This window comes from Streptomyces sp. NPDC034084 (assembly GCF_055575535.1).
In genome coordinates, this window is record NZ_JBVISK010000006.1 from 54,876 (window position 1) to 109,430 (window position 54,555).

56 protein-coding genes and 1 tRNA gene (2 of these 57 running past the window's edge) are annotated in these 54,555 nt (G+C 72.3%); 30 read left to right on the forward strand and 27 right to left on the reverse strand.

Translation table 11 applies throughout. The features are described 5' to 3' along the window. The 3 genes from ACZ51I_RS21930 to ACZ51I_RS21940 all read left to right on the forward strand — a co-directional run. On the forward strand, positions 1-386 hold the 3' portion of the coding sequence (locus tag ACZ51I_RS21930) for a helix-turn-helix domain-containing protein (protein WP_468878392.1). Its footprint begins 49 nt before the window's first position; only the last 386 of its 435 coding nucleotides appear in the window; its start codon lies off the left edge, out of view; its stop codon occupies positions 384-386. Between the two features lie 37 nt (positions 387-423). Further along, positions 424-1,002, forward strand: coding sequence for a hypothetical protein (locus ACZ51I_RS21935; RefSeq protein ID WP_468878395.1), 579 nt, complete (start codon positions 424-426; stop codon positions 1,000-1,002). 86 nt (positions 1,003-1,088) lie between these two features. Beyond that, complete coding sequence (locus ACZ51I_RS21940) at positions 1,089-1,436, forward strand: DUF2516 family protein (RefSeq protein ID WP_468878397.1); 348 nt, start codon at positions 1,089-1,091, stop codon at positions 1,434-1,436. Between the two features lie 205 nt (positions 1,437-1,641). Here ACZ51I_RS21940 and ACZ51I_RS21945 read toward each other — a convergent pair whose 3' ends face one another. From ACZ51I_RS21945 to ACZ51I_RS21955, 3 genes are all read right to left on the reverse strand, one after another. Further along, entirely contained in the window at positions 1,642-2,943 is a 1,302-nt protein-coding gene (locus ACZ51I_RS21945) for a PP2C family protein-serine/threonine phosphatase (protein WP_468878399.1), read from the reverse strand. A 270-nt stretch (positions 2,944-3,213) separates the two neighbouring features. Continuing rightward, on the reverse strand, positions 3,214-4,263 hold the full coding sequence (locus tag ACZ51I_RS21950; protein ID WP_468878402.1) for a C40 family peptidase: 1,050 nt from the start codon (positions 4,261-4,263) through the stop codon (positions 3,214-3,216). 219 nt (positions 4,264-4,482) lie between these two features. Beyond that, the gene (locus ACZ51I_RS21955; RefSeq protein ID WP_468878405.1) at positions 4,483-5,277 is read right to left on the reverse strand and encodes a class I SAM-dependent methyltransferase; all 795 of its coding nucleotides are present in this window, start codon (positions 5,275-5,277) and stop codon (positions 4,483-4,485) included. A gap of 266 nt (positions 5,278-5,543) precedes the next feature. Between ACZ51I_RS21955 and mshA the strand changes: the two genes are divergently transcribed. Together mshA and ACZ51I_RS21965 are read left to right on the forward strand one after the other, a co-directional pair. Continuing rightward, positions 5,544-6,911: a D-inositol-3-phosphate glycosyltransferase gene (mshA, locus tag ACZ51I_RS21960; RefSeq protein ID WP_468878408.1), complete on the forward strand. Its 1,368-nt coding sequence runs from the start codon at positions 5,544-5,546 to the stop codon at positions 6,909-6,911. Beyond that, positions 6,904-7,404 carry a type III secretion system chaperone family protein gene (locus ACZ51I_RS21965; protein ID WP_468878411.1) on the forward strand — a complete coding sequence of 167 codons (501 nt, stop codon included), beginning with the start codon at positions 6,904-6,906 and terminating at the stop codon, positions 7,402-7,404. Before mshA ends, ACZ51I_RS21965 begins: the two co-directional genes overlap by 8 nt. Before the next feature lie 85 nt (positions 7,405-7,489). Here the strand turns inward: ACZ51I_RS21965 and ACZ51I_RS21970 are convergent, their stop codons facing one another. Further along, positions 7,490-8,848 (reverse strand): MDR family MFS transporter, encoded by a 1,359-nt coding sequence (locus tag ACZ51I_RS21970; protein WP_468878413.1) that lies wholly within the window; start codon positions 8,846-8,848, stop codon positions 7,490-7,492. A gap of 125 nt (positions 8,849-8,973) precedes the next feature. On the opposite strand from ACZ51I_RS21970, the gene ACZ51I_RS21975 reads away from it, so the two are divergent. Then, a complete protein-coding gene (locus ACZ51I_RS21975) occupies positions 8,974-9,735 on the forward strand; it encodes a phosphoglyceromutase (protein ID WP_468878416.1) in 762 nt (253 codons plus the stop codon). 117 nt (positions 9,736-9,852) lie between these two features. On the opposite strand, the gene ACZ51I_RS21980 is transcribed toward ACZ51I_RS21975, so the two are convergent. Then, complete coding sequence (locus ACZ51I_RS21980; RefSeq protein WP_468878419.1) at positions 9,853-10,476, reverse strand: hypothetical protein; 624 nt, start codon at positions 10,474-10,476, stop codon at positions 9,853-9,855. Between the two features lie 132 nt (positions 10,477-10,608). On the opposite strand from ACZ51I_RS21980, the gene ACZ51I_RS21985 reads away from it, so the two are divergent. Then, positions 10,609-11,076, forward strand: a complete 468-nt coding sequence (locus tag ACZ51I_RS21985) for a GNAT family N-acetyltransferase (RefSeq protein WP_468878421.1) — start codon at positions 10,609-10,611, stop codon at positions 11,074-11,076. Positions 11,077-11,140: 64 nt separating this feature from the next. Here ACZ51I_RS21985 and ACZ51I_RS21990 read toward each other — a convergent pair whose 3' ends face one another. Both ACZ51I_RS21990 and phoU read right to left on the reverse strand, forming a co-directional pair. After that, positions 11,141-11,284, reverse strand: coding sequence for a hypothetical protein (locus tag ACZ51I_RS21990; RefSeq protein ID WP_468878424.1), 144 nt, complete (start codon positions 11,282-11,284; stop codon positions 11,141-11,143). An 88-nt stretch (positions 11,285-11,372) separates the two neighbouring features. Further along, positions 11,373-12,053 (reverse strand): phosphate signaling complex protein PhoU, encoded by a 681-nt coding sequence (gene phoU, locus ACZ51I_RS21995; RefSeq protein WP_033203724.1) that lies wholly within the window; start codon positions 12,051-12,053, stop codon positions 11,373-11,375. Between the two features lie 263 nt (positions 12,054-12,316). Here phoU and phoR point away from each other — a divergent pair, with 263 nt between their 5' ends. Both phoR and phoP read left to right on the forward strand, forming a co-directional pair. Further along, positions 12,317-13,546, forward strand: coding sequence for a two-component system sensor histidine kinase PhoR (phoR, locus tag ACZ51I_RS22000; protein WP_468878426.1), 1,230 nt, complete (start codon positions 12,317-12,319; stop codon positions 13,544-13,546). Between the two features lie 5 nt (positions 13,547-13,551). Continuing rightward, positions 13,552-14,223 (forward strand): two-component system response regulator PhoP, encoded by a 672-nt coding sequence (gene phoP / locus ACZ51I_RS22005; RefSeq protein WP_465270246.1) that lies wholly within the window; start codon positions 13,552-13,554, stop codon positions 14,221-14,223. Between the two features lie 99 nt (positions 14,224-14,322). On the opposite strand, the gene ACZ51I_RS22010 is transcribed toward phoP, so the two are convergent. Then, positions 14,323-14,958 carry a DUF461 domain-containing protein gene (locus tag ACZ51I_RS22010; protein WP_468878429.1) on the reverse strand — a complete coding sequence of 212 codons (636 nt, stop codon included), beginning with the start codon at positions 14,956-14,958 and terminating at the stop codon, positions 14,323-14,325. 739 nt (positions 14,959-15,697) lie between these two features. On the opposite strand from ACZ51I_RS22010, the gene ACZ51I_RS22015 reads away from it, so the two are divergent. From ACZ51I_RS22015 to ACZ51I_RS22040, 6 genes are all read left to right on the forward strand, one after another. Then, complete coding sequence (locus tag ACZ51I_RS22015) at positions 15,698-16,180, forward strand: CarD family transcriptional regulator (protein ID WP_003953493.1); 483 nt, start codon at positions 15,698-15,700, stop codon at positions 16,178-16,180. A gap of 396 nt (positions 16,181-16,576) precedes the next feature. Next, positions 16,577-17,326: a 2-C-methyl-D-erythritol 4-phosphate cytidylyltransferase gene (ispD, locus tag ACZ51I_RS22020; RefSeq protein ID WP_468878431.1), complete on the forward strand. Its 750-nt coding sequence runs from the start codon at positions 16,577-16,579 to the stop codon at positions 17,324-17,326. Then, a complete protein-coding gene (ispF, locus tag ACZ51I_RS22025) occupies positions 17,316-17,834 on the forward strand; it encodes a 2-C-methyl-D-erythritol 2,4-cyclodiphosphate synthase (protein ID WP_468878433.1) in 519 nt (172 codons plus the stop codon). The genes ispD and ispF overlap by 11 nt, the downstream gene beginning before the upstream one ends. Before the next feature lie 64 nt (positions 17,835-17,898). Beyond that, complete coding sequence (gene cysS, locus ACZ51I_RS22030; RefSeq protein ID WP_468878434.1) at positions 17,899-19,299, forward strand: cysteine--tRNA ligase; 1,401 nt, start codon at positions 17,899-17,901, stop codon at positions 19,297-19,299. A gap of 76 nt (positions 19,300-19,375) precedes the next feature. Further along, entirely contained in the window at positions 19,376-20,335 is a 960-nt protein-coding gene (gene rlmB / locus ACZ51I_RS22035) for a 23S rRNA (guanosine(2251)-2'-O)-methyltransferase RlmB (protein WP_468878436.1), read from the forward strand. A 95-nt stretch (positions 20,336-20,430) separates the two neighbouring features. Beyond that, positions 20,431-21,993, forward strand: coding sequence for a DoxX family membrane protein (locus tag ACZ51I_RS22040; RefSeq protein WP_468878439.1), 1,563 nt, complete (start codon positions 20,431-20,433; stop codon positions 21,991-21,993). A 67-nt stretch (positions 21,994-22,060) separates the two neighbouring features. On the opposite strand, the gene ACZ51I_RS22045 is transcribed toward ACZ51I_RS22040, so the two are convergent. The 4 genes from ACZ51I_RS22045 to ACZ51I_RS22060 form a co-directional block, all read right to left on the reverse strand. Beyond that, the gene (locus ACZ51I_RS22045) at positions 22,061-22,777 is read right to left on the reverse strand and encodes a nucleotidyltransferase family protein (RefSeq protein ID WP_468878442.1); all 717 of its coding nucleotides are present in this window, start codon (positions 22,775-22,777) and stop codon (positions 22,061-22,063) included. A 52-nt stretch (positions 22,778-22,829) separates the two neighbouring features. Continuing rightward, positions 22,830-23,240: a hypothetical protein gene (locus ACZ51I_RS22050; protein WP_468878444.1), complete on the reverse strand. Its 411-nt coding sequence runs from the start codon at positions 23,238-23,240 to the stop codon at positions 22,830-22,832. A 198-nt stretch (positions 23,241-23,438) separates the two neighbouring features. Continuing rightward, on the reverse strand, positions 23,439-24,536 hold the full coding sequence (locus ACZ51I_RS22055; RefSeq protein ID WP_468878447.1) for an ABC transporter ATP-binding protein: 1,098 nt from the start codon (positions 24,534-24,536) through the stop codon (positions 23,439-23,441). A 360-nt stretch (positions 24,537-24,896) separates the two neighbouring features. Beyond that, a complete protein-coding gene (locus ACZ51I_RS22060) occupies positions 24,897-26,300 on the reverse strand; it encodes an RNA-guided endonuclease InsQ/TnpB family protein (protein ID WP_468878449.1) in 1,404 nt (467 codons plus the stop codon). Positions 26,301-26,457: 157 nt separating this feature from the next. Here ACZ51I_RS22060 and ACZ51I_RS22065 point away from each other — a divergent pair. Both ACZ51I_RS22065 and ACZ51I_RS22070 read left to right on the forward strand, forming a co-directional pair. Further along, positions 26,458-26,531 (forward strand) — tRNA-Thr (locus ACZ51I_RS22065). Between the two features lie 208 nt (positions 26,532-26,739). Then, entirely contained in the window at positions 26,740-28,827 is a 2,088-nt protein-coding gene (locus ACZ51I_RS22070) for a restriction endonuclease (RefSeq protein ID WP_468878452.1), read from the forward strand. A 62-nt stretch (positions 28,828-28,889) separates the two neighbouring features. Here the strand turns inward: ACZ51I_RS22070 and ACZ51I_RS22075 are convergent, their stop codons facing one another. Further along, positions 28,890-30,278, reverse strand: a complete 1,389-nt coding sequence (locus ACZ51I_RS22075; protein ID WP_468878455.1) for an NAD(P)/FAD-dependent oxidoreductase — start codon at positions 30,276-30,278, stop codon at positions 28,890-28,892. A gap of 227 nt (positions 30,279-30,505) precedes the next feature. On the opposite strand from ACZ51I_RS22075, the gene ACZ51I_RS22080 reads away from it, so the two are divergent. Then, positions 30,506-30,985, forward strand: a complete 480-nt coding sequence (locus ACZ51I_RS22080) for a GNAT family N-acetyltransferase (protein ID WP_468878457.1) — start codon at positions 30,506-30,508, stop codon at positions 30,983-30,985. Positions 30,986-30,994: 9 nt separating this feature from the next. After that, a complete protein-coding gene (locus ACZ51I_RS22085; protein WP_468878460.1) occupies positions 30,995-31,330 on the forward strand; it encodes a hypothetical protein in 336 nt (111 codons plus the stop codon). Between the two features lie 12 nt (positions 31,331-31,342). On the opposite strand, the gene ACZ51I_RS22090 is transcribed toward ACZ51I_RS22085, so the two are convergent. Together ACZ51I_RS22090 and ACZ51I_RS22095 are read right to left on the reverse strand one after the other, a co-directional pair. After that, positions 31,343-32,347 (reverse strand): zinc-binding dehydrogenase, encoded by a 1,005-nt coding sequence (locus tag ACZ51I_RS22090; RefSeq protein WP_468878462.1) that lies wholly within the window; start codon positions 32,345-32,347, stop codon positions 31,343-31,345. Positions 32,348-32,399: 52 nt separating this feature from the next. After that, positions 32,400-33,605, reverse strand: a complete 1,206-nt coding sequence (locus tag ACZ51I_RS22095; protein WP_468878465.1) for an NAD(P)-binding protein — start codon at positions 33,603-33,605, stop codon at positions 32,400-32,402. Positions 33,606-33,703: 98 nt separating this feature from the next. On the opposite strand from ACZ51I_RS22095, the gene ACZ51I_RS22100 reads away from it, so the two are divergent. Continuing rightward, a complete protein-coding gene (locus ACZ51I_RS22100) occupies positions 33,704-34,372 on the forward strand; it encodes a pentapeptide repeat-containing protein (protein WP_468878468.1) in 669 nt (222 codons plus the stop codon). A gap of 84 nt (positions 34,373-34,456) precedes the next feature. On the opposite strand, the gene ACZ51I_RS22105 is transcribed toward ACZ51I_RS22100, so the two are convergent. From ACZ51I_RS22105 to ACZ51I_RS22115, 3 genes are all read right to left on the reverse strand, one after another. Continuing rightward, positions 34,457-34,957: a hypothetical protein gene (locus ACZ51I_RS22105; RefSeq protein ID WP_383797101.1), complete on the reverse strand. Its 501-nt coding sequence runs from the start codon at positions 34,955-34,957 to the stop codon at positions 34,457-34,459. Between the two features lie 61 nt (positions 34,958-35,018). Next, positions 35,019-35,678: a response regulator gene (locus ACZ51I_RS22110; protein ID WP_468879619.1), complete on the reverse strand. Its 660-nt coding sequence runs from the start codon at positions 35,676-35,678 to the stop codon at positions 35,019-35,021. Then, positions 35,678-36,919, reverse strand: coding sequence for a sensor histidine kinase (locus ACZ51I_RS22115; RefSeq protein ID WP_468878471.1), 1,242 nt, complete (start codon positions 36,917-36,919; stop codon positions 35,678-35,680). Before ACZ51I_RS22115 ends, ACZ51I_RS22110 begins: the two co-directional genes overlap by 1 nt. Before the next feature lie 133 nt (positions 36,920-37,052). Between ACZ51I_RS22115 and ACZ51I_RS22120 the strand changes: the two genes are divergently transcribed. Further along, on the forward strand, positions 37,053-37,994 hold the full coding sequence (locus tag ACZ51I_RS22120) for an ABC transporter ATP-binding protein (RefSeq protein WP_468878472.1): 942 nt from the start codon (positions 37,053-37,055) through the stop codon (positions 37,992-37,994). Continuing rightward, complete coding sequence (locus ACZ51I_RS22125) at positions 37,994-38,800, forward strand: ABC transporter permease subunit (protein ID WP_468878475.1); 807 nt, start codon at positions 37,994-37,996, stop codon at positions 38,798-38,800. Before ACZ51I_RS22120 ends, ACZ51I_RS22125 begins: the two co-directional genes overlap by 1 nt. A gap of 12 nt (positions 38,801-38,812) precedes the next feature. Here ACZ51I_RS22125 and ACZ51I_RS22130 read toward each other — a convergent pair whose 3' ends face one another. The 3 genes from ACZ51I_RS22130 to ACZ51I_RS22140 form a co-directional block, all read right to left on the reverse strand. Next, a complete protein-coding gene (locus ACZ51I_RS22130) occupies positions 38,813-40,018 on the reverse strand; it encodes an FAD-dependent monooxygenase (protein ID WP_468878477.1) in 1,206 nt (401 codons plus the stop codon). A 105-nt stretch (positions 40,019-40,123) separates the two neighbouring features. After that, positions 40,124-40,744: a response regulator gene (locus tag ACZ51I_RS22135; protein ID WP_468878480.1), complete on the reverse strand. Its 621-nt coding sequence runs from the start codon at positions 40,742-40,744 to the stop codon at positions 40,124-40,126. Next, on the reverse strand, positions 40,744-41,910 hold the full coding sequence (locus tag ACZ51I_RS22140; protein WP_468878482.1) for a sensor histidine kinase: 1,167 nt from the start codon (positions 41,908-41,910) through the stop codon (positions 40,744-40,746). The genes ACZ51I_RS22135 and ACZ51I_RS22140 overlap by 1 nt, the downstream gene beginning before the upstream one ends. A 231-nt stretch (positions 41,911-42,141) precedes the next feature. On the opposite strand from ACZ51I_RS22140, the gene ACZ51I_RS22145 reads away from it, so the two are divergent. Both ACZ51I_RS22145 and ACZ51I_RS22150 read left to right on the forward strand, forming a co-directional pair. Next, on the forward strand, positions 42,142-42,678 hold the full coding sequence (locus ACZ51I_RS22145) for a GlcG/HbpS family heme-binding protein (protein ID WP_468878485.1): 537 nt from the start codon (positions 42,142-42,144) through the stop codon (positions 42,676-42,678). A gap of 85 nt (positions 42,679-42,763) precedes the next feature. Further along, the gene (locus tag ACZ51I_RS22150) at positions 42,764-44,164 is read left to right on the forward strand and encodes a M1 family metallopeptidase (RefSeq protein WP_468878488.1); all 1,401 of its coding nucleotides are present in this window, start codon (positions 42,764-42,766) and stop codon (positions 44,162-44,164) included. On the opposite strand, the gene ACZ51I_RS22155 is transcribed toward ACZ51I_RS22150, so the two are convergent. Next, a complete protein-coding gene (locus ACZ51I_RS22155; RefSeq protein WP_468878491.1) occupies positions 44,161-44,685 on the reverse strand; it encodes a GNAT family N-acetyltransferase in 525 nt (174 codons plus the stop codon). The two genes, ACZ51I_RS22150 and ACZ51I_RS22155, sit on opposite strands and share 4 nt — an antisense overlap. A gap of 61 nt (positions 44,686-44,746) precedes the next feature. Then, on the reverse strand, positions 44,747-45,322 hold the full coding sequence (locus ACZ51I_RS22160) for a TerD family protein (protein ID WP_468878494.1): 576 nt from the start codon (positions 45,320-45,322) through the stop codon (positions 44,747-44,749). A 130-nt stretch (positions 45,323-45,452) separates the two neighbouring features. Between ACZ51I_RS22160 and arfB the strand changes: the two genes are divergently transcribed. Further along, complete coding sequence (gene arfB, locus ACZ51I_RS22165) at positions 45,453-45,890, forward strand: alternative ribosome rescue aminoacyl-tRNA hydrolase ArfB (RefSeq protein ID WP_468878497.1); 438 nt, start codon at positions 45,453-45,455, stop codon at positions 45,888-45,890. A gap of 8 nt (positions 45,891-45,898) precedes the next feature. Here arfB and ACZ51I_RS22170 read toward each other — a convergent pair whose 3' ends face one another. After that, positions 45,899-46,399 (reverse strand): flavin reductase family protein, encoded by a 501-nt coding sequence (locus ACZ51I_RS22170; protein WP_468878500.1) that lies wholly within the window; start codon positions 46,397-46,399, stop codon positions 45,899-45,901. 327 nt (positions 46,400-46,726) lie between these two features. Here ACZ51I_RS22170 and cdgB point away from each other — a divergent pair, with 327 nt between their 5' ends. Further along, positions 46,727-48,445, forward strand: coding sequence for a diguanylate cyclase CdgB (cdgB, locus tag ACZ51I_RS22175; protein WP_468878502.1), 1,719 nt, complete (start codon positions 46,727-46,729; stop codon positions 48,443-48,445). Between the two features lie 73 nt (positions 48,446-48,518). After that, the gene (locus tag ACZ51I_RS22180; RefSeq protein WP_468878505.1) at positions 48,519-49,478 is read left to right on the forward strand and encodes a CBM35 domain-containing protein; all 960 of its coding nucleotides are present in this window, start codon (positions 48,519-48,521) and stop codon (positions 49,476-49,478) included. On the opposite strand, the gene ACZ51I_RS22185 is transcribed toward ACZ51I_RS22180, so the two are convergent. The 3 genes from ACZ51I_RS22185 to ACZ51I_RS22195 all read right to left on the reverse strand — a co-directional run bounded on the left by ACZ51I_RS22185 (position 49,475) and on the right by ACZ51I_RS22195 (position 52,620). Then, entirely contained in the window at positions 49,475-50,395 is a 921-nt protein-coding gene (locus tag ACZ51I_RS22185) for a 1-phosphofructokinase family hexose kinase (RefSeq protein WP_468878508.1), read from the reverse strand. The genes ACZ51I_RS22180 and ACZ51I_RS22185 overlap by 4 nt on opposite strands. 132 nt (positions 50,396-50,527) lie before the next feature. After that, a complete protein-coding gene (nagA, locus tag ACZ51I_RS22190) occupies positions 50,528-51,682 on the reverse strand; it encodes an N-acetylglucosamine-6-phosphate deacetylase (protein ID WP_468878511.1) in 1,155 nt (384 codons plus the stop codon). Then, positions 51,682-52,620 (reverse strand): ROK family protein, encoded by a 939-nt coding sequence (locus tag ACZ51I_RS22195; RefSeq protein ID WP_468878514.1) that lies wholly within the window; start codon positions 52,618-52,620, stop codon positions 51,682-51,684. Before ACZ51I_RS22195 ends, nagA begins: the two co-directional genes overlap by 1 nt. 229 nt (positions 52,621-52,849) lie before the next feature. On the opposite strand from ACZ51I_RS22195, the gene ACZ51I_RS22200 reads away from it, so the two are divergent. The 3 genes in view from ACZ51I_RS22200 to otsB are tightly spaced (at most 47 nt apart) and all read left to right on the forward strand, a layout consistent with a single transcriptional unit that may run on beyond the window. Next, on the forward strand, positions 52,850-54,133 hold the full coding sequence (locus tag ACZ51I_RS22200; RefSeq protein WP_468878516.1) for an extracellular solute-binding protein: 1,284 nt from the start codon (positions 52,850-52,852) through the stop codon (positions 54,131-54,133). 25 nt (positions 54,134-54,158) lie between these two features. Continuing rightward, on the forward strand, positions 54,159-54,422 hold the full coding sequence (locus tag ACZ51I_RS22205) for a DUF3263 domain-containing protein (RefSeq protein ID WP_468878518.1): 264 nt from the start codon (positions 54,159-54,161) through the stop codon (positions 54,420-54,422). A gap of 47 nt (positions 54,423-54,469) precedes the next feature. Then, positions 54,470-54,555 carry the 5' end (the start) of a trehalose-phosphatase gene (gene otsB, locus ACZ51I_RS22210; protein ID WP_468878521.1) on the forward strand. The gene runs 793 nt beyond the window's last position, so 86 of the gene's 879 nt are visible here — the first part of the coding sequence; the start codon lies at positions 54,470-54,472; the stop codon falls past the right edge of the window.

Genomic DNA, 54,555 nt, shown 5'->3' on the forward strand with positions numbered 1-54,555 from the left:
GGCGGACCGCGCAGCTCTCCCTGCGGCAGCTCGCCGACGCCGCCGGTGTGTCGAATCCGTACCTCAGCCAGATCGAGCGCGGGCTGCGGAAGCCCAGCGCCGAGGTCCTGCAGCAGGTCGCGAAGGCGCTGCGGATCTCCGCCGAGACGCTCTACGTACGGGCCGGGATCCTCGACGAGAAGGAGCGGGACGAGCTGGAGACGCGCGCCGTCATACTGGCCGATCCCTCGATCAACGAGCGGCAGAAGCAGGTGCTGCTCCAGATCTACGACTCCTTCCGCAAGGAGAACGCCGCCGACTCCGCCGCGGCCGGCGCAGACGCCGCACTGCCCGACGCCGGTCTGCCAGACGCGGCACCGCCGGATGCCGCACCGCCTTCGAGCTAGTCCGAGCCAGTACGCCACCACCGGGAGGACCACCAGCATGGCCATCATCGACGAACTGCGTACCCCTCTCTACTTCGCCGCCGGCACCGCCGACATCGCCGTCCAGCAGGCCAAGAAGGTTCCCGGCCTGATCGAGCAGATCGCCGCCGAGGCGCCCGCGCGCATCGACGCCGTACGGAAGACCGACCCGAAGGCCGTGCAGGAGAAGGTGACCGCGCAGGCCAAGGAGGCCCAGGCCACCGTCCAGTCGAAGTTCGCCCAGGTCGTCGGCGGCATCGACACCGACCTCAAGAAGCTCGGCGAGACCGCCCAGGACCTGGCCCTGCGCGGGGTCGGCGTCGCCGCCGAGTACGCCGTCAAGGCCCGCGAGAAGTACGAGGAGGTCGCCGCCCACGGCGAGGAGGCCGTCCGGGCCTGGCGTGGCGGAGTCGCCGACGAGATCACCGAGATCGCCATCGTCGTCGAGCCGGAGCCGGCGCCCCATCCGGACGCGCAGGCCGAGACCCCGGTGGCCGAGGCCGAGAGTGCCGAGGTGAACGGGAGCGCGTCCGCGCGGAAGACCTCCGCCCGCAAGACCCCCGCCAAGAAGACGCCCGCCGCCGCCGAGAAGGAGTAGGCCGGGCACCAATCCGGGTACCCGGTGCGTTGTACCGGGTACCTTGACCGCGAGGCGCTCTCTCTACCCCCTAGGCGGTGCTCAGCATGTTGCGCGAGGGATTCGACTCCCTTCTCTTCCTGGTGACGTTCCTTGTCTTCACCGGCGTCGCCGTCGCCGCGCTCGTCTTCGCCGCCATGGCGCGCGAGGACGCCTACCGCGCCGCCGACAAGCAGACGAAGAAGTTCTGGCTGATCATCCTGGGTATCAACCTCGCCCTGGACCTGCTGCTGCCGATACTGTTCCTGCAGATCGCCGGTCTGATCGCCGCCATCGTCTTCATGGTGGACGTCCGCCCCGCGCTCGCGCAGGTCTCCGGCGGAGGCCGGGGCGGCCGCCGTGGCGGCGGCTCCAGCAGCGACGGACCGTACGGCCCCTACAACGGCGGCCGCTAGGGCGTGTTTCGAAAGTCCCGTCTGCGCGGCGGCGCCTGGCACGCACGCTCGCCGCGTTGTCGGGATCGCCCTCGTACGCCCAGTACGAGGGCGACCCTCCGCCTTGCGATCGCACGCACCAGACACCGCCGCGCCCGCCCTCCGGGCGGACGACGCTACTTTCGAAACACGCCCTAGGTATGTGAAACGGCGCAGGGCCCGGGGCTCACCCCCGGGTCCTGTCCCTTTCCAGGGCCAGGACGGCCACGTCGTCCGTCAGCTCCCCGCCGTTCAGGGAGCGGACCTCCGTCACGGCCGCCTCCAGGAGCTCCTCGCCCCGCAGGCCCGAGGCCAGCTGGCGGTTGATCATCTCCACCATTCCGTCCTGGCCGAGCCGCGGCGAGCCGGGGCCCGCCGAGCGGCCCTCGATGAGCCCGTCCGTGTACATGAGCAGGCTCCACGCCCCGCCCAGCTCCACCTGCCGGCGCGGCCAGCGGGCGCGCGGCAGCAGTCCGAGGGCAGGGCCGCCGTCCTCGTACGGCAGGAGGCGTGCCGCCCGCCCCTGCCGGGCGATCAGCGGCGAGGGGTGCCCGGCCAGGCAGAGCCCCGCCCGGCGCCCGTCCGGCGCGATGTCGACGGTGCAGAGGGTCGCGAAGATCTCCTCGCTCTCCCGCTCGTGCTCCAGGACCTGCTGCATCGTCGAGAGCAACTCGTCCCCGCAGAGGCCCGCGAAGGTCAGGGCCCGCCAGGCGATCCGCAGTTCGACCCCGAGCGCGGCCTCGTCGGGGCCGTGTCCGCAGACGTCGCCGATCATGGCGTGGACGGTCCCGTCCGGGGTGCGGACGGTGTCGTAGAAGTCGCCGCCGAGCAGCGCGCGGGACCGGCCGGGCCGGTAGTGGGCGGCGAACCGCAGGTCGGAGCCCTCCAGGAGCGGCGTCGGCAGCAGGCCGCGCTCGAGCCGGGCGTTCTCCTGGGCGCGCAGCCGGGACTCGGCGAGTTTGACCTGGACGGCGTCGGCCCGCTTGCGTTCGACGGCGTAGCGGATGGCCCGGCTGAGCAGCCGCCCGTCGAGCTCCTCGCGGAAGAGGTGGTCCTGGGCCCCGACCCGTACCGCCTCGGCCGCCAGCTCGGCGTCGGCCGAGGCCGCGAGCGCGAGGACGGCGTGGCGCGGGGCGAGGCGCAGGATGTGCCGCAGCGGGGCGAGCGGGTCGTCGCCGGCGGCGGACCGGGGGTCCGGCAGGGAGAGGTCGACGAGCACGCAGTGGACGTCGTCGGTCAGGAGCCGCTCGGCCTCGGTGAGGTTACGCGCCGTACGGATGCGGACCCGGGTGCCGGAGGCGTCCGCCGCGTCGAGCAGTCGGGGTACGGCGAGGGCACCCGCCGGGTCGTCCTCGACGACCAGGAGAGTGAGATCGGTGCGGTCGGTGCCTGTGACTGTGCCTGTCATGGGAGTGGCGTCCATTGGGGTGGCCTCGCCGGGTCCCGCAGCGGCAGAGACGTTTCTCTGACGCGGTACGGATACGGGCATCGGTCCGGGTGTCCTTCCCTCCCCCGAGGGTGCGCAGGGCGCCGGGTGGCGTCCCGCCCGTCCCGGACCATAGCGGTAGGGCGGTGCGCAGCGGAATGGTGATCAGCCTGTGAGAGCGCGCGTCGGACTTGGCATATGCCGCGGAAAGGGAGGTACTTGCCCGCCGTACGGTCCGCGCGGGGGCCCTGAGCCCATGAGAAACGTCACGCCCCCGGGGGTGGGGAAGGTGGCTCGTGTCACGAAGAGCGGCGGGTCACGCCGCCGCTCGCCTCACGAAGGCCGGACCACTCCCAGGATCTCCATCGAGCCCGCGCCCGCCAGCGTCACGTTCCGGCCGGGGCGCGGCGCGTGCACGATCATCCCGTTCCCGACGTACATCCCGATGTGGCTCGCGTCCTTGAAGTAGACGATCAGGTCGCCCGGCCGCATGTCCTCGATCCTCACGTGCGGCAGGAGCCGCCACTGCTCCTGCGAGGTGCGCGGGATGCCCCGCCCCGCCGCGCCCCAGGCGCGCTGGGTCAGCCCGGAGCAGTCGTACGAGAGCGGGCCCTCGGCGCCCCAGACGTACGGCTTGCCGACCTGGGCCGTCGCGAACTCGACCGCCTTCCTGCCCTCCTCGGTCGCGCCCTCCTTCCGGCCGTCGAGGACGCCGGTGCCGAGCCAGGTCGTCTGGGCCCGGTTCTGGGCCTGCTCCTCCAGGCGCCGCAGCCGCTCGCGCTCCTCGGCGGCGAGCTCGGACTCCAGCTTCTCGGCGGCGGCGATCCGTTCGTTGATCTCCTTCTTCGCCTTCGCCTGGCGGACGCGGTGGGCCTCCAGCTTGGTCCAGTTGGCGCTGGCGTCCTTGGCGTACGTGTCCAACTCGGCCTGGGTGCGGGTCATCTCGCCGAGGAGATCGGTGGTGGCCTTGGCGCCGGCCTTGAGCCGTCCGGCGGTGTCGAGGAAGAGCTGCGGGTCGTTGGTGAGCACCAGCTGGGCGCCGTCCGGAAGCCCGCCGTTGCGGTACTGGGCGCGGGCGGCGGCGCCGGCCTTGGCCTTGAGGCCCTCGATCTTCTCGCGGCCCTCCACGATCATCCGGGCGAGCCGGACGATCTCGGCGGACTGCTCCTTCGTCTTCTCCTCGGCGAGGTTGTACGCGTCGGTGGCGACGGCGGCCTTCCGGTACAGGTCGTCGATCTCCCGGCGGACCTCTTCCAGGCTCTTCTTCGGCGGCGGAGGCGGGAGCGGCGCGGCGGCGGCCTGGAGGGTCAGCGCGGGCGAGGCCAGCACGGTCAGAGCGCAGATCACGGTGATCGCGGCGGTGGCGTGGCGGCGTCGGTTCACGAGCTCCCCCTCGAGTGACCCAAATCTGATTTACCGTCAGTAACTTGGTGGTGACCTGGCGATAGTGCCATGCGAAACCGCAAAACGACAGGGGGAACCGGGGCCTGTCGGGCCGCTTCCCCCCAGAGGGGACGAGTGATGTGCGTGCGGCGTTCCCCGCGTACGGGAAAATCAGGGGGAGTTAAGGGAAGGGAGAGGGAGGCCGCTGCCGACGGGCCGTCACCCCCGCGGCGCCAGCGCCTCCCAGCGGACCGTCACCTCGCCCTGGCGCCACCGGCGCGGGCCGTCGGTCAGGGGCCAGTCCGCCGCCAGGTCGCGCACGGAGCGGATCCACCGCTGGCGCGCGCCGAGGGAGGCGTACGGGGCGGCCGCAGCCCACGCCCGGTCGAAGTCCCGCAGGAAGGCGTGCACCGGCTCGCCCGGCACGTTCCGGTGGATCAGCGCCTTCGGCAGCCGTTCCGCGAGGTCCGAGGGCCTGTCGAGCGAGCCGAGGCGGGTCGCGAAGGTCACCGTGCGCGGCCCGTCCGCGTCGAGCGCCACCCACACGTGCCGGCGCCCGATCTCGTCACAGGTCCCCTCCACGAGCAGCCCGCCGGGCGCGAGCCGCCCGCAGAGCCTCGCCCAGACGGCCGCGACCTGGTCCTCGTCGTACTGGCGCAGCACGTTCGCCGCCCGGATGAGGGCGACCCGGCCGGGCACCGGCACCTCGAATCCGCCGTGCAGGAAGGAGAGGCCCTCCCGCTCGTACGGCTTCGCGGCCTCGACCCTGGCCGGTTCGATCTCGATGCCGTAGAGCCGGGTGCGGGGATCGGCGGTCCGCAGCCGGGCCAGGAGCTCCACGGCGGTCCAGGGGGCGGCCCCGTATCCGAGGTCCACGGCGAGCGGCGGCTCGGGGGAGCGGCGCAGGGCGGGGCCGTGGACGGCGGCGATCCAGCGGTCCATGCGGCGCAGCCGGTTCGGGTTGGTGGTCCCGCGGGTCGGTGTGCCGACGGGGCGGGTGGTGCGCGGGGCCATGCCACAGAGCGTAAGGGGTGCGGGGGCGGCCCCGGGGCGGCCCGGGGCCCGGCAACGAATTGGCAAAGCACCCCCGGCACGGAAATGAAAGGGACCATTCCGGCGTTGTCGCGCCTGGAGGTCGTCCCGCGCCCTCCAGCCGTCATGCCCGACCGGCGGCTGTCGCGCCCGACCGGCAGCCGTCATGCCCGACCCAGCTCAGCCCGAGGGCCCCGGCCCGAGGCCCCCGAGAGGCCCCCGAGGCCCCGAGCGGAAGGACCGCCGACGTGAGCCAGTACGTGTCCCGGTTCGCCGGTACCCGCCACCGGCACCCGGCGCCGGGCAGGCTCCGGCTCCCCGGCCGGCCCCGCACCCCCCGGCGCGTGGCCATGCTCAGCGTCCACACCTCGCCGCTGCACCAGCCCGGCACGGGCGACGCGGGCGGCATGAACGTCTACATCGTCGAGCTGGCGAAACGACTCGCCGCCATCGACATCGAGGTGGAGATCTTCACCCGGGCCACCACCGGCGGCCTTCCCCCGGTGGTCGAGCTGACCCCGGGCGTGCTCGTACGACACGTGGACGCCGGCCCGTACGAGGGCCTGGCCAAGGAGGAGCTGCCGGCACAGCTCTGCGCCTTCACGCACGGCGTGATGCAGGCGTGGGCGGGCCACCGCCCTGGCCACTACGACCTGGTCCACTCCCACTACTGGCTCTCCGGCCACGTCGGCTGGCTCGCCGCCGAGCGCTGGGGCGTCCCGCTCGTGCACGCCATGCACACCATGGCGAAGGTCAAGAACGCCGCGCTCGCCGAGGGCGACACGCCCGAGCCCGCGGCCCGGGTGATCGGCGAGACGCAGATCGTCTCCGCCGCCGACCGACTGATCGCCAACACGGCCGAGGAGGCCGACGAGCTCGCCCGCTTCTACGAGGCCGACCCCGGCAAGATCGCGGTCGTGCACCCGGGCGTCAACCTCGACCACTTCCGTCCCGCCGACGGCCGCGCCGCCGCCCGCGCCCGGCTCGGTCTCCCGCAGGACGCGTTCATCCCGGTCTTCGCCGGCCGGATACAGCCGCTGAAGGCCCCGGACATCCTGCTCCGCGCCGCCGCCCGGCTCCTGGAGCAGGACCCCTCCCTCCGTACCCGCATGGTCGTCCCGGTGGTCGGCGGCCCGAGCGGCAGCGGTCTGGCCAAGCCGGAACAGCTGCAGAAGCTGGCCGCGCGGCTCGGCATCGCGGACATCGTGCGGTTCCACCCGCCGGTGGGGCAGGACCGTCTCGCCGACTGGTTCCGCGCCGCGAGCGTCCTCGTCATGCCCTCGTACAGCGAGTCCTTCGGCCTGGTCGCCATAGAGGCGCAGGCGGCGGGCACCCCGGTCGTCGCGGCGGCGGTGGGCGGTCTGCCCGTGGCCGTACGGGACGACGTGACCGGTTTCCTCGTGCAGGGACACGACCCGGCGGACTACGCCCGCGCGCTCGGCCGGTTCGTGGCGGACCCGTCGCTGTCGGCCCGGATGGGCGAGGCGGCGGCGCTGCACGCCGGCTCCTTCGGCTGGGACACGGCGGCGTCGGGCACGGCGGACGTGTACACGGCCGCCATGCACGACCACCGGCTGCGGGAGAACCGCCGTCGCGTACGCTCGCACCATGGCTGAGGACGTTCGGCGGATCATCGAGGACACGTTCAACGACGCGGAGCTGGACTGGGAGTGCCCGGAGCCCGGCTCGTACGTCGTGAAGCTCCCGGGCACGCGCAAGCTGTTCACCACCCTGTCGCTGCGGGTGGGCCGCCACTCCCTCTCCCTCAACGCCTTCGTCATCCGCCACCCCGACGAGAACGAGGCGGGCGTCCACCGCTGGCTGCTGGAGCGCAACCTCAAGCTGTACGGGGTGAGTTACGCGGTCGACGGCCTCGGCGACGTCTACCTCGCCGGCAAGCTCCCGCTGGCCGCCGTCACCCCGGAGGAACTGGACCGGCTGCTCGGCTCGGTCCTGGAGGCGGCGGACGGCGACTTCAACACGCTCCTGGAGCTGGGCTTCGCGTCGGCGATCCGGCGGGAGTACGAGTGGCGGGTGTCGCGCGGGGAGTCGACGCGCAACCTGGACGCCTTCAAGAACCTGACCGAGAAGTCCTCGAAGCGGGGCTGACGAGGCCCGTTCCGGCAGGGGTATGCCGACGGGCCCCGGCGGTGCTCTCCGTACCGGGGCCGTCCGGCCTACGACAGCGCGCGGGTCAGGCGCTGACGGCGGAGGGGGTGGCGGTGGCCCCGACGTCCTCGCTCTTCACCAGTGGGGCGCCTACTGGGACTTCCGCCGCCACGACCTCCACGACTTCCACGACCTCCACGGTCTCCCCGACCCCCTCGTTCCCCTTGGTCTCTTCGCAGAGGGCCTTCCGCAGCCGCGTGTAGTACCCGGCGGCGGCGATGACGCCGATCGCGGCGGTCGCGGCCCACAGGGCGTCGGGTCCGGGGCCGCCGACGATCGCGCCGGCGCCGATCGGGGCGACGAAACCGGCCACGGCCCACGACATCCCCATCACGCCCTGGTAGCGGCCCCGGGCGTGCTCGGGGGCGAGGCGGGCGGTCGCGGCGGCGTTCGTCGGGACGTGGATCATCTCGCCGACCGTCCAGACGATCACGGTCGCGGCGAAGGCGACGGGGGAGCCGGCGAGGGCGGTGGCGCCGGTGCCGAAGGCGAAGAGGAGGGCGGAGAGCGTCAGCAGGAGGACCGGAGAACGCTTGTCGGTCAGCCTGTTGACGAGCAGTTGGAAACCGACGATCACGATGCCGTTGACGGCGATGACGAGACCGTACGAGGAGGGGGAGAGGCCCTGGTTCGCCATCGTGAGCGGCAGGCCGATCCAGGGCGCGGTGAAGACGAGGCAGACGAGGAGGTTGAGGAGGACGAGCGTCCGGAAGGGCGCGTCGCGCAGCACGGTGAGCATGCTGACCTTCTCCTCGACGACCGGCGCGCCGGCCGTGTCGGTGCGGCCCTCGGGGCGCGTCTCGGGAAGGCGCAGGAAGACGATGACGGCGCAGAGGACGGTGGCGACGGCGTCGACGACGAAGAGGGTGCGGTAGCCGAGGACGGCGGCCGCGCCGCCGCCGATGGAGGCGATGGCGAAGCCGAGGTTCAGGGCCCAGTAGTTGAGGGCGTACGCCCGGCGCACGTCGTGGGCGGGGACCATGTCGGCGATCGTCGCGTTGATGGAGGGGCGGACTGCCTGCATGGCGACGCCCATGAGGAGGACGACCGCGGCGATGGCCCAGGCGCTGGTGACGACGGCGAGGGCGGCGGCGCAGGCGGCGGCCGCGAGGTGCATGGTGACCATCGTGGGGCGGCGGCCCCAGCGGTCGGTGAGCGCGCCGCCGAGCGGCGATCCCGCCACCCCGCCGAGACCGTGGAGGGCGACGACGAGACCGGCGAACCAGGCGGAGTGTCCGAGCTCGACGGTCAGGTAGAGGGACAGGAAGGTCAGGACGAACGCCCCGGTCCGGTTGACCAGGGTCGACAGCCACAACCACCAGAAGCCTTGCGGAAGGCCGGAGACCGTCGCCCGGGCTGATCGTCTGAGCGAGTCGATGGACATGTGTGGTGGCCCCCTGCTGTACGTAAGCCCTGCTTCCAGCTCCCGTAACTTACGCATCTCAGGGGGCGGACGCCAGTGAATTGACGACGCGCGTCAATCGTCAGCGGTCGATTAGGCTCGTACGCATGGCCGACGCACCGTACAAGCTGATCCTCCTCCGCCATGGCGAGAGCGAGTGGAACGAGAAGAATCTGTTCACCGGATGGGTGGACGTGAACCTCACCGCCAAGGGCGAGAAGGAGGCGACGCGCGGCGGCGAGCTGCTCAAGGACGCCGGCCTGCTGCCCGACGTGCTGCACACCTCCCTCCAGAAGCGCGCCATCCGCACGGCGCAGCTCGCGCTGGAGTCCGCGGACCGCCACTGGATCCCGGTCAACCGCTCGTGGCGCCTGAACGAGCGCCACTACGGCGCCCTCCAGGGCAAGGACAAGGCCCAGACGCTCGCCGAGTTCGGCGAGGAGCAGTTCATGCTGTGGCGCCGCTCGTACGACACCCCGCCGCCGGCGCTGTCCGACGACAGCGAGTACTCGCAGGCCCACGACGCCCGCTACCAGACGATCCCGCCGGAGCTGCGCCCGCAGACCGAGTGCCTCAAGGACGTCGTCGAGCGGATGCTCCCGTACTGGTACGACTCCATCGTCCCGGACCTCCTCGCCGGCCGCACCGTCCTGGTCGCCGCCCACGGCAACAGCCTCCGCGCCCTGGTGAAGCACCTGGACGGCATCTCGGACGCGGACATCGCGGGCCTCAACATCCCGACGGGCATCCCCCTGTCCTACGAGCTCGACGAGAACTTCAAGCCCCTCAACCCGGGCGGCACCTACCTCGACCCGGACGCCGCGGCGGCGGCCATCGAGGCCGTGAAGAACCAGGGCAAGAAGAAGTAAGAAAAGTGATCATGCCCCTGACCTGCGCCTACGGCGCAGGGCGGGGGCATTTTCTCGCTGTGGGCGACTCGGCTCCCGGGACGGTGCCCGGCGCGGCTGAGGGGGTCATGACCTGCTTCAACCGGTGGCGAAAGGGTTCCCGTGCCCGGGAAGCCGGCCGCCCGGCGGCACGTAGCGCAGCCGGCCGTTCCGGTCGGTCACCGGCGTGAAGCCGGCCGCCTCCAGTCGGGCGGTGTACTTGACGACGAAGTGTCGGCTGATGGCGAACCCGACGGGTATCAGAGCCGCGATCACGGCCGAGACGACTCCGGTGATGGTGAGGATGTCGCTCGCCTTCCCGCCGTACTCGAAGCCGAGGTCCAGGGCGACCAGGGTGAGGGGCACGGCCATGAGCGCCAGCCGTTGCCTGGTGGAGTACTGGCGCTGAAGGTCCAAGGTCATCCGGGCCTTGAGAATCTCGAGCTCCTCGGGCACGAGCGGCGGCAGCGACACCCCGTCGCCCGCGTTCGGATACCGAGCCCAGTTATCCGCGGCGCGCGCCCGGGCCTGCGGGGTGGGATCCGGTACGAGCGTCATCTCCACTGTGCCGCTGCCCTCTTGCAGGTCCGCGTACTCGTACCCGAATTGCTGCGCGATGAAGGCGAGTCGGGTGAGTCTCTTCATCGTCGCGAGCATGGTGAGCTTGACCGGCTCCCCGCTCGCCATCAGCCGCAGCATTCTCTGCACATGCGTCTCACGCACTGGTGCTCCCCCCGGATACGACGCTTCGGGGCAGCTTCCCACGACGGCATCCTCATGCGGAACGCAGGGCCCTCGAGATGGACGGCCGGAGGGGGTTCGTCGTGGTCCGCGGTGGCTCGGTACCGTCCGTGCATGAGCACGTCACTGCGCCTGGAACAGGTCACCCCCGCCACCATCGACGCCGCACTCGCCCTGCGCGTCCACCCCCACCAGGAGCGGAACGTCGCCCCCGTCGTGCGCTCCCTCGCCGAGGCCTACGCGTTCGGGGACGCCGCCTGGCCGCGCCTCGTCTTCGACGGTGACCGGCTCGTCGGCTTCGTCATGGCCTTCCTCGACCTCCCCTGGAACGAGGAGCGCGACCCCACCGACCGCCGCAGCGGTCTCTGGCGGCTCAACATCGCCGCCGACGGCCAGGGCAAGGGGTACGGACGCTTCGCCGTCGAAGCCGTACGGGAGGAACTGCGCCGGCGCGGCGAGCGGCGGTTCTACGTGACCTGGGCGCCCGGCGAGGACGGACCCGGCGCTTTCTACGAGCGGCTCGGGTTCCGTACCACCGGCGAGGTCAGCGGCGGCCAGACGGTCGGTGTCCTCGAGGTGTGAAAGGCGGGGTGGGGTACGGGGTCGGCCCGTACCCCACCCCGCCCGTCTCACCGGTCAGCCGCTGCTAGCCCCCGCACTGGCACGGGGAGCCCGACTGGCAGCCGCAGCCGCAGCCCGAGCCGCAGCCGCAGGCGCCGAGCACGGGCAGGAACACCGGCTCGCGCGGCGCCTCCGTCCCGGACTCGGTCGGCATGGGGGATTCGGCCATGAGGGTCCCTCCCTTTCGAGGCGCGCTTCGCCTCCCCCCATTGCATGCCCACTCGGACCGGCGCATCAACGGCGCACAGGAGCCACGCCTACGCGCCCTCCACCGGCGCGTCGGCCGCCTGCAGTTCGTCCGCGTGCTCGCCCGTCACCAGGTACACCACGCGCTTCGCCACCGACACCGCGTGGTCCGCGAACCGCTCGTAGTACCGGCCGAGCAGCGTCACGTCCACGGCCGTCTCGATGCCGTGCTTCCAGCGGTCGTCCATCAGGTGCTGGAAGAGCGTCCGGTGCAGCAGGTCCATCTCGTCGTCGTCCTGCTCCAGCTGGAGCGCCAGGTCGACGTCCTTCGTGATGATGACCTCCGCCGCCTTCGCCATCAGGCGCTGCGCCAGCTGACCCATCTCCAGGATGGTCGCGTGCAGGTCCCGCGGCACCGCCGTGTCCGGGAACCGCAGCCGCGCCAGCTTCGCCACGTGCTGCGCCAGGTCGCCCGAGCGCTCCAGGTCGGCGCTCATCCGCAGCGAGGTCACCACGATCCGCAGGTCCGTCGCCACCGGCTGCTGCCGGGCGAGCAGCGCTATCGCCCGTGCCTCCAGGTCGTGCTGGAGGTCGTCGACCTTCTGGTCCGCCGCGATCACGCTCTCCGCGAGCTTGAGGTCGGCGTCGAGCATCGCCGTCGTGGCGCGCCCGATCGCCGACCCGACGAGCCGGGCCATCTCGACCAGGCTCTCGCCGATCGAGTCCAGTTCCTCGTGGTACGCGTCCCGCATGGATGTCCCTCTCTACGCAAAGCTCCGGGGTCCGGGTGGGGCTCGGATCCCCACGCTCCCACGTTCGGCCTCCTACGCGTCCGGTTCCACCCCCTGAAATGAACCGGCACTTTCCCCCAGGTGAACTCTGGGCGACCCGCGCCACCCCGGCCGCCGGGGCAAATGAACCACCCGCGTCTCCACGGTGAACTCTGGGCGACGACTGTTCGAGCAGCCACTCGGACGGCTGGGAGAGTGTCCGTGACCCCGCATAACCTTGAGGCATGGACGTGAACGCGGCGGTCGCCGCATTGGCAGCGATCGCCGGAGTGTGCACCGGCGTGATCGCCATGCTGGCGTTCCGCTGGAGCGAGCGCGACCAGGCGCGACCGACCCGTACCTCCCTGCACACCGACGCCGTGCTCCCGCCCGGCGTCGACACCGTGCTGTCCGTGCTGCGCTCCTCCGCGGTCGTCCTCGACGAGAGCGACTCCGTGGTGAAGGCCAGCTCGGCCGCGTACGCGCTCGGCCTGGTCCGCGGCGGCAAGCTGGCCGTCGAACCCATGCTGAACATGGCCCGCGACACCCGCCGCGACGGCGAGATACGGCAGGTGGAGCTGGACCTGGCCCGGCGCGGCACCGGACGCGGCGAGGTCCTCGCCGTCTCCGCCCGGGTCGCCCCCCTGGGCTCGCGGCTCGTGCTGCTCCTGGTCGAGGACCTCACCGAGGCCCGCCGCATCGAAGCGGTGCGGCGCGACTTCGTCGCCAACGTGAGCCATGAGCTCAAGACCCCCGTAGGCGCGCTCTCCCTGCTCTCCGAGGCGGTCATGGACGCCTCGGACGACCCCGAGGCGGTCACCCGCTTCGCCGGCCGGATGCAGATCGAGGCGACCCGCCTCACCAACCTCGTCCAGGAGCTCATCGACCTCTCCCGCGTGCAGAACGACGACCCGCTGGACGACTCCGAGCCGGTCTCCGTCGACGAGCTCGTCGCCGAGGCGATCGACCGCTCCCGGCAGCCCGCCTCCACCAAGCAGATCACCATGGTCTCCGGCGGCGCCGCCGACCTGTACGTATGGGGCAGCCGGGGCCAGCTCGCCGCGGCCCTCGGCAACCTCGTCGAGAACGCCGTCAACTACTCACCGGCCCGTACGCGGGTGGGCATCGCCGCCCGCCGGGTCGCCGCCCCCGCGGGCGACCTGATCGAGATAGCCGTCACCGACCAGGGCATCGGCATCCCCGACAAGGACAAGGAGCGCGTCTTCGAGCGCTTCTACCGGGTCGACCCGGCCCGCTCCCGTGCCACCGGCGGCACGGGCCTCGGCCTGGCCATCGTCAAGCACGTGGCCGCCTCGCACGGCGGGGAGGTCACCGTCTGGAGCACCGAGGGCCAGGGCTCCACCTTCACCTTGCGGCTGCCCGAGGCGGGCGCCGTACGGGACCGCCGGTCCGCCTCTTCTCCCACCCCAGATCTCATGACCGAACCGCTTCCCGCCCCGGAGGTCCTTCCGTGACCCGAGTGCTCGTCGTCGAGGATGAGGAATCCTTCAGCGACGCCCTGTCGTACATGCTCCGCAAGGAAGGCTTCGAGGTCGCCGTCGCGGCGACCGGGCCCGACGGCCTCGACGAGTTCGAGCGCAACGGAGCCGACCTCGTCCTCCTCGACCTGATGCTTCCGGGTCTGCCCGGCACCGAGGTGTGCCGCCAGCTGCGCGGCCGCTCGAACGTCCCGGTGATCATGGTGACCGCCAAGGACAGCGAGATCGACAAGGTCGTGGGCCTGGAGATAGGGGCCGACGACTACGTCACCAAGCCCTTCTCCTCGCGGGAGCTGGTCGCCCGCATCCGCGCGGTGCTGCGCCGCCGCGGGGAGCCCGAGGAGGTCACCCCGGCGGCCCTGGAGGCCGGCCCGGTCCGCATGGACGTGGACCGGCACGTCGTCACGGTCTCGGGCGGCAAGGTCGACCTCCCGCTGAAGGAGTTCGACCTCCTGGAGATGCTGCTGCGCAACGCGGGCCGCGTGCTGACCCGCATGCAGCTCATCGACCGGGTCTGGGGCGCGGACTACGTCGGCGACACCAAGACCCTCGACGTCCACGTCAAGCGCCTCCGCGCCAAGATCGAGCCCGACCCGGGCGCGCCGCGCTACCTCGTGACCGTCCGCGGCCTCGGGTACAAGTTCGAGCCGTAGACCGGCCGGGGCCCGGAGACGGGCTCCCGGTTCGAGCCCTGATGTGCGTGAAGGGGCGCCCCCTCCTGGGGGCGCCCCTTCACGTGTGTCTGCTCGGCGTCAGTGGCCGGCGGTCGTCGGCGCGCCCGAGGCCGGGGTCTCGGCGCCGTGCTCCGCGCCGTGGCCCGCCTCGCCCGAGGGCGACGCGGAGGCGGTCGGGGAGACGCCCGGGGGAGCCGGGACGACCTCGGGACCGAAGTCCTTGAAGTAGCTCTTCGCCGGGACCACGAAGGCGCTCAGGCCCACGTCGCCGGTCTTGCTCAGCTTGAAGACGATCTTCTGCGCGTCGCCGTCACGGGCGGCCTCGGAGCCGTTCTCGATCAGGGCGGAGGCGTTGCCCGCGCCGCCGATCACGAGGGAGCCGCCGGCGGGGACGGTGAGCGGGCCGGTGCCCGACGCCGCCTTCAGCTTCACGGCGGCGGTCGTGCCGGGCAGGCTGATCGCGTCGATGGTCTGCGGCTGGCTGCCGTTGTTGAAGACGGTGGCCGAGACGGCGGCCGGGCCCTTGACGCCGGGCTCGGGCTGGGTGATGACCAGCGCGTTCTGGATCTTGACGTCGTCGACCGTGACGGCGGCGTTGTCCGGCCGGATCTCGAGCGTCTGCGCGTCGTTGCCGGCGCCACAGGCGGACAGGGTGGCGACGGAGAAGACGAGGGCGGTGGCGGCGAGGGCGCCGCGTCGAAGGCTGCGGCTCACGGCGGCGGCATCTCCTAGGACGTACGGACGGGCGTGGGAACCAAGGGACAGCTAGGGCGTGTCCGGCGGATCAGGGCCGGATAGGCCGTGATCCGCCGGACAGGTCCTAAAGGTGTGTCAGCGCGCTTAGGTTACCGAGCCTCACTCCGCGTCCCGCACCCGACCCGCCCCTAAGGCCTGTCCGGCGGAATCACGGCCGGGCCACCGGACAAGGCCCTCACCCGGCACAGCCGTACCCGGGCGCCCCGCCGGCGGTCCGCGCCGGCTCTTCCGCCGCTCCGCGCGCCTCGGCCAAGGTGGCCGGATCGCGATCATTGACCCACTGTTCACATATCCGCCTTGATCAATTCGGAGGCGTCCCGCATTCCGCGGAGCCGTCCCCACCGAAAATCCCTCGCCGGCGATCACTCGACGTCCACTGATCAATTTCGGGATTCACCCCGGCATGCCTCCGTACGGGTGACCGATCCTCGAACGGAGTAGGGGAAGAAGGCCCCCTCGAACCCGACAAAACGGGACATCGACCGCCCCTGGAGGGCTTCCGGGTAGGTGTAACGTGCGCGTTTCTCTCTGTCCGCGCAGGCGCTCCGACCTGCGAATACCGCCTTCCGGAAGCCCTTCGCAGCACGTTCGTGTCGTCGTTGTCAAGCCCCGAGATATGCCCTGACCTGCGAAAACGCCATTCAGAAGAAGCCGAATCCGTGTTACCCTGGATAGCCACGGAAGGGGTACCTGTCACATGACGTTCAAGGTTGGCGACACCGTGGTCTATCCCCATCACGGGGCCGCGCTGATCGAGGCCATCGAAACTCGCCAGATCAAAGGCGTGGACAAGACCTACTTGGTGCTCAAGGTCGCGCAGGGCGACCTGACGGTTCGTGTACCGGCGGACAATGCGGAGTTCGTCGGTGTTCGCGACGTGGTCGGTCAGGACGGGCTGGACCGGGTCTTCGAGGTGCTGCGCGCGCCGTACGCCGAAGAGCCGACGAACTGGTCCCGTCGCTACAAGGCAAATCTCGAGAAGCTCGCCTCCGGCGATGTCATCAAGGTCGCCGAAGTGGTGCGCGACCTGTGGCGTCGTGAGCGCGAGCGCGGACTCTCCGCAGGTGAGAAGCGCATGCTCGCCAAGGCTCGCCAGATCCTGGTGAGCGAGCTGGCTCTCGCGGAGAACACGAACGAGGACAAGGCCGAGGCTCTCCTCGACGAGGTCCTCGCGTCCTGAACCGCGACCCGCGGTTCCTGAGCTGGGTCTCGCGATTCCAGAACCGCCGCCCGCGGTTCCTGGACCGCTCGACACGGCTCTCGGGACCGCGTCCTGCGGTGAGCAGAGGCGTAGCGAAGCAGTGAAGCAATGCCGCGGTGCCCGCTGGCGTACTGTGATCCACACAGTGCTGTCGCCGGGCGCTGCGGCATGTTCGCGTGCGTCCGCGGTTCGAACGCCCGGCCGCACCGCTGAAGTAACCCGCACCCCCTGAATTTCTCTACGTCCGAACCCCTGTGCCCACGCGGCAACGCCTCGACCGTCGTCACGGAAAGGGCCCGGTCAAGGCGGCGCGTCCGGCACGGTGAAGGCCATACCCATGTCGGCCGCGGAAACAAACCTGCCGGAGTGCAACCGATGACAGACGAAGCGCGTCCCCGTCGTACCGCCGTGGTGATCCCGGCCGCCGGGCGGGGCGTACGCCTCGGCCCGGGCGCCCCCAAGGCGCTCCGCGCCCTGAACGGCACCCCCATGCTCATCCACGCCGTCCGCGCGATGGCCGCCTCCCGCGCGGTCTCGCTCGTGGTCGTGGTCGCTCCCCCCGACGGCGCCGCCGAGGTCAAGAACCTCCTCGACGCACACGCCCTGCCCGAGCGGACCGACTACCTCGTCGTCCCCGGCGGCGAGACCCGCCAGGAATCCGTCCACCTCGGTCTCCAAGCGCTCCCGGAGGACATCACCACCGTCCTCGTCCACGACGCGGCCCGCCCCCTGGTCCCCGTCGACACCGTGGACGCCGTCATCGAAGCCGTACGGGACGGGGCCGTCGCCGTCGTCCCCGCCCTGCCCGTCGCCGACACCGTCAAGGAGGTCGAGCCGGCCGAGAAGCCCGGCGACCTCGAACAGGTCGTCGCCACTCCGCCCCGCGCCCGCCTCCGCGCCGTCCAGACCCCGCAGGGCTTCGACCGCGACACCCTGGTCAACGCCCACGCCACCATCGCCCTCACCGGCGAGGGCGCCACCGACGACGCCGGGATGGTCGAGAAGCTCGGCGCGCCCGTCGTCGTCGTACCCGGCCACGAAGAGGCCTTCAAGGTGACCCGCCCCCTCGACCTCGTCCTCGCCGAGGCCGTACTCGCCCGCAGGAGGGCCAACGATGGCTTCTGAACCGCCGCTCCTTCCCCGTACCGGCATCGGCACCGACGTCCACGCCTTCGAGAAGGGCCGCGAACTCTGGTGCGCCGGCCTCCTCTGGGAGGACGAGGAGTACGGGCTCGCCGGGCACTCCGACGGTGACGTCGCCGCCCACGCCGCCTGCGACGCGCTCTTCTCCGCCGCCGGCGTCGGCGACCTCGGCGCCCACTTCGGCACCTCACGCCCCGAGTGGTCCGGCGCCTCCGGCGTCACCTTGCTCGCCGAGGCCGCCCGGATCGTCCGCGCCGAGGGGTACGAGATCGGGAACGTCGCCGTGCAGGTCGTCGGCGTCCGACCCAAGATCGGCAAGCGGCGCGACGAGGCCCAGAAGGCGCTGAGCGAGGCGGCCGGCGCACCCGTCTCCGTCTCCGGCACCACCACGGACGGGCTCGGCCTCACCGGCCGCGCCGAGGGCCTCGCCGCCCTCGCGACCGCCCTCGTGTACCCCGCCACCGCCTCCCAGGGCCACCAGAGCCGGTGAAAAACGTCATCGGTGACCCCGATCAGGTCGCGGGGCACTATCACACGCCCACTACTCTGGAGTGGTGACTATTCGCCTGTACGACACCAGCGCCCGGCAGATCCGTGACTTCACCCCGCTCACGCCGGGCTGCGTCTCGATCTACCTCTGTGGCGCCACCGTGCAGGCGGCCCCGCACATCGGCCACATCCGGTCCGGGCTGAACTTCGACATCATGCGCCGCTGGTTCGCCTACCGCGGCTACGACGTCACGTTCATCCGCAACGTCACCGACATCGACGACAAGATCATCAGGAAGGGCGCCGAACAGGGGCGCCCCTGGTGGTCCATCGGCTACGAGAACGAGCGCGCGTTCAACGCCGGTTACGAGGCCCTCGGTTGCCTCCCGCCGACGTACGAACCCCGCGCCACCGGCCACGTCCCCGAGATGATCGAGATGATGCGGGGCCTGATCGAGCGCGGCCACGCCTACGAGGCCGACGGCAGCGTCTACTTCGACGTGCGCTCCTTCCCGGGATACCTGGAGCTGTCCAACCAGGACATCGACGACCTCCGCCAGCCCGCCGAGGAAGGCATCACCGGCAAGCGCGACCCCCGCGACTTCGCCATGTGGAAGGCGACCAAGCCGGGCGAGCCCGACTGGGAGACCCCGTGGGGCCGCGGCCGTCCCGGCTGGCACCTGGAGTGCTCGGCCATGGCCCACAAGTACCTGGGCACCGCCTTCGACATCCACGGCGGCGGCCTCGACCTGATCTTCCCGCACCACGAGAACGAGATCGCCCAGGCCAAGGCCTTCGGCGACGAGTTCGCGCGGTACTGGGTGCACAACGCCTGGGTCACCATGAGCGGCGAGAAGATGTCGAAGTCGCTCGGCAACAGCGTGCTGGTGTCCGAAATGGTGAAGAACTGGCGCCCGATCGTCCTGCGCTACTACCTGGGCACCCCCCACTACCGCTCGATGATCGAGTACAGCGAGGAGTCCCTGCGCGAGGCCGAGTCGGCGTTCGCCCGCATCGAGGGCTTCGTCCAGCGCGCCACCGAGAAGGCCGGAACGACCGTCGCCCCCGCCGCCGAGGTGCCGCCGGCCTTCGCCGAAGCCATGGACGACGACCTGGGCGTACCGCACGCGCTCGCGATCATCCACACCACCGTCCGCCAGGGCAACAGCGCCCTCGCCGCGGACGACAAGGACGAGGCCATCGCCCGCCTCGCCGAGGTCCGCGCCATGCTCGGCGTCCTCGGCCTGGACCCCCTCGACCCGCACTGGGCCGAGGAGACCGGCGGCGGCGACGAGCTCCACGGCGTCGTCGACACCCTCGTACGACTCGTGCTCCAGCAGCGGGAAGCGGCGCGCGAGCGCAAGGACTGGGCGACCGCGGACGCGATCCGCGACCAGCTCAACCAGTCCGGCCTCGCCATCGAGGACAGCCCCGACGGCCCCCGCTGGACGCTGGGCAACCGTTAGAAGACGTGCCGCTCGGGACCCCGGGCGGCACACTTCAGTTACAGACTTTGTACGTCAGCAGAGGAAACAGGTAGTCATGGCCGGGAACAGCCAGCGCAGGAACCGTCGCACGTCCAACAAGAAGGGTGCGACGATCGGCAGCGGTGGCCAGCGGCGCAAGGGCCTCGAAGGCAAGGGCCCGACCCCCAAGGCCGAGGACCGCAAGGGCCACAAGGCGTACCGCGTCTCCAACGCGATGGCACGGCAGGCGGCCAAGCGCCGCCCCGCGCCCCGCCGCGGCGGCCCCAAGGGCGCCAGCGAGATGGTCGTCGGCCGCAACCCGGTCTTCGAAGCGCTGCGCGACGGCGTGCCCGCCACCACCCTGTACGTGCAGCAGTTCATCGACAACGACGAGCGAGTGCGCGAGGCCCTCCAGCTCGCCGGCGCGCGCGGCAACATCCACCTCATGGAAGCCCCCCGCCCCGAGCTCGACCGCATGACCAACGGGCTGAACCACCAGGGCCTGGTCCTCCAGGTCCCGCCGTACGAGTACGCCCACCCCGAGGACCTCACCGCCGCCGCCTACGACGACGGCGAGGACCCGCTGATCGTCGCCCTCGACGGCGTCACCGACCCGCGCAACCTCGGCGCGATCGTCCGCTCCGTCTCCGCCTTCGCCGGCCACGGCGTGGTCATCCCCGAGCGCCGCGCCGCCGGAATGACCGCAGGCGCCTGGAAGACCTCCGCAGGCACCGCCGCCCGCACCCCGGTCGCCCGCGTCACCAACCTGACCCGCGCCCTGCAGGAGTACAAGAAGGCCGGCATCGCCGTCGTCGGCCTCGCCGCCGAGGGCACGCACGAGGTGCAGGACCTGGAGGCGCTCGGCGGCCCGGTCGTCATCGTCGTCGGCTCCGAGGGCAAGGGCCTCTCCCGTCTCGTCGGCGAGACCTGCGACTTCCTCGTCCGCATCCCCATGCCGGGCGGCGCCGAGTCGCTCAACGCCGGCGTCGCCGCCGGTGTCGTCCTCTACGAGGCGGCCCGCCGCCGCAGGGGCTGACCCGAACGAGGGACGCACCCCGGCCGTGATCTTGACGGGCCTCGGACATTTGGCAACCGTCAAGGCAGTGTCCTAACCGCACATCACTCGGTTAGATGAGTGTGGACACCAGAACGCCCCGGCCGGGGTTCGACGATCAGCCCGCGCTGAGCATGGTCAAGGTGGATTCCGATCCCGCCCAGGTGATCGTGAACCACGCCAGCTTCCGTGTGCGGCTCGCGCCGGCCCCGCAGCCCAAGCTCGGCGCCGCTGCCCGCACCGCCGCCCTCGCCGGAGTCGCCGCTGGAGCGGGCGGCCCGCGCCGTCGCCCCGTCGTGTGGACCGGAAAGTCCACACCCGGAGCGACCGGCCTCCTCCAAGCCGTGCGCGAGTCGTCCGTCTCCACGCTGGAACCCGCCGGGAGCGGCGGTCACGGCGTCGGCGACACCCAGGCCATCCCACGCATCGACACCACCATGCCGACCCCCGTGGTGCCCGCCGAGGCCGCACCCCTCCTGCCGCCCATGCGCCGCGCCGAGGGCGCCTACGACGAGCTGTACGACCTCAGGCCCGAGCCCACCGAGCCCCACGGGAACGACACACCGCAGGCACGGGCCGCGCAGCGGCACGGACAGGAGAACGTCCGCCACGCCTACTACCCCGGCCGCCGGATGAACCTCGGCGTCGTCCTCCTCCCACTCCGCGTCTTCCTCGGCTTCATCTCCATCTACGCCGGCATGGGCAAGCTCTGCGACCCCGTCTACTTCGACGGCGGCGAGCGCGGCTCCATGGTGAAGTGGCTCAACTCCCTCCACCCCTGGGCCCTCGCCGAACCGCTGCGCGACTTCGCCCTCCAGCACCCCGTCGGCGCCGGACTCACCGTCGCCTTCCTCCAGGTCGTCGTCGGCGTCCTCACCGTCCTCGGCCTCTGGCAACGCGTCGCCGCCGTCGTCGGCGCCCTGCTCTCCGCCGCGCTGCTCCTCACCGTCAGCTGGAAGAGCGTCCCGGTCTACGACTCCGCCGACATCATCTACCTCGCCGCCTGGTCCCCACTGATCATCGCCGGCGCCCCCGTCTACTCCCTCGACGGCCGCCTCGCAGGCGAGGCCTGGCGCACCCTCGGCCCACGCGCCGAACTCTGGGACCTCCGCCGCCGCGTCACCCGCCGCAGCACCCTCCTCGCCGCCGTCGTCGTCGGCCTCACCCTCCTCGTCGGCTCCGTCCTCGGCGGCGCCGTCCGCTCCACCGAGATGGTCACCGTCCCGGGCCCCAACGACGACCCGATCAACCACCTCCCCGGCCAGCCGCTTCCGCCGGAACCCACGCGCCCCGCCCCGACGAAGGCCGCCCCCACCCAGCCCCAGCCCGCCGCGACCAGCGAGGCGCCCGCACGACGCGAGGAGACCCAGGAGCCCACCCGGCCCACCGAGCCGACCCGCCAGTCCACCCGGACCCAGGAGCAGCGCCCGACCGCCACCCAGGGCACGAGCACCGGCGGCACCACCAGCCGTACGCCCACGCAGTCGAAGCCCGCGCCCCCGCCGTCCACCACCGGCACCCCGAGCAGCACCGGCGGCACGTCGAGCGGCGGCTCGACCGGCTCCACCAGCACCCCGCCCGAGAGCGGCTCGACGACGGGCGGCGGCGCGCGGAACCCGATCGGCGGCCTGCTGGGCTGACGCACGGGCACGAAGAAGGGCGGCACCGCGGAAGACGCGGTGCCGCCCATTCTCGTACGCCCGTCGGTCAGGCCCGCTGGGCGGCCAGCTCCTTGGCCGCCTCCGTCAGGTCCTTGGCGGTGTCGATGGCCCTCCAGTACGCGCCCTGGGGCAGCGGGAAACCCGCCAGGCGCCGCTCACGCGCCAGGCGGGGGAAGGTGGTCCGCTCGTGGTCGCCCAGGTCCGGGAGGAGTTCCGTGAAGGCCGCCGAGAAGACGTACACGCCCGCGTTGATCAGGAACGGCGACGGCGGCGCCTCGATGAAGTCGGTGATGTGCCCGAAGGTGTCGGTCTCGACGGCGCCCCACGGGATCCGGGGGCGCGCCAGGGCCAGCGTGGCGAGGGCGTCGCGCTCCGCGTGGAAGTCGGCCATCTCGCGCAACGAGAAGCGGGTCCAGATGTCGCCGTTGGTGGCGTACCAGGCCTGGTCCGGGGCGGGCAGGTGCGCGGCCGCGTACTTGAGGCCGCCACCGCGGCCGAGGGGCTCGGTCTCGACGACCGTCGTCACCTTCAGCGGCAGGTCCGCGCCGGCCAGCCACTCCTGGAGCACCTCGGCGAGATGGCCGCAGGAGACGACGGCGTCGGTCACGCCCTCGGAGGCCAGCCAGGAAAGCTGATGGCCGATGATCGGGGTCCCGGTGCCCGGGATCTCGACCATCGGCTTGGGGCGGTCGTCGGTGTACGGGCGGAGCCGTGAGCCCTGGCCGCCCGCCAGGACCACGGCCTGCGTCGGAGTGCTGTGCATACGGGGAACGATAGGCGCCCGGTATGCCTCGGGGCGTTCAGCTCGCGGCTGTTCAGCTCGCGCGCATCACGCCGGTCGCGTACGAGGTGTCGCAGACCGGGCGGGAGAAGGACTGGGCACGCGAGGGGCCGTAGTACTCGACGGCGGCGCGGCCGAGGGCACGGGCGATGGAGAAGCAGTGCTGGGCGAGGGAGGGCCGGTTCTCCACCTCGCGCTGGAGGTGGGTGAGAGCCACGCCGGGGTCCTTCTCCTGAAGCTCTGCGAGGAGCTGGTCGCGGAGAATATCCTGCGGGGCACGGGACTTGGCCCGGGTGGAGACGTCCGTGGAGGACGCGGTGAGCTGGGTCCCGGAGTCCTGGCCGGCCCACGGAACGGCGGACACCGCGAGCGTTCCCGAGAGCACCAGGACGACGGGCAGGACGAGGGCGAGAGAGCGGCCGATTCGGCGGGCAGTGTGCGTCACGCCAGCGAGCGTAGCGGCCGGTAGTGATATGGCGACATTTAGTCACTCTCACGAGGGATGGTTCGAGGCGGCTTTTCGAATTCCGTGTTGACGCGGGGGCTCCAGCGGGCCCCGAATGCCGGGGTTTTCGGGGAAAGCCCGTTTAAACGAACGGCCCCGCGTCCACAAGGGACGCGGGGCCCTCCGGCCACCCGTGGATCAGTCGCTGAGACGCTCGCCCGTGGAGGTCGAGAAGACGTGCAGCTCGGCGGCTCGCGGCACGACGTGCAGAGTGGAACCCTTGGCGGGCACGTCACGGCCGCCGACGCGGACCACCAGGTCCTTGTCCTCGCCGCCGACGCGCGTGGAGCCGTACACGAAGCCGTCCGAGCCGAGCTCCTCGACGACGTTGACCGTCACCGCCAGGCCGTCCTTGCTCGTCGGACCCGAGACGTCGAAGTGCTCGGGACGGACGCCGACCACCACCGTGGTGTCACCCTTGGCGGAAGCGGCGGCGATCGCGTCACGGGAGACCGGGACCACGCTGTTGCCGAACTTCACGCCGCCGTCCGTGATCGGGACCTCGACCAGGTTCATCGCCGGGGAGCCGATGAAACCGGCGACGAAGAGGTTGGCCGGCTTGTCGTACATGTTGCGCGGGGAGTCGATCTGCTGGAGCAGACCGTCCTTCAGGACGGCGACCCGGTCGCCCATCGTGAGGGCCTCGGTCTGGTCATGGGTGACGTAGACCGTGGTGATGCCCAGACGGCGCTGGAGGCCCGCGATCTGCGTACGGGTCGAGACACGGAGCTTGGCGTCGAGGTTCGACAGCGGCTCGTCCATGAGGAAGACCTGCGGCTCACGCACGATCGCGCGACCCATGGCCACGCGCTGGCGCTGACCGCCGGAGAGCGCCTTCGGCTTCCGGTCCAGGTACTCGGTGAGGTCCAGGATCTTCGCGGCCTCTTCGACCTTGGCGCGGATCTCGGACTTGTTGACACCGGCGATCTTGAGCGCGAAGCCCATGTTGTCGGCGACGGTCATGTGCGGGTACAGCGCGTAGTTCTGGAACACCATCGCGATGTCCCGGTCCTTCGGCGGCAGGTGCGTGACGTCGCGGTCACCGATGCGGATGGAGCCGGCGTTGACGTCCTCGAGACCCGCGAGCATGCGCAGGGAGGTCGACTTGCCACAGCCGGAGGGGCCGACGAGGACGAGGAACTCGCCGTCCGCGATCTCGATGTCGAGCTGGTCGACGGAGGGCTTGGTGGCACCCGGGTAGATCCGGGTGGCCTTGTCGAACGTGACGGAAGCCATGCTGATGTGTCCCTTCACCGGCAGGAACGTGCCGGACGATCCGAGTAAAGGAAGGATTGAGGTCTAGTCCACCAGGGTGAACTCCGGGCGACGCTACCCTGAGGCTGTCCGATCTGTCAGCAGTCGCGGACGATGAGATTTCCGAGGACAGCTCGGCGCACGGCAGAGCAGCGATCTTTTGACCTGGTGTCCGTGGTGGCAGAGCGCTCCACTTTTGACCCCGCCACGCACGTGACATTTCCTGCTTCCACACCCATCGCCATACCGGCATGACCCTGGGGGCCACACCGAGCCGGTCTTACGCGAGCTCCACAGGCATTCCGGCCGACGGCCCGTCGGTCCGTACCGCGTTCCTCACTCCTACGAGGCCTGGGCGACGTCCGGCAGCTCCGACGCCCGGATCAGCGACGGGACCGGCTTCCCCGGCGGCAGCGCTGCCGCCACCCACCAGTACAGCCGCATCCCCTCGTCCCGAAGATTCACCGCCGCGTTCCTGTCCCGCCCGTGCACGGCCTCGCACTCCGCACAGACCCACTCACGGACCGACACGTCCAGGCGCGGCCCCTTCGTGTGGCAGGCCGAACAACGCCGCGTCGACGGAAAGAACCGGTCCACGACCACCAGCGTCCGGCCGTACCACGCGCACTTGTACCGCAGCTGCCGCAACAGCTCACCCCACGCCGCATCCCGGATCGCCTGATTCAGCTTCGCCTTCCGCCGCCGACCCTTCCCCCGGGCAGGACGCATCAGATGGGCGACCGGCAGGTCCTCCACCACGAGCACTTGGTTCTCGCGCACGAGGCGGGTGGTGAACTGATCCAACAGATCCCTGCGCACATCACCGATCCGGGCATACAGACACGCGATACGTCCCCGCGTCCTCTCCCGATTCGACGACCCCTGCTCCTTCCGGTGCAGCGCCCTCTGCCGACGGGCCAACTCCTCCCCGTACTTCTTCAGCAGCCGCGGATGCGCGAGCGACGAACCGTCGTCCACCGTCACCAGCGCCGCCAGACCCAGATCCAGACCCACCGCCTTCGGCACCGAGGCACCCGGGACGAACACCGGCGGCAACGGATCGATCCGCTCCTCCACCAGCACCGACAGGAAGAACCGGCCCGCCCGGTCACGCGTCACGTTCAACCGCACCGGCACCTGGCCCGTCGGCAACGGCCGCGACCAGCGGACATCGAGGGGAACCGACTGCTTCGCCAGCGTCACCGACCCCGTACCCGGCCGCTCCTGATCCTCCACCCACCGGAAACCGGTCCGCACATACACAGCGCTGTCCCGGGACCGGCCCTTCCTCTTCCGCTGCGGATACTTCGCCGACCGCTGGAAGAACCGCGAGAAAGCCCCGTCCAGATGCCGCAGCGCCTGCTGCAACACCGTCGACGACACCTCCCGCAACCACTCCCTCCCCTCCTCCCGCTTCCACCCCGTCAACGCACGACACGTCTCCGCGAAACCGACCGACACCCCATGTCGCTCCCAGGCCTCGACGCGGAGCGTCAGGCCCTCGTTGCAGACCCATCGGCAGGCACCGAAGGTCTTGGCCAGCTGCTCGGCCTGGTCGGGGGTGGGGTAGAAGCGGTAGCGGTACGTCCGCTGCTGGGTGCCGGCCTCCTTGGCGCGTCTCTGCATCGGGACTGCCGCCCGCCCCAGGTGCTTGCGCCGGTCGGGGATGCCCAGGGCCTCCCGCTTCACCTGCTCGGCCTCGGCGCCGATCACCCGCCGCGGCACTTCCTCGGATGGCTCGGCCATCACCCCTCCCCGTCATGCTGTCCGATAGTCGGAACTGCACTCCAGTCCGGTCAACGAACGTGTGGGCGGATGGTTACGGGGGTCGGGAAGTTCTTCGTAAGGGGTTGGCGTCGCTGTGTAGAGTGGGAGAGCCTCGCGCGTGCTTGCGGTACGCGGTGCCTCCTTAGCTCAGCTGGCCAGAGCAACGCACTTGTAATGCGTAGGTCGTCGGTTCGAATCCGACAGGGGGCTCTGAGCAGGGATGAAGGGCCCCGGACGCGTCTCGTGTCCGGGGCCCTCCGTCGTACCCGGGTGTTCTGGCTGTTCAAGGGCACCGCTCCCGCGACGGCCCCCGTCGGCTTGTTCCGGACTCTCCGTGCGCGGGGGTTCATGGTCCGGGACACTTGTGCGACACGGGGGGCGTACAGGTGGGGCCGGGGTTGCGGGGAGGGGTGCGGGGATGAGTCGGCGTTCCGGTGGGCTGATCGGGGTGTGGGCCGAGCAGCAGCGGGTGGCGCAGCGGCAGCGTGAGGGCCGGCACCAGGCGGTGCTGCGGCAGGAGCGGGACGCGGAGCGGGCGCAGCGGGCGTATGAGCGGGATGTCGCGCGGATGCGGCGGGAGCAGCGGGCGGCGTATCGGCGGCAGCGGGAGGCGGACGCGCTGCGGCGGACTCAGGAGCTGGACGAGCGGGTGGCTCTGCTCGGGTCGTTGCTCGCGACGGGTTGTGGGGCGCCGGCTTTCCGTGTGGAGTCGCTGCGGCGGGAGGAGGAGGTCGAGCCGTTCGCTCCCGGGCCCCTGGGGGAGCCCGTTGCGATGCCGGATCAGCGGTTCTACCAGCCGCAGGGGGCCTGGACGGTGTCCGGGCGTGCGCAGGCTGAGCGGGAGGCGCGGGCGCGCTTCGAGCGCGACTGGTACGCGGCGCAGGTCGCCGAGGCGCGGCGGGTGGAGCAACTGGCGGCGTACCGGCGGGCGTACGACTCCTGGGCGGAGGCTCGGCGAGCGGAGATACGGGCCCAGAACAGTGGGGTCGATGGGACCGTGGCGGCCTTGCGGGAGGGGGAGGCGGATACCGTCGTCGAGTTCTTCTCCGCCGTGCTCTTCGCGTCGACTGCTTGGCCTGACGGGTTTCCTCGGGAGGTGTCGGCCGCCTATGACCGGGTGGGGCGCGGGCTCGTCCTCGACTGGGACTTGCCCGGGTACGAGGTCGTTCCGGAGGCGAAGGCCGTCAAGTACCTGCCGAGCACGGACCAGGAGAGGGAGGTTCCGCGGCCGGTGACGCAGCGGCGGGCGTTGTATCGGGATGTGCTGGCGCAGAGTGTGTTGCTCGCGGTGCGGGAGCTGTTCGCCGCGGACCGGTTCGGGGCGCTCGACGGGGTGGCGCTGAACGGGTATGTGGGTGGGGTCGATCCCGCTACCGGGCTTGCCGCGCGTGTGTGCGTGGCCTCGGTCGTGGTGGAGCGGTCTGTGTTCGATCGGCTGAACCTGGAATTGGTGAGGGCCGTCGAGTGTCTCACCGGGGCGTTGGCCGGGCGGTTGTCGGTGAAGCCGGAGGAGCGGGTGGCGGTGGCGCCGCTGCGGGAGCCGGGGCAGGTGGGTTCGGATGTGGTGGTGCAGGGGGATGGTGAGGAGCCCGATCTCCTCACTATGGATCCGATCGCGTTCGAGGGGCTTGTGGCCGAGCTTTTCCGGGCGCGGGGGCTTCAGGCGGTGACCACGCGGCGGTCGGGTGACGGCGGGGTGGATGTGGAGGCGTTGGATCCTGATCCGATCAGTGGCGGGTCGATCGTGGTGCAGGTGAAGCGGTACCGGAACACGGTGTCGCCGAGTGCGGTGCGGGATCTGTTCGGGACGGTGCAGGACCGGGGGGCGACCAAGGGGGTGCTCGTCACGACGTCGAGGTTCGGGCCCGGTTCGTACACCTTTGCCAACGGTAAGCCGCTGACGCTGATTTCGGGGGTCGAGTTGGTGGATCTGCTGCACCAGCACGGCTTGCGGGGCCGGTTGGGCGGGGCCGCGCCGGGGCCGGTTCGGGTGCCCGTGTCCGCGCCCGCCGAGGCCGCTGAGGACTTCAATCTGTTGGGGATGGTGTGGTCGGGCTCCGCCGTTCTGGACGTCTGTGCGCTGGTCTGTGCGGGGGGCCGGGTGCTCGGTGACGAGTGGTTCGTCTTCTTCAACAATCCGGTGACGCCGGACGGTTCGGTGGCCATGGTGGCGGCGGCGCCGGGTGATCGCGCGGCTGTGCGGGTCGGTTTCGACGCGTTGCCTGCGCGGGCGGACCGGCTGGTGCTGGTGGCGGCCGTGGACCCGGAGGTGAACCCCGATGTGGATCTGGGCGGGTTCAGCGAGGCGGGGATCCGGTTGCGGGACGACTCGGGCGTCGAGCTCGACCGGCTTGAGGTGTCCGACGGGCGGCCGGGGGAGACGGCGCTCGTCCTGGGGTCGTTCCGGCGGCGGGCCGGCGGTGACTGGGACTTCGTCCTGGGCGGGAAGGGGTACCGGGGTGGTCTGGAGGAGCTGGTGGGGGACTTCGGTATCGAGGTGGAGTAGGTGGTGGTGCCGGGCGTCGGGTGAGGGCGCGGGGTGCGGGGTGCGCCCTCACCTGGGGTTGTTCAGCGGCCGCTCAGCCGGTTGGCGAGGGCGGCCACGCGGTCCGTCTCCGCGGTGTGGGTGGTGGTTTCGCGGCGGTCCGCGCCTCGGAAGGCGGCGTACATGGTCTGGACGCCGAGCCAGCGCAGTGGTTCCGGTTCCCACTTGCGGACCTTGTGGTTGACCCAGGGCAGGGTGGTGAGGTCGGTGGGGCCCGCCTGGGCGGAGTCCTCCTTGATCAGGTCGCGGAGGGTGCGGGCGGCGAGGTTGGCGGTGGCGACGCCCGAGCCGACGTAGCCGCCGGCCCAGCCGAGGCCGGTGGAGCGGTCGAGGGTGACGGTGGCGCACCAGTCGCGGGGGACGCCGAGGACGCCGGACCAGGCGTGGTCGATCCGTACGCCCGCGAGCTGCGGGAAGAAGCGGACGAGGATTTCGCGGAGGGCGTCGATGGTCTGGGGCTGGGTGCGCCCGTCGTTGTCGGTCTTGGAGCCGAAGCGGTACGGGACGCCGCGGCCGCCCAGGGCGATGCGGCCGTCGGCGGTGCGTTGGGCGTACATGTAGGCGTGGGCCATGTCGCCGAGGGTCTCGCGGCCGTCCCAGCCGATGGTTTCCCATTGGGTGTCGGTGAGCGGTTCGGTGGCGATCATCGAGGAGTTCATGGGGAGCCAGGTGCGGCGCTGGCCGGCGAGGGAGGCGGTGAAGCCCTCGGTGCAGCGCAGGACGTACGGGGCGCGGACGGTGCCGTATGGGGTGATCGCGTGTTTGGGCTTGATCTCGGTGACGGGGGTCGATTCGTGGATGGTGACGCCGAGGGCTTCGACGGTGGCCGCGAGGCCTTTGGCGAGTTTCACGGGGTGGAGGCGGGCGCCGTGCGGGGTCCAGGAGGAGCCGACGGCTCCGGTGACGCGGACGCGTGTGGCGGTGTCGCGGGCGCCGTAGAGCTCGCGGTCGGTTTCGCCGTAGGCGAGTTCGGTGGTGTGGAAGGCCTTGAGGCGGGTGAGCTGGGCGGGGGAGAGGGCGACTTCGAGGACGCCGCCCTGGTGGATGTCGGCGTCGATCTTTTCGTGTTCGCAGATGTCGACGACTTCGGTGACGGTGGCGTTCATGGCCTGTTGGAGGCGGACGGCGGCGTCGTGGCCGTGGAGCTTGGCGTACCGGTCGCGGCCGGCGATGCCGTTGTAGAGCCAGCCGCCGTTGCGGCCGGAGGCGCCGTAGCCGCAGAACTTGGCTTCGAGGACGGTGATGTTGAGGAAGGGGACGGCCTTCTTGAGGTAGTAGGCGGTCCACAGTCCGGTGTAGCCGCCGCCGACGATGCAGACGTCGGCGGTGGTGTCGCCGGGGAGTGGTTCGCGGGGTGCGGGGGCGCCCTCCTGCGCGTACCAGAACGATATGCCGCCGTTGACCGTGCTCATGTGTACCCCTGGATTCCGGATGCGTGGGCGGGACGTTACCGGTGGCTCCGGGGCTGTGGATACGGGTCTTCGGGGGGCGGTGTCCGGCTGGGGCCCGGGAGGGGGGCCCGCTGCGGATTCCGTTGTCGCGGCAGGTCCTCTTCCGGGCCGCGTGGGACCGGGCGGGAGGTGGCCCTTGCGGGGAAGCCGCTGGCCAGAAGGGCCTGACGGGGGGCAGTCTTGGCCTCATGATCCGTACTGCCACGCCTGCCGACGTTCCCGTCATCCACGCCATGATCCGTGACCTCGCGGAGTACGAGAAGGCCCTCGACGAGGTCCGCGCGGATCCCGGGCAGCTGCGCGAGGCGTTGTTCGGCGAGCGGCCCGCCGCCTTCGCGCACGTCGCCGAGACGGAGACGGGCGAGGCTGTGGGCTTTGCGCTGTGGTTCCTCAATTTCTCGACCTGGCGTGGAGTCCACGGCATCTACCTGGAGGACTTGTACGTCCGGCCGGAGGCGCGGGGTGGCGGCTACGGCAAGGCCCTGTTGCGTGAACTGGCCCGCATCTGTGTCGAGCGCGGTTATGAGCGCCTGGAGTGGTCGGTACTGAACTGGAACCGGCCCTCGATCGACTTCTACGAGTCCTTGGGCGCCCGTCCGCAGGACGAGTGGACGGTGTACCGCCTGACGGACGGGGCCCTGGCGGAGCTGGGTGGGGGCACGGTGTAGGAAAGGGGCATGGACAAGGACATTGAGCAGCGGTTCCAGCGGATCACCGGTTTCATCGAGGCGCGGTTGACGCCGCTTTTCGATCCGGCCAGCGGCAGTGACCACGGGTTCGGCATGGACGACACGTCGCGGGCGCTGCGCGCCCTGCGCTACACGGTGCAGGCCGCGTCGGCGGTGAACGGGCTGGTGGAGAAGCGGGAGACGGCGCCGGAGCTGCGGCAGGTCGTGGACCAGGCTCTTGAGCACAACTGGGACGTGCTGCGCTCCGCCGCCCGGATGTGGGAGGACCACCCGGATTTCCTGAAGGAGTTCAAGGCGCATTCCTGGGACGTGCTGGGGGTCTGACCGCCTGGTCCGCTAGGGGATGAGGACTACCTTGCCGGTCGTGCCCCGGTTCTCCAGGGCGTGGTGGGCCCGTGCCGCTTCGGCGAGGGGGAAGCGGTGGACCGCTGGGCGGAGGGTGCCGGTGGCCGCGGCGTCGAGGGCGGCGAGTTCGAGCGTGCGGATGTCGCCGCCCGCCTTCTGGATCATGGTGGGGCCGAGGACGGACTCCGAGGTGATGCCCCGCTCGGCGAGTTCGGCCGGGGTGTAGGTGAGGGGTTCGCCGTCGTGGAGCCCGGCTCCGGACCAGCCGAAGACGAGGTGCTGTCCGCCTTTGCCGAGGAGGTCGACGGCGGCCCGGCCGGTGTCGCCGCCGACCGAGTCGAAGACGACGGTGGCGGTGCGGCCGACGGAGTCCAGGTACGCGCGGACCTTCTGCGGCCAGTCGGGCCGCTTGTAGTCGACGGCCAGGTCGGCGCCGTTCGCCTCGACGAGGGCGACCTTCGCGGGGCCGCCGGCGAGGCCGATGGCGGTGGCGCCGGCGTTCTTGGCGTACTGGACGAGCAGGGTGCCGATGCCGCCGGCGGCGGCCGGGACGATCGCGACCGAGTCGGGGCCGAGTTCGGTGAACCGCAGGATGCCGAGGGTCGTGCGGCCGGTGCCGATCATGGCGACGGCCTCCGCCTCGCCGAGGTGTTCGGGCAGGGCGTGGAGGCGGGCGGCGTCGGTGACGGCGAGTTCGGCGTAGCCGCCGGGGTTCATGCCGAGGTGGGCGACGACCCTTCGGCCGAGCCAGGACGGGTCGGTGCCCTCGCCGAGGGCGTCGACGGTGCCGGCGACCTCGCGGCCGGGGATCGTGGGGAGCGCGGTGGGTGCCGGGAAGGGGCCCGTGGCGCCTTGGCGGAGGGCGGTGTCGAGGAGGTGGACGCCGGCCGCCGCGACCCGGACGCGGACCCGGCCGGGGCCCGGCACGGGGTCGGGTGTCTCCTCGTACGTGAGGTTCTCGGCGGGGCCGAAGGCATGGAGGCGGATGGCGTGCATGACGTTTCCCCTGTCGTCGTCACGGGTGGACTCGCGGCTCCACCCTCTGACCTCAAGCGCGCTTGAGGTCAAGGCCGTGCCGGTGGTGGAGGCCGTGCCTGTGGTGGCGGTCCGCGAGGTCCGCGCGGAGGGTCAGCGACACCGCCTCGACCGCGCTCGTGAACGACACCTCCGACAGCACGCCCGGTGCCGCCACCTGATCGCCCACCAGGTACACCCCGTCGCCCCGGTCGACGGCCGGCCGGTCGCGCCAGGTGGTGCCCGGGCGGTCCACCGCGCCCGTACGGCCCTGGGAGACGGACTCCCGCCGCCATGCCGTCCGCTCGCGCCAGTCGGGGAAGCCGAGGTCGAGCAGCCGCTCGGCGTGGGCGACGCCGTCCGCCTTCGACGCCCCGGGGCCGAGGGGCAGCTGCGCCTGGATCAGCTGCTGCCCGGCCGGTGCCAGTGAGGGGTCCTGTGCGGTGAACCGTTCGATCCAGCCGGGCGCGTCCAGGTCGGAGACCACGAACGGATCGCCCTTCCGGGTACGAAGCGCCAGGTCGAGCAGGAGGGTGCGGCCGCTCTCCCAGGCCAGCGACGGGTCGTCGAGGAGTCGGGCGGCGGCGGGCAGGGCGGTCGCGATGATCACCGGCCCTGCGCCGAGCGGCAGGGTGTCGATCCGGGACGAGGTCTCGATCCGTACGCCCAGCTCCCACGCGCGCGCGGCCATCCGGTCGATCAGCTCGCCCCAGCCGCCCCGGATGTAGTGCGCCTCGGGTGGCAGGGAGGCGGACCGGTGCAGGCGTTCCTGCACGAAGCGGGCGGAGAGGGAGCCGGGGTCGTGGTGGAAGAGCGCGACGCCGCTGTACGCGGCGGCGATGCGGGCGGCCCGCGCGCCCGCCAGGCCGGTGACCCAGGTGCGGAAGTCGAGGTCGACGGGGGCCTCTTCGGCGGTACGGCGGGCCTGGCGCAGCAGCGCCAGCGGCGGCGTGCGGCGCAGGGCGCCGGCGCGGTGGAAGCGGAACCTGAGGGTCTCGGCGGCCGGCAGTGGGGCGAGCGGACCGAGGAGGCCGCGCTGTTTCAGCCAGGTCCAGTGCGGGCCGCCGCTGTAGAGGGCGTGTGGGCCCTCGTTGGTGCGGTACGTGCCTTCGGCGGTGCGGGCCCGGCCGCCGAGCGTCCGGTGCGCCTCGTGGACGGTCACCCTGGTACCGGCCTCGGCGGCGGTGATGGCGGCGGTCAGTCCGGCGAAGCCGCCGCCGATGATCGTGAGCTTCCGCATGCCCGTCTCCTTCGTGTCGGTGTCGTACGGGGGACGGGCGGAGGGGCGGGGGATGTGACATGGGGGGCGTTGTCAGTGGCGTACATCACGATGGGGTCATGGCGGAGACACGGAAGAAGAAGGTGGCGGGGGCGCGGCGGCCGGAGGTGCGGTTGCCTCCGCTGGAGGCGTACGGGGGCGGGCTCGAACCGGACGGGGACTACGACGGCCTCGAACTGGCCGGGCTCGACCTGACCGGCCAGTCGGGGGAGGGGGCCCGGTTTCTGGACTGCGCGCTGCGGGAGTGCGGGCTCGACGGGGCGCGGCTGACGGGGGCGCGTTTCCTCGACTCGGTGCTGACGGGGGTACGGGGGGTGGGCACCGAGCTGGCGGGGGCGCAGTTGCGGGACGTCGAGGTCCTGGAGGCGCGGCTCGGCGGGGCGCAGCTGCACGGGGCGGTCCTGGAGAGAGTGGTCGTCCGGGGTGGGAAGAGCGACTATCTGAACCTGCGGGGGGCGAAGCTGAAGGACGTCGTGTTCGAGGGGTGCGTGGTGAGCGAGCCGGACTTCGGGGGCGCGGTCCTGGAGCGGGTCGAGTTCGTGGACTGCGTGCTCACGGGGGTGGACTTCACGGGGGCCCGGCTCACGGACGTGGATCTGCGGGGGGCGCAGCGCCTGGAGATCGCGCGTGGGGTGGAGTCGCTGGCGGGCGCGGTGATCTCCCCGGGGCAGCTCCTGGAGCTGGCGCCGGTGCTGGCGGCGCGGCTGGGGGTGCGGGTGGAGGGGTGAGGGGCGGGGCGGCTTCCTTGCGGGGCGGTGCGGCTGTTCTGCGGGGCGGGGCCGCCGCCCGGCGGCGTGCGGAGGGCCCGGGGGCTACTTCACGCGGGGGAAGCGGGACTGGAGGGTCCAGATCGTGGGGTTGTCCGCCAGGCCCTCGTGCATGTCGGTGAGGTCGGCGATCAGGTCGTGCAGGAAGTCCCGGGCCTCCCGGCGCAGTTCCGCGTGGTTGAACGTGACCGGCGGCTCGTCGCCCGGCATCCAGTCGGCCTCGACGTCCACCCATCCGAAGCGTCGCTCGAAGAGCATCCGGTCCGTGGACTCGGTGAAGTCGAGCTCCGCGTACTGCGGCTGCGCGGCGCGGCTGCCGCGCGGGTCCCGGTCGAGCTGCTCGACGATGTCGCACAGCGCCCACGCGAAGTCGAGCACCGGCACCCATCCCCAGGCTGTGGACACCTCGCGGTCGGCCTCGGTGTCGGCGAGGTACACGTCCCCGCAGAACAGGTCGTGGCGCAGGGCGTGGACGTCCGCGCGACGGTAGTCGGTCTGCGGCGGGTCGGGGAAGCGACGCGAGAGGGAGTAGCCGATGTCGAGCACGGGACCGATGGTGTCACGGCCCCGGGCCGGTCCCGTACGGGAGGCGGCCGGCGGTGTCACGTCACGGGACGAGTCCCGCCTCGTACGCCAGGATCACCAGCCGCACCCGGTCGCGTGCGTCCAGCTTGGAGAAGAGGCGTGCCACGTGCGCCTTCGCGGTGGCCGCGCTGATGTGGAGCCGTTCCGCGATCTCGCCGTTCGACAGGCCCCGGCCGACGAGGGTGAGGACCTCCCGCTCGCGCTCGGTGATGGCGTCGAGGCCGCGCGGCTCCCTCCGTACCGCCTGCGGTTCGGGGCGTGCCGCGAACTCCTCGATCAGGCGGCGGGTCACGCCGGGCGCGATCAGGGCGTCGCCGGAGGCCACCACCCGGATCGCGGAGAGGATGTCGTCGAGGGCCATGTCCTTGACGACGAAGCCGCTCGCGCCCGCGCGCAGCGCCCCGTACACGTACGCGTCGTCGTCGAAGGTGGTGAGGACGAGTACCCGGGGCGCGCCGGGGGCCGCCGTGACGAGCCGGGTCGCCTCGATGCCGTCCATGCCGGGCATCCGGACGTCCATCACCACGACGTCGGGCCCGAGGTCCCGGGCCAGCGCGACCGCCTCGGTGCCGGTGCCCGCCTCGCCGGCGACCTCGATGTCGGGGGTGTCGGCCATCAGCACGCGCAGACCGGCCCGCACCAGGGGCTGGTCGTCGACGAGGAGGACACGGACGGTGCGGATCACGCGGGGGTTCCTTCCTGGGCGCCGGCCGGCAGCGGCAGCAGCGCGGTGACGTGGAAGCCGCCGCCGGGGCGTGGTCCCGCCGAGAGGCTGCCGCCGAGGAGCGCGGCGCGCTCGCGCATCCCCACGAGGCCGTAGCCGCCTCCGGAATCCGCGCCGGGGGCGCCCCGGCCGTCGTCGGCGATCTCGACGAGCAGGGTGTCGGTGCTCCGCTCCACCGTCACGCGGCAGGAGGGGGTGGCCGCGTGGCGGACGACGTTGGTGAGGGACTCCTGCACGATCCGGTACGCGGCGAGGCCGACCTCCGGCGGCAGGGACACGTCCGGGTTGCCGAGGTGTCGCAGTTCGACCCGTACCCCCGCGTCCGCCGTGGACGCGGCGAGCCGCTCCAGGTCGGCGAGGCCGGGCGCCGGGTCGCGCGGCGCGGGGCGGCCGTCGGCGGCGTCCGCGCCCCGCAGCGCCCCCAGGGTGCGGCGCAGACCGGCGAGGGTCTCCCGGCTGGTGGTCTCGATGGTGGCGAGCGCGTTGCGGGCCTCGGCGGGCTGGGTCTCGATGACCCGGCGGCCGACGCCCGCCTGGATGGCGATGACGCCGATGCTGTGCGCGATGACGTCGTGCAGCTCGCGGGCGATCCGGAGCCGTTCGGCGGCGACGGCCTCGGCGGCGGTCGCGGCGCGCAACTCCTCGGCGTGGCCGCGTCGTTCGAGTACCGACCGGCCGAGGAGCCCTGCGGTGAGCAGGGCGAGCGCGAGGGCCACGACGGTGCTGACGAAGACGTCCTGCCCCGAGGTGGTGTACGTCGCGGCCGCGATCTGCGCGGCGAGCGCGCCGAGGGCGGTGGGCAGCAGGATCCGGAGCGGGCGCACGGCGGCGATCCGGCCGACGAGGGTGTCGGCGGCGAGCACCGGGAGGTAGAGGAGTGCGGCGTCCGGCCGGGTGGTCGCCGCCGCGAGGAGCCCGGCGAGCAGCAGTCCGAGCGCCGGGAGCGGTCGGCGGCGCGCCAGGGGCAGGATCAGGCCCACGGCGACGGCGCTGAGGAAGAGGCGCAGCTCGGTGGAGCGGTACGGTCCGGTCCGCATGGCGGCGAGGAGCAGGAAGGGGTGCGCGACGGCCGCACCCCAGGCGAGGGTCGCGCCCCAGTCGAGGGCCACGGGCACCCGCCCGTGGGAGGGGCGGTCGTCCCGGGCGAGGGCCGCGGGCACACGCCGCTGGGACGGGCGGACGGGTGGGGTGGCGGGCATGGCCCCGATCGTAGGCGCGGGCCGGACGCGCGGGCATCGGCCCACGGGCGTACGCCCCCGGGCCTCCCCCGCGCTCCGGTTGTGGCCGCCGAGCCGATGTGCCGGGGGGTGCGGGGCAGCCACCGTGGGCCGCATGATCGAAGTTCGTGAACTGACCAAGCACTACGGCCGCCGGGACCGGTTCCGCCCGGCAGGCCGGAACCCGGCCGGGCGCCTCGCCGTCGACCGGCTCAGCTTCGGGGTGAGGCCCGGGCGGGTGACGGGGTTCCTCGGCCCCAACGGGGCCGGGAAGTCGACGACGCTGCGGCTGATCCTGGGCCTGAACGAGCCGACGTCCGGGACCGCCACCGTCGGCGGCCGGCGGTTCCGGGAGCTGCCGCGCGGGCTGCGGGACGTCGGGGCGCTGCTCGACGCGCACGACGTGCACGGCGGCCGGACCGCCGAGGCCCATCTCGCGGCGCTGGCCCGCACCAACGGCATCCCGCGCCGCCGGGCCGCCGAGGTCCTCGACGAGGTGGGGCTGGCCGAGGCGGGAGGGCGGCGGATCGGCGGCTACTCGCTCGGCATGAAGCAGCGTCTGGGGATCGCCGCCGCGCTGCTCGGCGACCCTCCTGTGCTGCTCTTCGACGAGCCGGTCAACGGGCTCGACCCGGAGGGCGTGCTGTGGGCGCGGGGACTGTTCCGGCGGCTGGCCGCCGAGGGCCGCACGGTGTTCGTCTCCAGCCATCTGATGAGCGAGATGGAGCACACCGCCGACGATCTCGTCGTCATCGGACGCGGCCGGCTCATCGCGGCCGAGAGCGTGGCCGAGTTCGCGGCGCGCGGCACCCGCCGGAGCGTGACCGTCCGGGCCGCCGACCCGGCCGCCGCACCGGGCCTCGCCGATGCCCTTGAAGCCGAGGGCGCCGCCGTGCGGACGGAGGGAGGGGTGCTCACCGTGACCGGGATCGACGCGGGCCGGATCGGTGTCCTCGCCTTCCGGCACGGCGTCCCGCTCGCCGAACTGACCCCGCGGGCCTCCTCCCTGGAAGAGGCGTTCATGGAGCTCACCGCCGACAGTGTGGAGTACCGCTGATGCCCGCCGCCCGTTTCCGTGACCTGCTGGCCGCCGAGTGGATGAAGCTGTGGTCCCTCCGCTCCACGCCCTGGGCCTTCGCCGTGGGCGCGGTCGCCGCATTCGGCGTCAACCTCAACGCGACTTTCGCCGACTACCGCAACTATCCGAACTACCCGCAGGGCATCAAGGAGCTCTTCGTGCCGATCTGGGCCATGCGCGACGCGTTCACGCTCGGCGGGGCCATGGTGTTCACGCTCGCGACCGGTTCCATCGGCGCGCTGATGGTCGTCGGCGAGTACGGCACGGGGCAGATCCGTACGACCCTCGCGGCCGTCCCGGCCCGCCGGTCCGTCGTCGCCGCGAAGACGCTCGTCCTCGCCGTCGTGATGCTGGTGTACGGGGCGCTGGTCGCCGTGGTCTCGTTCGCCACCACGCAGGCCGTGCTCGACGGCCGGGGTGTCGGCATGTCGATCGGCGACGAGGGGGTGCTGGGGGCCGTCGCCGCGTCGGCGCTCCTCGCGCCGGTGTGCGCGCTCGCCGGCTTCGGTCTCGGGGCGCTGCTCCGGCACACCGCGACGACGATCGTCTCCCTGACCGGTGTGCTGCTCCTGCCGCCGGCCCTGATGGACGAGCGCGACCGCTGGGGCGCGACGTTCCTGCACGCTCTGCCGCAGGGGGCGTGGAAGCGGCTCACGGAGGTGGGGGTGTCGCCGGTGCCCGTGGAGTACCCGTGGACCGCGGGCGGGGCGTGGACGGTGTACGCGGCCTGGGCGGTGGGCGCGGTGGCGGTGGCTTTCGTCGCCGTCCACCGCCGGGACGTGTGAAGCGTCCGGAGGTCAGCGGCGGCCGTGCACCGCGCGCGCCACGCGGGGCCCGAGCCAGCGCTTGAAGCGGCGCAGGGGCTCCAGCTGCTCGGCGGCACGGTCGATGCGGTAGTACAGCTGGGGCGGGATGTGCGGCAGCAGCGGCGAGTGGCGCTGGCCGAGCAGCGCGAACATCGTGGCGGGCTCCAGGCTCATGTAGCGGGGGAGGTTCTCGTACCACTGGGCGCTGTAGCGGGCGGCGCTCTGCGCGGAGACCAGTTCGGCGCGGCGCCGCTTCCCGTACGCGGTGAGGGCGGCGTCCAGGCCGCCGGGGGCGCTCAGGGCGTCCGCGAGGGCGAGTGCGTCCTCCAGGGCCAGGGTGGTGCCCGCGCCGATCGAGTAGTGCGTGGTGTGGGCGGCGTCGCCGAGGAGGACGAGGTTGCCGTGGTGCCAGACCCGGTTGGTGAGGGTGCGGAAGGTCAGCCACCGGGGGGCGTCGTCCGCGCGTTCGCGGCCGATGAGCTCGTGGCCGTCGAGGAGGTCGTGGAAGAGCTTCTCCAGGAGGTTCAGGCTGTCGGCCTGGCCGAGCGTGTCGAGCCCGAGGCCGGTCCAGGTCTCCGGGGAGCACTCGACGACGCAGGTGGAGCGCTCGCCGCTGAACCCGTAGGCGTAGCACCAGATCCAGCCGTGCTCGGTCTCCTTGAAGGCGAAGCTGAAGGAGTCGAAGACCTTGGTGGTGCCGAGCCAGATGTAGCGGTTGCGGCCGTTGGTGACCTCGCTGCCGAAGCGGTCGGCGTGGGCCTCCCGGAGCACGCTGTTGACGCCGTCGGCGGCGACGACGAGGTCCGCGCCGGCCAGTTCGGGCGCGTCCGGGCCGGGGATGTCGCGCTCGAACTCGACCCGTACGCCGAGTTGTGTCGCGCGGTCGGCGAGCAGCGCGAGCATCCGCCGCCGTCCGATGCCGAAGCCCGCGTCGCCGCGGTGGACGGTCCGCTGTTCGCGGACGATGGCGACCCCGTCGGTCCAGGTGACGGAGGCCTCGGCGACGGCGGCGGCGGACTCGGGGTCGCCCGCGCGCAGCTTGTCGAGGAGCCCGGCCCAGTAGGTGACGCCCCAGCCGTACGTGGAGCCCGCCGGGTTCCGTTCGTACACGGCGATGTCGTGGGAGGGGTCCTGCCGCTTCAGCAGGATCGAGAGGTAGAGGCCGGCGGGGCCGCCGCCGACGATCGCGAGCTTCACGTGCGCTCCCACTGAGACATGACACCGTGCGGTCGAATGACGACGCAGGGTAGCAGTGGGGGGTCGTCCGGTGCCGGGGACGGCGCCGGGGACCAGCCCAACGGGCTACGGCAGCAGGCGTCGTTCCTTCGCCACCGCCACCGCGCCCGCGCGGGTGTCGACGCCGAGCTTGGCGTAGATCCGGCCCAGGTGCGTCTTCACCGTCGCCTCGCTGATGAACAGCGCCCGCGCGATCTCCCGGTTGCCGAGACCGCGCCCGAGCTGCCCGAGGATGTCCCGCTCCCGGTCCGTGAGGGTCGGCCCCGCCGCGCCCCGCATGCGGTCCATGACCCGGCTGGCGACCGGCGGGGAGAGGGCCGTGCGGCCCTGCGCGGCCGAGTGGATCGCGGCGAACAGCTCCTCGGGCCGCTCGGCCTTCAGGAGGTAGCCGGTCGCGCCCGCCTCGATCGCCCGCGTGATGTCCGCGTCCGTGTCGTACGTGGTGAGCACGAGGACGTGGACACCGGTGGGCGCGATCCGCCGCGTCGCCTCCACCCCGTCGATGCCCGCGCCGAGCTGGAGGTCCATCAGGACGACGTCCGGCTTCAGCTTCGCCGCCATCGCGACGGCCTCCTCGCCGCTGCCGGCCTCGCCCACCACCTCGATGTCGGGGGTGCTGCCCAGCAGCGCGAGCAGACCCGCGCGGACCACCACGTGGTCGTCGCAGAGGAGGATCCGTACCGTCATCAGGACTCCAGGGAGAGCGGGATCGCGGCGGAGAGCACCGTGCCCTCGCCCGGGGTGGACTCGACCGTCAGGCTGCCACCGAGCTGCTGGGCACGCACCCGCATCGCGGGCAGCCCGTGCCCGCGCTCGCCCTGCTCGCGCGCGAGCGCCGGGTCGAAGCCGCGGCCGTCGTCGGCGATGTCCAGGACCACCTGGTCGTCGAGGTAGGTGAGGGTCAGGGCGGCGGAGTCGGCGCCGGCGTGTTCGCGGATGTTGGCCAGCGCGCCCTGGGCGATCCGCAGCAGCGCCGACTGCGCCCGGTCGGGCAGCGGCACCGGCGTCCCGTCGACCCGGAAGGCCGCGGACTCGCGGGCGGCGAGGCCGCGCAGGGCCTCCTCCAGGCCGCCGCCCCCGGCGAGGTCGGCGGGCGCGAGGTCCTGCACGAAGCGGCGGGCCTCGGCGAGGTTGCGTTCGGCGATGGACTCGGCGGTACGGACGTGCCGGCGGGCGGTGGCCGGGTCGCCGTCCCAGAGGCGCTCGGCGGCCTGGAGCAGCATCTGCTGGCTGGACAGGCCCTGCGCGAGGGTGTCGTGGATCTCCATGGAAAGCCGCTGGCGCTCCGCGAGGGTGCCCTCGCGGCGCTCGATCGCGGCGAGTTCGCGCCGGGTGCGGATCAGGTCGTCGATGAGCGCCCGCTGACGGGCGGCCTGCCGGTCGGAGTACACGAAGACGCCGGTGGCGAGGGCGGCGACGGCCGGCGGCGCGACGATCAGGTTCGGGTCCCAGCCGCCGTGCGAGAGCTGCACCTGCGCGAAGACCACGAACGCGGTGAGCAGGCCCACCAGGCCGAGCGCGGCGCGCGGCGGGAGGGTGCGCAGACCCGTGTAGAAGAGCGGCACCGCGCACCAGGCGAAGCTGGGCGCGAGGACGACGAGGAGGACCCAGACGGCGACGACCGTGCCCAGCCAGGTGATCCGGCGCGGGGTGGCGCGGGTGCCGAGCACCGGCCCGAGGAGGTACAGGGAGGCGAGCGCGCCGGTGAGGGCGACGATCCAGGGGCTGCGGGCCTCCCACGCGTGCCGCAGCAGGAAGCGGGCGAGGGAGGCGCCGAGCAGCAGGAAGAACGCGAGGTGCATGATCCGCGCCAGCCATCGGGCGTCCGGGTCGTGTTCCGTGGGCCGGGTCACCGTGCCGCCTCCCTGCCGTCCTGACCTGGGTGTACGGGTCCATGGTGGCCCGGAGGGACCAGCCGGGCATCAACCGATCGGCTGACAGGGCCGTCGTCCGGTGGGCGCGCCGGGGGCAGCCGGACCGTGGACCGGTGGGCGCCGGATCCGCCCACAGGATGGAGGCAGAGCGCGGGACGGCCCACCGCCCCGGCTCGCAGGCCTCTCTCCTCCCCCTTCACGGAGTCCCTCATGAAGAAGATCCTCCTCGGCGCCACCGCCGCCGCCGTCGTCGCCGCCGGCACCTTCGGCGCGGTCTCCGCGAACGCCACCGCCCCGGCCGCCGCTCCCGCCGCCGTCACCGCCGACGCGGCCCACAACGCCACGACGCAGACCACGCACCTGACGATCGAGGCCGCCACCGAGGCCGCGCGGGCCACTCTGGACGCCGCCGAGCAGGAGAACCAGCGGGTCTCCGTCGCGGTCGTCGACCGCAACGGCAACACCATCGTCACCCTGCGCGGCGACGGCGCGGGCCCGCAGTCCTACGAGTCGGCCGTGAAGAAGGCGTACACCGCCGTCTCCTGGAACGCCCCGACCTCCGAGCTCGCCAAGCGCCTCACGAACGCGCCCACCCTGAAGGACATCCCCGGCACCCTCTTCCTCGCCGGCGGCGCGCCCGTCACCGCCAAGGGCGCCCCGATCGCCGGCATCGGTGTCGCCGGAGCCCCCTCTGGCGACCTCGACGAGAAGTTCGCCCAGGCCGGCGTCGCCGCCCTCACGAAGTAGCACCTCCCCCGAGCCGGTGGCGGCGCCCGGATCCCCCGCCGGGCGCTGCCGCCTTTTTCCGGTGATGACCTCTTAGGATCGGTACGTGCCCCAGCGCAGCCGGACCGCAGCCCTCGCCCTCGCCGCCGCCCTCACGGCCCTCGCACCGCTCGCGGGCGGCTGCGCCGAGGCCGGCGGCGTCCAGGGCGCCCCCGGCGCGGCCGGGCTGCGCGACCCGTACTTCCCGAAGCTCGGCAACGGCGGGTACGACGTCGGGCACTACGGCCTGACCCTCGCCTACGACCCGGCCTCCGGCCGCCTCGACGGCACCGCCGAGATCACCGCGCGCGCCACCCAGAACCTCAGCGCCTTCAACCTCGACCTGGCCGGCCTGACCGTGCGCGGCGCGACCGTCGACGGCGCCCGTGCCGCGTACAACAGGGCCGGGAACGAGCTGACCCTCCGCCCGCGCGAGGAGATTCCCCAGGGGAGGGAGTTCCGGGCCACCGTCACCTACACGGGCGTGCCCAAGCCGCTCACGGACGCCGACGGCTCGAAGGAGGGCTGGCTGCGCACCCCGGGAGGGGCGATCGCGGTCGGGGAACCGGCCGGCTCCATGACCTGGTTCCCCGGCAACCACCACCCCTCCGACAAGGCCGCCTACGACCTCACCCTCACCCTCCCGGCCGGTGTCGACGGCTTCTCCAACGGCGTCAGGACCGCGCGGCGCACGGAGTCCGACGGGCGCGTCACCACCGTGTGGCACACGCCCGAGCCGATGGCGAGCTACCTCGCGACGGTCGCGGTCGGCCGGTACGAGTCGGGGACGGCGACCGCCCTCGGCTCGGTGCCCGTCCTGACCGCCGCCGAGCCCCCCGTCGCTGCGAGCACGGCCGCGCTGCGCGGCGAGATCCCCCAGATCCTCGCCCGCCAGGTGAAACGCTTCGGCCCGTACCCCTTCTCCGCCGCCGGGGCCCTCGTCACCGAGGACGGGACCCTCGGCTACGCCCTGGAGACCCAGACCCGGCCCGTGTTCCCCGCCGGCTCCTTCGACCGGACGACCCTCGTGCACGAGCTGGCCCACCAGTGGTTCGGCGACTCGGTCACGCCCGCGACCTGGCGGGACATCTGGCTGAACGAGGGTTTCGCGTCGTACGCGGAGTGGCTGTACGCGGAGGAGTACGAGCACGTCCCGGCGCGGACCGCCTTCGCGCGGGCCTTCGCCCAGGACGCCAACTGGGCCTTCCCGCCGGCCGCCCCGCCCTCCGCCGAGAACCTCTTCGACCCGCCGGTGTACCAGCGGGGCGCGATGGTCCTGCACAAGCTGCGCGAGACGGTCGGCGACCGCGTCTTCGGCGAGATCCTGCGCGGCTGGCCCGCCAAGTACCGCCATGCCAACGCCTCCACGGCCGACTTCACGGCCTACGCGGAGAGCGTCGCGGGGCGCGACCTCGGCGCGCTGTGGGACGTCTGGCTGTACGGCGACCGGCGGCCGGCCACCCCCTAGGCCAGGGGTTTCCGCATCACCACGCACGGGCGGCCGTGCGCGCGGTCCGGGCGGCGGGCCGTCTCCTCGTAGCCGAGCGCGGTCCAGAAGGCCAGCGCCTTCGGGTTGGTCTCCAGGACGGCGAGCCGCAGTCCGGTGCGGCCGGCGGCGCGGAAGCGGTCCTCGACGTACGCGGCGAGCCGGCGTCCGTGGCCCGCGCGCCGCTCGTCCGCGTGGACCATGAGCAGCCCGAGCCACGGGTCCGGATCGGCCGGGTCGGGGTGGCGGCCCAGGGTCACGGCGACGGCGACGAGCCGGCCCTCGGAGCGGGCGAGGAGGACCTCGGCGGTGGGCTGGGCGAGCTCCTCGGCGAGGGCGGCCGCGACCTGCTCGGGCCGGATGCCGGACGGATCCGGGAAGTCGCCGCTGAGCTGCTGGAACTCCTCGTCGGAGGCGTAGAGCGGGGTGAGCTCGGTGAGCAGCGCGCCCGGGAGGGCGGCGCCGTCCTCCAGGTCCTTGGGGGCGAGGGCTTCGACGATCACGCGGAAAGCGTAGAGCCCCGGCGGTCTCCCGGCCGGGGCTCCACGCGTGCGCGGCGACGGGTCAGAGGTTGACGCCGAAGTCGCGGGCGATGCCCTCCAGGCCCGAGGCGTAGCCCTGGCCCACGGCGCGGAACTTCCACTCGGCGCCGTTGCGGTACAGCTCGCCGAAGATCATGGCCGTCTCGACGGCGGCGTCCTCGGAGAGGTCGTAGCGGGCGAGCTCGGTGCCGCCGGCCTGGTTCACGATGCGGATGTACGCGTTGCGCACCTGGCCGAAGTTCTGCGAGCGGGAGACCGCGTCGTAGATGGAGACCGGGAAGACGATCTTGTCGACGTTCGGCGGGAGGGCCGCGAGGTTGACGTTGATCTGCTCGTCGTCGCCGCCGCCCTCGCCGGTGCGGTTGTCACCGGTGTGCACGATGGTCTGGTCCGGCGTCGCCTTGTTGTTGAAGAAGACGAAGTGGGCGTCCGAGGCGACGCGCCCGGCGGCGTCCACGCCGATCGCGGAGGCGTCGAGGTCGAAGTCGGTGCCGGTGGTGGTGCGGACGTCCCAGCCGAGGCCCACGGTGACGGCGGTGAGGCCCGGGGCCTCCTTGGTCAGGGAGACGTTGCCGCCCTTGGACAGGCTCACAGCCATGGAAAGTCCCTTTCGTCGTTCTGTCGTCGCCTGGAGAAACGCGCTTCGGCCGCCGGCGGTTCCCGGCCACCCTCCGCGCGCCGCGCTCCGATCGAAAACAGGATGACGCCTCCGGCCCCCTGCGGGGAACATGGAGGGCATGTCCGGTCCCTATCCCATCCGCGGCTCCGTCTCGCTGCCCGAGGCCGAGCTCCAGTGGCGTTTCTCGCGGTCGTCGGGGCCTGGCGGTCAGCACGTGAACACCAGCGACTCCCAGGTGGAGCTCCGCTTCGACCTCGCGGCCACCGACGCGCTCCCCGAGGTGTGGAAGGCACGCGCGCTGGAGCGGCTCGCCTCCCGTCTGGTCAACGGCGTCGTCACCGTCCGCGCCTCGGAGCACCGCTCCCAGTGGCGCAACCGCGAGACGGCGGCGGTCCGCCTGGCCGCGCTCCTCGCCGAGGCCACGGCCCCACCGCCGAAGCCCCGCCGCCCGACGAAGATCCCGCGCGGGATCAACGAGCGGCGGCTGCGCGAGAAGAAGCAGCGCGCGGAGACCAAGCGCACCCGGCAGTCCCGCGACTGGGGCTGACGGCCGGCTCAGGCCAGGTGCCGGTACTTCCCCTGGAAGTACGTCAGGGGCCTGCCGTCTCCCGTGCGCAGGCCGACCGTCAGGACCCGGCCCACGACCAGCGTGTGGTCACCGGCCACGACCCGGCTCTCCGTGCGGCACTCCAGGACCGACAGCGCCCCGCCCATGAGCGGGGCGCCGCTCTCCTCGCCCCGCGTGTACGGAAGGTCGGCGAAGAGGAGCCGGTCGCTGACCCGGTTCTTCATGGCGAAGCGCCCGGCGACGTGCCGCTGGTCCTCGGCGAGGATCGACACCGCCCAGACCGGGACGTCGGCGAGCAGGTCGTCCATGCGGGAGCCGTTGCGGAGGCTGACGAGGACCAGGGGCGGGTCGAGGGAGACCGACATGAAGGCGGTGGCCGTCATGCCGACGTCCTCGCCGCGCGGGCCGTCGTCGGGATCGTGCGCGGTCACCAGGACCACACCGGCCGCGAGGCGGGACATGGCCGCCCGGAACTCGTCGTCGCTCACCCCCTCAGCATGAGGGATGGCCAGGTCGGACACGGGGGGCGGGGCGGGAGTCGTCAGCACACCCGCACGCTATGACCCGCCCCGGCGCCCCGCATCGGGCGGGGGGACCAGACCGGCACCCCCGCCGGTCCTAGGACCCGGAACCGGCACCCCGGGGAGGGTTCGCCGGACCCGCCCTGAGCTGCTGTGACTTGAGTCACAGAGCCGAGTATTTGCTGACCCTGTGTACCGGGTGCGCAGCTCGCTGTGATTCAGTGGCGGGGACAGTGCGGTACGAAGCCGATGAGAACCCTGGAGTTGCTGTCGAGGTCTCGGGGAGAGCGAGCGATGGAGACCGAGTCGGAGCCCTACGTCCGTCTCTCGACCCTGCGGCAGCTGCATCAGGTCGTGGCGGATCTCAACACTGCCCGCAGCCTGGCGGACACCCTGCAGACCGTCGCCGACGGCGTGGTCGCCGGTCTCAACTACGAACTGGCCTGCGTCAACCTCGTCCGCCCCGACGGTGACCTCGTCGTCGCCGCCTTCGCCGGAAGCTCCGCCGCGGAGGCCCTGATCACCGGCCGCGTCGGCTCCCGCTCGTCCTGGGACCGCCGCCTCTCCATGGGCATCGCCTGGGGCGACCTGCGGTTCATCCCGCACACCGAGGGCTGGGTCCTCATGGAGGACGACGTCCCCCAGTGGCACACCGACGGGCCCGCCCCCCGCTTCGAGGACGAGTGGCACCCACACGACCGGCTCTACGCCCCCATGTACGCCTCCGGCTCCGGCCGTGAGCTCCTCGGCGTCATATCCGTCGACCGCCCGCGCAACGGCCGGCACCCCGGACCCTGGGGCCAGGAAGCGCTCCAGATGTACGCCTCGCAGTCGGCGATCGCCATCAGCAACGCCCGCCTCCGCTCCAACATGCAGCGCGCCCTGGTCCGGCTGGAGCGCGAGCAGCAGGCCCTGCGGGCCAGCGAGGAGTCCTTCCGGCAGGCCTTCGAGTACGCGCCCTCCGGCATGGCCATCGCCGAGATGGGCGGCGACCAGCACGGCCGGCTGCTCCGTACCAACGACGCCCTGTGCCGACTGCTCGGCCGGCCCGCCTCCGTCATGCGGCGCTACTCCTTCGCCGACCTCGTCCACCCCGAGGACATAGGCACCCTCCTCCGCACCTCCGCCGAGGGCGGCCGGGCCGAGCTGCGGCTCGGCCGGCGCGACGGCACGTTCGTCTGGGTCTCCCTGCGCAACTCCGTGGTCGCGGACACCGCCGACGGACCCCGCTTCCTCCTCACCCACGTCGAGGACATCGAGGAGCGCAAGCGGCACGAGCTCCAGCTCGCCCACCGCGCCTCCCACGACGCCCTCACCGGCCTCCCCAACAGCGCCGAGCTGCGCTCCCGGCTCTCCGCCCGGCTCTGCGAGCGCCCCGGCGCGCAGGGGAACGAGCCGGCGTACGCCGGGGGGTACGACTCCGCGCGGGACGGGGGGTACGGGACGGCCCACGGAGGCTACGAGCCCGCGTACGACCCGGCGTACGACGCCGAACCGCAGGCGTACGAGCACGAGCACGAGCACGGTTTCGGTTTCGAGCCGGCGGGCGGCGCCGGGCCGTACGACCACCACGTGCACACCGTCGCCCCGACGGGCGGCGAGGTCGACGACGGCACCAAGGGGCTCGCGGTCCTCTTCTGCGACCTCGACGGCTTCAAGTCGATCAACGACCGCTTCGGCCACCACACCGGCGACGCCGTCCTCATCGAGGTCGCGCGCCGGCTCACCACCGGCGTGCGGGACGGTGACACCGTCGCCCGGCTCGGCGGTGATGAGTTCGTCGTCCTCGCCGACGGCCTCGGCGCGGCCGACGCCGCCGACCTGGCCGTACGCCTCCGCAACGCGATCATCCCGCCGATCCGGGTGGACGGACGCGCGGTCCGCGTCGGCGCGAGCTTCGGCATCGGCTGGGCCGAATGCGGGATGACCGTGGAGGAGGTCCTGAACTCGGCGGACCAGCGCATGTACGTGGAGAAACGCTCCCGCGCCAAGGTCCACCGGCGGGCGGGCTGAGTCGCGCGCTGGTCCGTTCGGGGTAGGCTCGGCCGGTCGGCGACGGCTGGCGAGCATGGAGAGGATGACCCGGATGGCTGCCGGTAACAACGGCGCGAGCAAGCCCGAGGACGACGATCCGTTCGGCTACCTCTACGAGGACGGCCAGGCAGCGGGTGCCCGGCCCCCGCAGGGCGGCGGCTACGGCTACCCCGGCCCCGCCGCAGCGCAGCCGGGTGTGCCCCGGACCTCGTACAACCAGGTCAGAACGGTCGGCGAGCGCCAGTACGGCCAGCAGCAGGCGTACGTTCCGCCGCAGCAGCAGGCCCCCTACGGCCGGCCGCAGGCGCAGTACGCGGCGCCCGAGACGTACGGCGCGCAGCCGCAGACCCGCCCGATCCCGCCCCAGCGCGGCGGCTCGGGCCGTGGCCCCAACACCAAGGGCCTCCTGATCGGCGCGGTCGCCGTCGTGGCGGTCGTGGTGGTCGGCATCGCGGCGGCCCTGATCACGAACTCGGACGGGGAGAAGGACAAGGGCGGTCAGGCCGGCGGCACCACGCCCTCGACCGCGCCCTCCCAGGCCTCCGAGACGCCGAGCACCGAACCGAGCGACGACAAGACCCCGCAGGAACTGCCGAAGCAGGACGCGGCGACGCTGACGCTGGGCGGCTCGGCCACGACGGAGAAGACCGTCCCCGGCGCCGAGGGCGTCGGCGGGGCGTACGTCTCGGGCTTCAACGCGCAGGGCGCCTCGGTGACCTGGAAGGCGAACATGCCGACGGCGGGCAAGTACCGCCTGACCGTGCGCTATGCCATCCCGGCGGTCGACGCCAACGCCACCCTGACGGTGAACGGCAAGGCGAACTCCCTGCCGATCGGTCTGAAGAACTTCATCCACTCAACGGACACGAACCTGGAGAAGAACTGGCAGACCACCTGGGCGCCGGTGACGCTCCAGAAGGGTGACAACGAGATCAAGATCTCGTGCGAGCAGGGCAATCAGTGCAACGTGCTGCTCGACTGGCTGGAAGTCACGCCGGAGCCCGCGTCCTAGGCCGTCTCCTCGACGACCTTCACCCGCGTGAGCAGCTCCTCGTACGCCGTCTGGTCGAATTCGCCGGCCACCGGGGAGAGGACCGTCGCCGCCGAGAGGGCGACCGCGCGGGTGAGGCGGTCCGGCCAGGGGGCCTCGTCGACCAGGCCCGAGAGGAGGCCGGCGACGGCGGAGTCGCCCGCGCCCGTGGGGTTGCCCTTGACGGCGGCGGGCGGGGTCGCCCGCCACAGGCCCTCGGGGGTGGCGGCGAGGAGGCCCTCGGGGCCGAGTGAGGAGACCACCGCGTGGGCGCCCCGGCGGCGTGCGTCGCGGGTGGCCCGGTGGGGTTCGCGGGCGCCGGTGAGCTGGGCGAGTTCCTCGGCGTTCGGCTTGACCAGGTCCGGGCGGGCGGCGATGCCCCGGCGCAGCGGTTCGCCGCTGGTGTCCAGGAGTACGGGGACCCCGGCCGTGCGGGCGAGGCGGACGAGTTCCGCGTACGCGCCGACGTGGATGCCCGGCGGGAGGCTGCCGCAGAGGGCGACCGCGCGGGCCCCGTCGAGGAGCGCCGTGAAGCGGGTGCGGAAGGCGGTCCACTCGGCGGCGGTGACGGTCGGGCCCGGTTCGTTGAGCTGGGTGGTGTCCCCGCTCGCGGTGTCGACGACGGCGACCGTGCGGCGGGTGGGGCCGGCGGTCTCGACGAGTTCGTCCCGTACGGGCGTCGGCGCGAGCAGGTCCCGCAGGGTCGCGCCGGTGGCGCCGCCCGCGAAGCCGGTGGCGACCGTCTCGTACCCGAGGGCGGCGAGGACGCGGGCGACGTTGAGTCCCTTGCCACCGGGCCGCTCGATGACCTGGGTGACCCGGTGGGAGGCGTGCGGGGTGAGGGCGGGGACCCGGTAGGTCAGGTCCAGCGCCGTGTTGAGGGTGACCGTGAGGATCAAGACCTGTCCGCCCCGTACTCCGTACTCCGAGTGAAGTCCTGCGGAACGTACGCTCCGACGGGCACCGATCATGCCAAACGAAAGGCGGTTGGCCCAGACCCGCGGCCAACCGCCCTCCTGAGTGACACCTGATCAGGCGGCTGTGTCCGCCGCCGGGTCGACGATCCACTCGCCCTTGCGCATCACGCCCTTGAGGCGGAATCCCTCGTCGAGGACGACGATGTCGGCGTCCTTGCCGGGCTCCAGGGAGCCGACCCGGTCGTACACGCCGAGAAGCCGGGCCGGGTTGGCCGAGATGGCCTGGACGATCGCGTCGACGGGGAGGCCGTCGATGGTGGCGGCGCGCTGGAAGGCGCGGTCCAGGGTGAGGGTGGAGCCGGCGATGGAGCCGCCGTCGACGAGGCGGGCGACGCTGTCCTTCACCTCGACGGCGAGCGGGCCGAGCATGTAGCTGCCGTCGCCGAAGCCGGCGGCGTCCATGGCGTCGGTGATGAAGGCGACGCGCTCGGGTCCCGCGTGGTGGAAGGCGAGCTCCAGGGCGGCGGGGTGGAGGTGGGTGCCGTCGTTGATGAGCTCGACGGTGATCCGCTCGTCCTCCAGGAGGGCGGCGATCGGACCGGGGGCGCGGTGGCCGAGGGCGGGCATCGCGTTGTAGAGGTGGGTGGCGACGGTGGCGCCCGCGTCGATGGCCGCCCGGGTCTGCTCGTACGTGGCGTCGGTGTGGCCGATCGCGGCGATCACGCCGTGCTCGGCGAGCAGGCGGACGGAGTCGAGGCCGCCGGGCAGTTCGGTGGCGAGGGTGACCATCCGGGCCTGGCCGCGGGCGGCGTCGATCAGCTTGCGGACCTCGGCCGGGTCCGGGTCGCGGAGCAGCGTCGGGTCGTGGGCGCCCTTGCGGCAGGGGTTGATGAACGGGCCCTCGAAGTGGAGGCCGGCGAGGTCGCCCTGTTCGGCGAGTTCGGAGAGCAGGCCCGCCCGGCGGCTGAGGAAGTCCATCTCGCCGGTGACGAAGGAGGCGACGACGCTGGTGGTGCCGTGCAGGCGGTGGGTGTGGATGCCCTGGAGGACCTGGTCGACGGTGCCGGAGGTGAAGGAGGCCCCGCCGCCGCCGTGGTTGTGCATGTCCACGAAGCCGGGGACGAGCCAGTGGCCGGTCAGGTCGAGGACGGGGGCGCCCTCGGGCGCCGAGCCCACGATGCGGTCGCCGTCGACGATCACGCGTCCGTTCTCGACCGTTCCGGTGGGCAGCACGACGTGCGCGCCGGCGAGAACCTGGTGATCGGCCATCAGGCGGAAACCTCCGAGTCGAGGGAGAGAAGGTCCCAGGCGAGGAGGCCCGCGCCCAGGCATCCGGCGGTGTCCCCGAGGGCCGCCGGGACGATGGCGGGCAGCTTCTGGAACGTGACGCGTTCCTCCACCGCGGCCCTGAGTGGTGTGAACAAGGTTTCCCCGGCCTCGGCCAGTCCGCCACCGATGATGAGCGTGCGGGGGTCGAGGAGGGTGAGCGCGGTGACGAGCCCGTCGGCGAGGGCGTCGACGGCGTCCTGCCAGACCCGTACGGCCGTGGGGTCGCCGGATTCGACGGCCTTGGCGCAGTCGGCGGCGTCGGCGTCGGGGTCGCCGCCGGCCGCGGCCCAGGCGAGGGAGACGGCGGAGGCGGAGGCGTACCGCTCCAGGCAGCCGCGCTGGCCGCAGCCGCAGGCGGTGCCGCCGGGGCGGACGACGATGTGGCCGATCTCGCCGGCGTAGCCGTGGGCGCCGGCCTCGATGCGGTCGCCGATGCCGATGGCTCCGGCGATGCCGGTGCCGAGGGGCACGAAGAGGAAGCGGTCGGCGCCGTTGCCCGCGCCGATACGGCCTTCGGCGAGGCCGCCGGTGCGGACGTCGTGGCCGAGGGCGACGGGGATGCCGCCGAGCCGGCCGCTGAGGAGTTCGCGCATGGGAACGTCGCGCCAGCCGAGGTTGGCGGCGTAGACGGCGATGCCGTGCTCGGCGTCGACGATGCCGGGGACGGCGACTCCGGCGGCCGCGGCGGGCTGCCCGTACCGCTCCTGGCCCAGGGCGCGGAGGTCTTCGGCGAAGCGGAGGATGGTCTCCACCACGGCCTCGGGCCCGCGCTCGCGCCCGGTGGCGCGGCGGGCCTCGTGCAGCAGGGTGCCGTCGGCGCCGACGAGGGCGGCCTTCATGCCGGTGCCGCCCACATCAAGGGCGATGACGTGTCTCACGGGGGACAGTCTGTCGCGCGAGGACCCAAAAGGTCTAGTCCACTGGGCAGGATTGTTGCGCTCGGATACAAATTCGAGGCCGATCATGGGGCCATGGTCCCGCCGCAGTTGCGGAAGTGATACCGGAGTGGTGTAGACCTCATACCGGGGGCGGGGCAGAATTACAGCCCTGACATGAGCAAACGCGCAGCTCACTGCAGCGGAACGACAGCTCGACGATGAGCAAAAGGTGGATGAAGCCGTGGAGCGGCGACGATTTCTTGGACTGACCGCGGCCGCCGCCGCCCTCGGACTGACCGCGACGGTCGCCGGCTGCGGCTCCCTGGGCGGCGACTCCGGCGATGTGACCCTGAGGCTGGTCGCCGCCGACTACGACCTGACCGGCGGCGACACCACCACGAAGTACTGGTCCGGCCTCGTCGCCGCCTACGAGGCGAAGCACCCGGGGGTCAAGGTCGAGGTCCAGGTCGAGTCCTGGGACGACGTCGACCGCAAGGTCGCCGAGATGGTCAAGGCCGGCCGGGCCCCCGACATCGCGCAGATCGGCGCCTACGCCGACTACGCCGCCGCCGGGCAGCTCTACGCCGCCGACGAACTCCTCTCCATCCCCGTCCAGGCCAACTTCCTCGGCCCGCTCGCCGCCGCCGGCGAGTACAAGCGCACCCAGTACGGCATGCCGTTCGTCGCCTCCACCCGGCCGCTCTTCTACAACAAGGACCTCTTCGAGGAGGCCGGCGCCAAGGCCCCCACCACCTGGGACGAACTCGCCGAGGCCGCTGCCAAGCTCAAGGCCAAGGGCGTCCCCACCCCCTTCGCGCTGCCGCTCGGCCCCGAGGAGGCCCAGGCCGAGGCCCTCATGTGGCTGCTCAGCGCCGGAGGCGGCTGGACCGACGCGTCCGACCGCTACGCCGTCGACTCCGACGCCAACGTGCGCACCTTCCAGTGGCTCCGCGACGACCTCGTCGGCAAGGACCTCACCGGACCGGTCGCCCCCGGCAAGCTCAACCGCAAGGCCGCCTTCGCCGCCTTCGCGAACGGCGAGGTCGGCATGCTCAACGGCCACCCCTCGCTCCTCAAGGAGGCCGCGAAGAAGGGCGTCCGGGTCGGGCAGGTCCCCCTCCCCGGCGCCGACGGGGCGCCCAAGACCTCCATGGGCGTCGCCGACTGGATCATGGGCTTCAAGCAGAACGGTCACCGCAAGGAGATCGGCGACTTCCTCAACTTCGTCTTCAGCGACGAGAACGTCCTGAAGTTCGCCGGCGACAACGACCTCCTGCCGGTCACCGTCACCGCCTCCACCCGCATGGAGACCGACCCCGACCACGCCGGCCTGCGCGTCTTCCTCAAGGTCCTGCCCGACGCGCAGCTCCCGCCGGTCGGCAAGACCTCCTGGGCCAAGGTCAGCGAGGACATCAAGCAGAACATCGGCAAGGCCGTCACCCCCGGCGCCCGCCCCGCCGACGTCCTCGGCCGGATAGGCCGGGCGGCGACGGCGGCGGAGAACGCCGAGTAGTCCTCGCGGGTAATAGGTTGGTCGTATGACCGAAGAGGAGACGGCGGACGACGGCGGCGGCGGGCTCGGGGAGCGGGAGCGGGACCTCCTCGCCGTCGAGCGCCGCTCCTGGCCCGGCCCCGGTGCCAAGGAGCGGGCCGTCCGCGAGCGGCTCGGGCTCTCCCCGACCCGCTACTACCAGCTCCTCAACGCGCTCCTCGACGACCCGCGCGCCCTCGCCCACGACCCGGTGACGGTCAACCGGCTGCGCCGGGTCCGCGAGAAGAAGCAGCGACGGCGGGAAGGGTGACCCCGGCCACACTGATGTGAACGCCGTCCGTGGGTAGGGTCAGGACCATGGTCAGCCTCCCAGAACCGGCCTTCCCCAAGCTCTCCACCCTGTTCGAGCAGGGGAGACCCCATTCCCCCGGCCGCGACGGTCT

Excerpts from the sequence above, each read along its gene's own strand:
- ACZ51I_RS21935 (WP_468878395.1), top strand. The coding sequence starts at position 424 with ATGGCCATCATCGACGAACTGCGTACCCCTCTCTACTTCGCCGCCGGC.
- ACZ51I_RS21940 (WP_468878397.1), top strand. The coding sequence starts at position 1,089 with ATGTTGCGCGAGGGATTCGACTCCCTTCTCTTCCTGGTGACGTTCCTT.
- ACZ51I_RS21945 (WP_468878399.1), bottom strand. The coding sequence starts at position 2,943 with ATGCCCGTATCCGTACCGCGTCAGAGAAACGTCTCTGCCGCTGCGGGA.
- ACZ51I_RS21955 (WP_468878405.1), bottom strand. The coding sequence starts at position 5,277 with ATGGCCCCGCGCACCACCCGCCCCGTCGGCACACCGACCCGCGGGACC.
- ACZ51I_RS21965 (WP_468878411.1), top strand. The coding sequence starts at position 6,904 with ATGGCTGAGGACGTTCGGCGGATCATCGAGGACACGTTCAACGACGCG.
- ACZ51I_RS21970 (WP_468878413.1), bottom strand. The coding sequence starts at position 8,848 with ATGTCCATCGACTCGCTCAGACGATCAGCCCGGGCGACGGTCTCCGGC.
- ACZ51I_RS21975 (WP_468878416.1), top strand. The coding sequence starts at position 8,974 with ATGGCCGACGCACCGTACAAGCTGATCCTCCTCCGCCATGGCGAGAGC.
- ACZ51I_RS21985 (WP_468878421.1), top strand. The coding sequence starts at position 10,609 with ATGAGCACGTCACTGCGCCTGGAACAGGTCACCCCCGCCACCATCGAC.
- ACZ51I_RS21990 (WP_468878424.1), bottom strand. The coding sequence starts at position 11,284 with ATGGCCGAATCCCCCATGCCGACCGAGTCCGGGACGGAGGCGCCGCGC.
- phoU (WP_033203724.1), bottom strand. The coding sequence starts at position 12,053 with ATGCGGGACGCGTACCACGAGGAACTGGACTCGATCGGCGAGAGCCTG.
- phoR (WP_468878426.1), top strand. The coding sequence starts at position 12,317 with ATGGACGTGAACGCGGCGGTCGCCGCATTGGCAGCGATCGCCGGAGTG.
- ACZ51I_RS22015 (WP_003953493.1), top strand. The coding sequence starts at position 15,698 with ATGACGTTCAAGGTTGGCGACACCGTGGTCTATCCCCATCACGGGGCC.
- ispD (WP_468878431.1), top strand. The coding sequence starts at position 16,577 with ATGACAGACGAAGCGCGTCCCCGTCGTACCGCCGTGGTGATCCCGGCC.
- ispF (WP_468878433.1), top strand. The coding sequence starts at position 17,316 with ATGGCTTCTGAACCGCCGCTCCTTCCCCGTACCGGCATCGGCACCGAC.
- rlmB (WP_468878436.1), top strand. The coding sequence starts at position 19,376 with ATGGCCGGGAACAGCCAGCGCAGGAACCGTCGCACGTCCAACAAGAAG.
- ACZ51I_RS22040 (WP_468878439.1), top strand. The coding sequence starts at position 20,431 with ATGAGTGTGGACACCAGAACGCCCCGGCCGGGGTTCGACGATCAGCCC.
- ACZ51I_RS22045 (WP_468878442.1), bottom strand. The coding sequence starts at position 22,777 with ATGCACAGCACTCCGACGCAGGCCGTGGTCCTGGCGGGCGGCCAGGGC.
- ACZ51I_RS22055 (WP_468878447.1), bottom strand. The coding sequence starts at position 24,536 with ATGGCTTCCGTCACGTTCGACAAGGCCACCCGGATCTACCCGGGTGCC.
- ACZ51I_RS22060 (WP_468878449.1), bottom strand. The coding sequence starts at position 26,300 with ATGGCCGAGCCATCCGAGGAAGTGCCGCGGCGGGTGATCGGCGCCGAG.
- ACZ51I_RS22070 (WP_468878452.1), top strand. The coding sequence starts at position 26,740 with ATGAGTCGGCGTTCCGGTGGGCTGATCGGGGTGTGGGCCGAGCAGCAG.
- ACZ51I_RS22075 (WP_468878455.1), bottom strand. The coding sequence starts at position 30,278 with ATGAGCACGGTCAACGGCGGCATATCGTTCTGGTACGCGCAGGAGGGC.
- ACZ51I_RS22080 (WP_468878457.1), top strand. The coding sequence starts at position 30,506 with ATGATCCGTACTGCCACGCCTGCCGACGTTCCCGTCATCCACGCCATG.
- ACZ51I_RS22085 (WP_468878460.1), top strand. The coding sequence starts at position 30,995 with ATGGACAAGGACATTGAGCAGCGGTTCCAGCGGATCACCGGTTTCATC.
- ACZ51I_RS22090 (WP_468878462.1), bottom strand. The coding sequence starts at position 32,347 with ATGCACGCCATCCGCCTCCATGCCTTCGGCCCCGCCGAGAACCTCACG.
- ACZ51I_RS22095 (WP_468878465.1), bottom strand. The coding sequence starts at position 33,605 with ATGCGGAAGCTCACGATCATCGGCGGCGGCTTCGCCGGACTGACCGCC.
- ACZ51I_RS22100 (WP_468878468.1), top strand. The coding sequence starts at position 33,704 with ATGGCGGAGACACGGAAGAAGAAGGTGGCGGGGGCGCGGCGGCCGGAG.
- ACZ51I_RS22115 (WP_468878471.1), bottom strand. The coding sequence starts at position 36,919 with ATGCCCGCCACCCCACCCGTCCGCCCGTCCCAGCGGCGTGTGCCCGCG.
- ACZ51I_RS22120 (WP_468878472.1), top strand. The coding sequence starts at position 37,053 with ATGATCGAAGTTCGTGAACTGACCAAGCACTACGGCCGCCGGGACCGG.
- ACZ51I_RS22125 (WP_468878475.1), top strand. The coding sequence starts at position 37,994 with ATGCCCGCCGCCCGTTTCCGTGACCTGCTGGCCGCCGAGTGGATGAAG.
- ACZ51I_RS22135 (WP_468878480.1), bottom strand. The coding sequence starts at position 40,744 with ATGACGGTACGGATCCTCCTCTGCGACGACCACGTGGTGGTCCGCGCG.
- ACZ51I_RS22145 (WP_468878485.1), top strand. The coding sequence starts at position 42,142 with ATGAAGAAGATCCTCCTCGGCGCCACCGCCGCCGCCGTCGTCGCCGCC.
- ACZ51I_RS22160 (WP_468878494.1), bottom strand. The coding sequence starts at position 45,322 with ATGGCTGTGAGCCTGTCCAAGGGCGGCAACGTCTCCCTGACCAAGGAG.
- arfB (WP_468878497.1), top strand. The coding sequence starts at position 45,453 with ATGGAGGGCATGTCCGGTCCCTATCCCATCCGCGGCTCCGTCTCGCTG.
- cdgB (WP_468878502.1), top strand. The coding sequence starts at position 46,727 with ATGGAGACCGAGTCGGAGCCCTACGTCCGTCTCTCGACCCTGCGGCAG.
- ACZ51I_RS22180 (WP_468878505.1), top strand. The coding sequence starts at position 48,519 with ATGGCTGCCGGTAACAACGGCGCGAGCAAGCCCGAGGACGACGATCCG.
- nagA (WP_468878511.1), bottom strand. The coding sequence starts at position 51,682 with ATGGCCGATCACCAGGTTCTCGCCGGCGCGCACGTCGTGCTGCCCACC.
- ACZ51I_RS22205 (WP_468878518.1), top strand. The coding sequence starts at position 54,159 with ATGACCGAAGAGGAGACGGCGGACGACGGCGGCGGCGGGCTCGGGGAG.